Annotated in this window: 58 protein-coding genes and 2 pseudogenes (1 of these 60 running past the window's edge); 16 read left to right on the forward strand and 44 right to left on the reverse strand. The window is 34.4% G+C overall.

Annotated features, from left to right (window positions below; all coding sequences use genetic code 11):
* Positions 1-218: 218 nt before the first annotated feature.
* From mqnE to DMB91_RS05810, 28 genes and pseudogenes are all read right to left on the reverse strand, one after another.
* A complete protein-coding gene (mqnE, locus tag DMB91_RS05680; RefSeq protein ID WP_034903497.1) occupies positions 219-1,286 on the reverse strand; it encodes an aminofutalosine synthase MqnE in 1,068 nt (355 codons plus the stop codon).
* A gap of 124 nt (positions 1,287-1,410) precedes the next feature.
* Positions 1,411-1,800, reverse strand: a complete 390-nt coding sequence (gene rpsI, locus DMB91_RS05685; protein ID WP_034903493.1) for a 30S ribosomal protein S9 — start codon at positions 1,798-1,800, stop codon at positions 1,411-1,413.
* A 2-nt stretch (positions 1,801-1,802) separates the two neighbouring features.
* Positions 1,803-2,225, reverse strand: a complete 423-nt coding sequence (gene rplM, locus DMB91_RS05690) for a 50S ribosomal protein L13 (RefSeq protein WP_034903490.1) — start codon at positions 2,223-2,225, stop codon at positions 1,803-1,805.
* 116 nt (positions 2,226-2,341) lie between these two features.
* Complete coding sequence (locus DMB91_RS05695) at positions 2,342-5,080, reverse strand: RecB-like helicase (RefSeq protein ID WP_034903487.1); 2,739 nt, start codon at positions 5,078-5,080, stop codon at positions 2,342-2,344.
* Positions 5,077-7,458, reverse strand: a complete 2,382-nt coding sequence (locus tag DMB91_RS05700) for a PD-(D/E)XK nuclease family protein (protein ID WP_034903484.1) — start codon at positions 7,456-7,458, stop codon at positions 5,077-5,079. Before DMB91_RS05700 ends, DMB91_RS05695 begins: the two co-directional genes overlap by 4 nt.
* Positions 7,455-8,039 carry a FixH family protein gene (locus DMB91_RS05705; RefSeq protein WP_034903481.1) on the reverse strand — a complete coding sequence of 195 codons (585 nt, stop codon included), beginning with the start codon at positions 8,037-8,039 and terminating at the stop codon, positions 7,455-7,457. Before DMB91_RS05705 ends, DMB91_RS05700 begins: the two co-directional genes overlap by 4 nt.
* A complete protein-coding gene (locus tag DMB91_RS05710; protein WP_034903479.1) occupies positions 8,032-8,631 on the reverse strand; it encodes a hypothetical protein in 600 nt (199 codons plus the stop codon). The genes DMB91_RS05705 and DMB91_RS05710 overlap by 8 nt, the downstream gene beginning before the upstream one ends.
* Positions 8,631-8,732 carry a hypothetical protein gene (locus DMB91_RS09115; protein WP_231549661.1) on the reverse strand — a complete coding sequence of 34 codons (102 nt, stop codon included), beginning with the start codon at positions 8,730-8,732 and terminating at the stop codon, positions 8,631-8,633. Before DMB91_RS09115 ends, DMB91_RS05710 begins: the two co-directional genes overlap by 1 nt.
* Positions 8,729-8,947, reverse strand: a complete 219-nt coding sequence (locus DMB91_RS05715) for a DUF4006 family protein (protein WP_034903476.1) — start codon at positions 8,945-8,947, stop codon at positions 8,729-8,731. The genes DMB91_RS09115 and DMB91_RS05715 overlap by 4 nt, the downstream gene beginning before the upstream one ends.
* Entirely contained in the window at positions 8,947-9,828 is an 882-nt protein-coding gene (locus tag DMB91_RS05720) for a c-type cytochrome (RefSeq protein ID WP_034903472.1), read from the reverse strand. Before DMB91_RS05720 ends, DMB91_RS05715 begins: the two co-directional genes overlap by 1 nt.
* Positions 9,828-10,058 (reverse strand): cytochrome c oxidase, cbb3-type, CcoQ subunit, encoded by a 231-nt coding sequence (locus tag DMB91_RS05725; RefSeq protein ID WP_034903469.1) that lies wholly within the window; start codon positions 10,056-10,058, stop codon positions 9,828-9,830. The genes DMB91_RS05720 and DMB91_RS05725 overlap by 1 nt, the downstream gene beginning before the upstream one ends.
* A gap of 6 nt (positions 10,059-10,064) precedes the next feature.
* Positions 10,065-10,730: a cytochrome-c oxidase, cbb3-type subunit II gene (gene ccoO, locus DMB91_RS05730; RefSeq protein WP_034903466.1), complete on the reverse strand. Its 666-nt coding sequence runs from the start codon at positions 10,728-10,730 to the stop codon at positions 10,065-10,067.
* Between the two features lie 9 nt (positions 10,731-10,739).
* Complete coding sequence (gene ccoN / locus DMB91_RS05735; RefSeq protein ID WP_034903464.1) at positions 10,740-12,206, reverse strand: cytochrome-c oxidase, cbb3-type subunit I; 1,467 nt, start codon at positions 12,204-12,206, stop codon at positions 10,740-10,742.
* A gap of 253 nt (positions 12,207-12,459) precedes the next feature.
* Positions 12,460-13,110: a sulfite exporter TauE/SafE family protein gene (locus DMB91_RS05740; protein ID WP_034903462.1), complete on the reverse strand. Its 651-nt coding sequence runs from the start codon at positions 13,108-13,110 to the stop codon at positions 12,460-12,462.
* Entirely contained in the window at positions 13,107-14,225 is a 1,119-nt protein-coding gene (gene carA / locus DMB91_RS05745; protein ID WP_034903459.1) for a glutamine-hydrolyzing carbamoyl-phosphate synthase small subunit, read from the reverse strand. The genes DMB91_RS05740 and carA overlap by 4 nt, the downstream gene beginning before the upstream one ends.
* Positions 14,222-14,773, reverse strand: a complete 552-nt coding sequence (locus DMB91_RS05750) for a DUF507 family protein (RefSeq protein ID WP_034903456.1) — start codon at positions 14,771-14,773, stop codon at positions 14,222-14,224. Before DMB91_RS05750 ends, carA begins: the two co-directional genes overlap by 4 nt.
* A gap of 196 nt (positions 14,774-14,969) precedes the next feature.
* Positions 14,970-16,205: a c-type cytochrome gene (locus DMB91_RS05755; RefSeq protein ID WP_034903453.1), complete on the reverse strand. Its 1,236-nt coding sequence runs from the start codon at positions 16,203-16,205 to the stop codon at positions 14,970-14,972.
* Positions 16,202-17,476, reverse strand: a complete 1,275-nt coding sequence (locus DMB91_RS05760; protein WP_034903449.1) for a cytochrome b — start codon at positions 17,474-17,476, stop codon at positions 16,202-16,204. Before DMB91_RS05760 ends, DMB91_RS05755 begins: the two co-directional genes overlap by 4 nt.
* 1 nt (position 17,477) lies before the next feature.
* On the reverse strand, positions 17,478-17,981 hold the full coding sequence (petA, locus tag DMB91_RS05765) for a ubiquinol-cytochrome c reductase iron-sulfur subunit (RefSeq protein WP_034903446.1): 504 nt from the start codon (positions 17,979-17,981) through the stop codon (positions 17,478-17,480).
* Between the two features lie 96 nt (positions 17,982-18,077).
* On the reverse strand, positions 18,078-19,346 hold the full coding sequence (locus tag DMB91_RS05770; RefSeq protein WP_034907072.1) for an arsenic transporter: 1,269 nt from the start codon (positions 19,344-19,346) through the stop codon (positions 18,078-18,080).
* Positions 19,347-19,581: 235 nt separating this feature from the next.
* Positions 19,582-19,686 (reverse strand): annotated as a pseudogene (locus DMB91_RS05775) (DUF2920 family protein); the annotation flags it as partial.
* A complete protein-coding gene (gene mnmG / locus DMB91_RS05780) occupies positions 19,683-21,554 on the reverse strand; it encodes a tRNA uridine-5-carboxymethylaminomethyl(34) synthesis enzyme MnmG (protein ID WP_034903442.1) in 1,872 nt (623 codons plus the stop codon). The gene mnmG and the pseudogene DMB91_RS05775, both read right to left, overlap by 4 nt.
* A 368-nt stretch (positions 21,555-21,922) precedes the next feature.
* The gene (locus DMB91_RS05785; protein WP_034903439.1) at positions 21,923-22,162 is read right to left on the reverse strand and encodes a ComEA family DNA-binding protein; all 240 of its coding nucleotides are present in this window, start codon (positions 22,160-22,162) and stop codon (positions 21,923-21,925) included.
* Positions 22,163-22,279: 117 nt separating this feature from the next.
* Complete coding sequence (gene pyrF / locus DMB91_RS05790; protein ID WP_034903436.1) at positions 22,280-22,966, reverse strand: orotidine-5'-phosphate decarboxylase; 687 nt, start codon at positions 22,964-22,966, stop codon at positions 22,280-22,282.
* Entirely contained in the window at positions 22,963-23,355 is a 393-nt protein-coding gene (gene nusB, locus DMB91_RS05795; RefSeq protein ID WP_034903434.1) for a transcription antitermination factor NusB, read from the reverse strand. The genes pyrF and nusB overlap by 4 nt, the downstream gene beginning before the upstream one ends.
* 223 nt (positions 23,356-23,578) lie before the next feature.
* Positions 23,579-24,043, reverse strand: coding sequence for a 6,7-dimethyl-8-ribityllumazine synthase (gene ribH / locus DMB91_RS05800; protein WP_034903431.1), 465 nt, complete (start codon positions 24,041-24,043; stop codon positions 23,579-23,581).
* Between the two features lie 3 nt (positions 24,044-24,046).
* Complete coding sequence (gene kdsA, locus DMB91_RS05805) at positions 24,047-24,859, reverse strand: 3-deoxy-8-phosphooctulonate synthase (protein WP_034903428.1); 813 nt, start codon at positions 24,857-24,859, stop codon at positions 24,047-24,049.
* Position 24,860: 1 nt separating this feature from the next.
* Entirely contained in the window at positions 24,861-25,769 is a 909-nt protein-coding gene (locus tag DMB91_RS05810; protein ID WP_034903425.1) for a DMT family transporter, read from the reverse strand.
* Positions 25,770-25,928: 159 nt separating this feature from the next.
* Between DMB91_RS05810 and DMB91_RS05815 the strand changes: the two genes are divergently transcribed.
* From DMB91_RS05815 to DMB91_RS05840, 6 genes are all read left to right on the forward strand, one after another.
* Positions 25,929-26,126, forward strand: coding sequence for a hypothetical protein (locus DMB91_RS05815; RefSeq protein WP_034903422.1), 198 nt, complete (start codon positions 25,929-25,931; stop codon positions 26,124-26,126).
* A 233-nt stretch (positions 26,127-26,359) separates the two neighbouring features.
* Positions 26,360-27,742: a ribosome biogenesis GTPase Der gene (gene der / locus DMB91_RS05820; RefSeq protein ID WP_034903419.1), complete on the forward strand. Its 1,383-nt coding sequence runs from the start codon at positions 26,360-26,362 to the stop codon at positions 27,740-27,742.
* Positions 27,732-28,223, forward strand: a complete 492-nt coding sequence (locus DMB91_RS05825; RefSeq protein WP_034903416.1) for a shikimate kinase — start codon at positions 27,732-27,734, stop codon at positions 28,221-28,223. Before der ends, DMB91_RS05825 begins: the two co-directional genes overlap by 11 nt.
* Positions 28,220-29,179, forward strand: coding sequence for a tryptophan--tRNA ligase (trpS, locus tag DMB91_RS05830; RefSeq protein WP_034903414.1), 960 nt, complete (start codon positions 28,220-28,222; stop codon positions 29,177-29,179). Before DMB91_RS05825 ends, trpS begins: the two co-directional genes overlap by 4 nt.
* Positions 29,180-29,187: 8 nt before the next feature.
* Entirely contained in the window at positions 29,188-30,423 is a 1,236-nt protein-coding gene (gene serS, locus DMB91_RS05835; RefSeq protein ID WP_034903411.1) for a serine--tRNA ligase, read from the forward strand.
* Positions 30,424-30,432: 9 nt separating this feature from the next.
* Positions 30,433-32,772 carry a tetratricopeptide repeat protein gene (locus tag DMB91_RS05840; RefSeq protein WP_034903408.1) on the forward strand — a complete coding sequence of 780 codons (2,340 nt, stop codon included), beginning with the start codon at positions 30,433-30,435 and terminating at the stop codon, positions 32,770-32,772.
* Positions 32,773-32,843: 71 nt separating this feature from the next.
* Here DMB91_RS05840 and DMB91_RS05845 read toward each other — a convergent pair whose 3' ends face one another.
* Positions 32,844-33,473: a hypothetical protein gene (locus DMB91_RS05845; protein ID WP_034903405.1), complete on the reverse strand. Its 630-nt coding sequence runs from the start codon at positions 33,471-33,473 to the stop codon at positions 32,844-32,846.
* Positions 33,474-33,669: 196 nt separating this feature from the next.
* Positions 33,670-35,037 carry a phosphomannomutase/phosphoglucomutase gene (locus DMB91_RS05850; protein ID WP_143116863.1) on the reverse strand — a complete coding sequence of 456 codons (1,368 nt, stop codon included), beginning with the start codon at positions 35,035-35,037 and terminating at the stop codon, positions 33,670-33,672.
* Between the two features lie 86 nt (positions 35,038-35,123).
* On the opposite strand from DMB91_RS05850, the gene fliL reads away from it, so the two are divergent.
* The 4 genes from fliL to kcuS all read left to right on the forward strand — a co-directional run bounded on the left by fliL (position 35,124) and on the right by kcuS (position 38,725).
* Positions 35,124-35,681, forward strand: a complete 558-nt coding sequence (gene fliL / locus DMB91_RS05855) for a flagellar basal body-associated protein FliL (protein WP_034903245.1) — start codon at positions 35,124-35,126, stop codon at positions 35,679-35,681.
* A gap of 2 nt (positions 35,682-35,683) precedes the next feature.
* Entirely contained in the window at positions 35,684-36,037 is a 354-nt protein-coding gene (gene acpS / locus DMB91_RS05860) for a holo-ACP synthase (protein ID WP_034903243.1), read from the forward strand.
* A 240-nt stretch (positions 36,038-36,277) separates the two neighbouring features.
* Positions 36,278-38,443 carry a carbon starvation CstA family protein gene (locus tag DMB91_RS05865; RefSeq protein WP_034903240.1) on the forward strand — a complete coding sequence of 722 codons (2,166 nt, stop codon included), beginning with the start codon at positions 36,278-36,280 and terminating at the stop codon, positions 38,441-38,443.
* 60 nt (positions 38,444-38,503) lie between these two features.
* A complete protein-coding gene (gene kcuS, locus DMB91_RS05870; RefSeq protein WP_409513465.1) occupies positions 38,504-38,725 on the forward strand; it encodes a KCU-star family selenoprotein in 222 nt (73 codons plus the stop codon).
* Here the strand turns inward: kcuS and truD are convergent.
* Both truD and DMB91_RS05880 read right to left on the reverse strand, forming a co-directional pair.
* The gene (truD, locus tag DMB91_RS05875) at positions 38,709-39,842 is read right to left on the reverse strand and encodes a tRNA pseudouridine(13) synthase TruD (RefSeq protein ID WP_034903237.1); all 1,134 of its coding nucleotides are present in this window, start codon (positions 39,840-39,842) and stop codon (positions 38,709-38,711) included. The genes kcuS and truD overlap by 17 nt on opposite strands.
* Entirely contained in the window at positions 39,811-40,632 is an 822-nt protein-coding gene (locus DMB91_RS05880) for a thiamine-phosphate kinase (RefSeq protein ID WP_034903762.1), read from the reverse strand. Before DMB91_RS05880 ends, truD begins: the two co-directional genes overlap by 32 nt.
* A gap of 247 nt (positions 40,633-40,879) precedes the next feature.
* Between DMB91_RS05880 and DMB91_RS05885 the strand changes: the two genes are divergently transcribed.
* Together DMB91_RS05885 and DMB91_RS05890 are read left to right on the forward strand one after the other, a co-directional pair.
* Positions 40,880-41,866 carry a glycosyltransferase family 2 protein gene (locus tag DMB91_RS05885; RefSeq protein WP_052043158.1) on the forward strand — a complete coding sequence of 329 codons (987 nt, stop codon included), beginning with the start codon at positions 40,880-40,882 and terminating at the stop codon, positions 41,864-41,866.
* Between the two features lie 71 nt (positions 41,867-41,937).
* A complete protein-coding gene (locus tag DMB91_RS05890; RefSeq protein WP_052043157.1) occupies positions 41,938-42,594 on the forward strand; it encodes a class I SAM-dependent methyltransferase in 657 nt (218 codons plus the stop codon).
* A gap of 337 nt (positions 42,595-42,931) precedes the next feature.
* Here DMB91_RS05890 and DMB91_RS05895 read toward each other — a convergent pair whose 3' ends face one another.
* Both DMB91_RS05895 and argB read right to left on the reverse strand, forming a co-directional pair.
* Entirely contained in the window at positions 42,932-44,119 is a 1,188-nt protein-coding gene (locus tag DMB91_RS05895) for an aspartate aminotransferase family protein (protein WP_034903510.1), read from the reverse strand.
* A complete protein-coding gene (argB, locus tag DMB91_RS05900; protein WP_034903756.1) occupies positions 44,116-44,964 on the reverse strand; it encodes an acetylglutamate kinase in 849 nt (282 codons plus the stop codon). The genes DMB91_RS05895 and argB overlap by 4 nt, the downstream gene beginning before the upstream one ends.
* A gap of 284 nt (positions 44,965-45,248) precedes the next feature.
* On the opposite strand from argB, the gene DMB91_RS05905 reads away from it, so the two are divergent.
* From DMB91_RS05905 to DMB91_RS05920, 4 genes are read left to right on the forward strand one after another with little or no spacing between them, the layout of a single operon-like run.
* Positions 45,249-46,604, forward strand: a complete 1,356-nt coding sequence (locus DMB91_RS05905; RefSeq protein ID WP_034903226.1) for a hypothetical protein — start codon at positions 45,249-45,251, stop codon at positions 46,602-46,604.
* 10 nt (positions 46,605-46,614) lie between these two features.
* The gene (locus tag DMB91_RS05910) at positions 46,615-46,998 is read left to right on the forward strand and encodes a DUF1425 domain-containing protein (RefSeq protein WP_034903223.1); all 384 of its coding nucleotides are present in this window, start codon (positions 46,615-46,617) and stop codon (positions 46,996-46,998) included.
* A gap of 20 nt (positions 46,999-47,018) precedes the next feature.
* Positions 47,019-47,645 carry a penicillin-binding protein activator LpoB gene (gene lpoB, locus DMB91_RS05915; RefSeq protein ID WP_034903221.1) on the forward strand — a complete coding sequence of 209 codons (627 nt, stop codon included), beginning with the start codon at positions 47,019-47,021 and terminating at the stop codon, positions 47,643-47,645.
* 10 nt (positions 47,646-47,655) lie between these two features.
* Positions 47,656-48,825 (forward strand): CsgG/HfaB family protein, encoded by a 1,170-nt coding sequence (locus DMB91_RS05920; RefSeq protein ID WP_034903218.1) that lies wholly within the window; start codon positions 47,656-47,658, stop codon positions 48,823-48,825.
* A gap of 46 nt (positions 48,826-48,871) precedes the next feature.
* On the opposite strand, the gene DMB91_RS05925 is transcribed toward DMB91_RS05920, so the two are convergent.
* The 10 genes and pseudogenes from DMB91_RS05925 to DMB91_RS05970 all read right to left on the reverse strand — a co-directional run.
* Complete coding sequence (locus DMB91_RS05925; protein ID WP_034903215.1) at positions 48,872-49,495, reverse strand: DedA family protein; 624 nt, start codon at positions 49,493-49,495, stop codon at positions 48,872-48,874.
* Between the two features lie 65 nt (positions 49,496-49,560).
* On the reverse strand, positions 49,561-49,797 hold the full coding sequence (locus DMB91_RS05930) for a hypothetical protein (protein WP_034903212.1): 237 nt from the start codon (positions 49,795-49,797) through the stop codon (positions 49,561-49,563).
* 13 nt (positions 49,798-49,810) lie between these two features.
* Positions 49,811-51,196 carry a DUF3373 family protein gene (locus tag DMB91_RS05935; protein WP_034903209.1) on the reverse strand — a complete coding sequence of 462 codons (1,386 nt, stop codon included), beginning with the start codon at positions 51,194-51,196 and terminating at the stop codon, positions 49,811-49,813.
* A 444-nt stretch (positions 51,197-51,640) separates the two neighbouring features.
* A pseudogene (locus DMB91_RS05940) lies at positions 51,641-52,108 on the reverse strand (peptidylprolyl isomerase); the annotation flags it as partial.
* A gap of 14 nt (positions 52,109-52,122) precedes the next feature.
* On the reverse strand, positions 52,123-52,830 hold the full coding sequence (locus DMB91_RS05945) for a YebC/PmpR family DNA-binding transcriptional regulator (protein WP_034903206.1): 708 nt from the start codon (positions 52,828-52,830) through the stop codon (positions 52,123-52,125).
* Positions 52,831-52,969: 139 nt separating this feature from the next.
* Positions 52,970-55,819 (reverse strand): DEAD/DEAH box helicase family protein, encoded by a 2,850-nt coding sequence (locus tag DMB91_RS05950; RefSeq protein ID WP_034903203.1) that lies wholly within the window; start codon positions 55,817-55,819, stop codon positions 52,970-52,972.
* Positions 55,820-56,155 (reverse strand): hypothetical protein, encoded by a 336-nt coding sequence (locus tag DMB91_RS05955; RefSeq protein ID WP_034903199.1) that lies wholly within the window; start codon positions 56,153-56,155, stop codon positions 55,820-55,822.
* On the reverse strand, positions 56,152-56,880 hold the full coding sequence (locus DMB91_RS05960) for an SMODS domain-containing nucleotidyltransferase (protein WP_034903197.1): 729 nt from the start codon (positions 56,878-56,880) through the stop codon (positions 56,152-56,154). The genes DMB91_RS05955 and DMB91_RS05960 overlap by 4 nt, the downstream gene beginning before the upstream one ends.
* A complete protein-coding gene (locus DMB91_RS05965; protein WP_034903194.1) occupies positions 56,877-57,389 on the reverse strand; it encodes an SLATT domain-containing protein in 513 nt (170 codons plus the stop codon). The genes DMB91_RS05960 and DMB91_RS05965 overlap by 4 nt, the downstream gene beginning before the upstream one ends.
* Positions 57,390-57,393: 4 nt before the next feature.
* Positions 57,394-57,671, reverse strand: partial view of a site-specific DNA-methyltransferase gene (locus tag DMB91_RS05970; RefSeq protein ID WP_034903191.1) — the final stretch only. Its footprint extends 2,260 nt past the window's final position; only the last 278 of its 2,538 coding nucleotides appear in the window; its start codon lies beyond the right edge, outside the window — the gene reads right to left on this strand; the stop codon is at positions 57,394-57,396.

Consider the following 57,671-nt stretch of genomic DNA (forward strand, 5'->3'; position numbering starts at 1 on the left):
GATAAGTTCTAAGCCTATTTTATAAGAAAGAGTATTTTTAATTCTTTGTGAGGCTGTAAATTGGTGCATTTGTGTTTTTCTCCTTATTTGTAGTTTTTTTATATATTTTTAGTGACAAAGCAGTTGTTGGTTTTTAAATTGGTTTTTAAAAATGAAAGGGTATTATATCAAAAAAAAAAAAAAACGAAAGGAGCTTTTTGAAAAAAGTTTGGGAAATCTTAAGCATACACTTTAAGCTCATTATACAAGCTGTCTCTTTCAACTGGAATTAAATTTGAAGTTTTAATCAGTTCTATGAAGGTATCAAGCTTGGTTCCTCTTGCGCTTTTTGCCCCGCCTGCACTTTGTATGCTTTCTTTTTCTATGGTGCCATCTAAATCATTTGCCCCAAATTCTTGTGCAACCATAGCCAAATTTAAACCCATAGTCGCCCAATATGCTTTGATATTGTTGATATTATCAAGCACTATGCGAGCTATGGCTATGGTTTTAAGAATTTCTTCACTATCAAGTTGGTGCTTGACATCTAAAAAACTATTATCCTTTTGCCATACAAGAGGGATAAAAGCATTAAAGCCCTTTGTCTCATCTTGTAAGCGACGAAGTCTGAGCATATGATCGATCCTGTGGGCTTTTTGCTCTATATGTCCAAAAAGCATAGTGGCATTGCTTTGACGTCCTTTTTTGTGCCAAAGTTTATGAATTTTAAGCCAGTTTTCACTACTCACCTTGCCTTTGCAAATTTTAATACGCACTGTTTCATCAAAAATTTCAGCCCCACCTCCGGGCATAGAATCAACGCCGTATTCTATCATCTTTTCTATAGTATCTTCATACTCCAAACCAAAACGACGTTTTAAAAAGTCAATTTCTGCCGCTGTCATAGCTTTGACATGAAGCTGTGGGTATTTATCTTTAATCATCTTAAAAATTTCTAAATACCACTGCCAAGAGCAATCTTTGTTATGAGCTGAAACAATATGCACTTCTTTTGTGCCTCTTTGTATGGTTTCATCAACGATTTGCATAATCTCTTCATGACTCATAAAATAAGGATTTGGGTTTTTTCTATGAGCTGAAAAAGCACAGAATTTGCAAGTATCTGCACAGATATTAGTAGGATTGATATGACGATTGGCGTTAAAATATACCTTTTTACCATGCAAACTAAACCTTTTTTCATGAGCATATTTTGCAAGGGTAAAAAGATCTAAATCATAAAGCTTATAAGCAAGCTCATCATCAATACGTTCTTTGTTTTCAAGTTTTTTTAAAAGTGTAGTCATCATCAGCCTTGTCGTTTTTAAAATATAATATTATAGGCTTAAATTGCTAAAAAAAAGTTTAGAAATACAAATTATTTTGAGTTTATGCAAAAAAATCCTCGCTGCAATAGCGAGGAAAAATACATTAACGTTTAGAAAATTGCGGGCTCCTTCTTGCTTTTCTGCGTCCGTATTTTTTACGCTCAACGCTTCTGCTATCGCGAGTAAGCAAGCCTTTAGGTTTAAGTAAGGCTCTAAAATCAGCGTCCATAATCGCTAAAGCCCTTGAAATTCCATGTCTTAAAGCCTCTGCTTGAGCATTATAACCACCTCCAAGCGTGCTTGCCTTTATATCCATTAAAGCTTCTTGTTTGGTTACAAGTAGAGGTTGAACAACTTTAAGTTTAATCGCTTCGTGTCCTCCAAGCCAAGCATTAAGGTCCATTCCATTGACGAGGATTTTACCACTTCCGGGTTTTACCCAAACCTTAGCTACAGCGGTTTTTCTTTTACCTGTTGCGTATGAAATTTTCATTTTTATCCTTTTTTAGCAAGCTGTGCAGTGTGTGGATGTTCGCTTCCTGCATAGACTTTAAGTTTTTTAAGCATTTCTCTGCCAAGTGTTGTTTTAGGGAGCATTCCTCTTACAGCGAGCTTATAGAGTTTTACCGGATTTTTTTCAAGCAATTCTCCAAATTTTTCGCTCTTTGTGCTTCCAAAATAACCTGAATGTCTGTGATAAAGCTTATCTTCTGCTTTATTTGCTCCGGTAAAAGTCGCTTTTGAAGCATTGATGATTACCACAAAATCTCCACAATCAACATTTGGAGTATAATACGGCTTGTTTTTACCTCGAAGTAAAATTGCCACTTCGGTTAAAAGTCGTCCAAAGCGTTTGCCTTGAGCGTCTAAAACTATCCATTCACGTTTGATTTCGTTTGGCTTTTTTATCTTTGTCATTATTTACCTTTGCCAAAATTTTTAAAAGGAAATTATAGTTAATAAATCTTAATATAAACTTAATTTAAATAAATTTAAAGCTTTATTTTTGCATTTAATGTTGTTTAGCGAATTTTTTAAAGCTCTTCAAAATGTAGCGTATCTTCCAAACAATACGCGATAAAAGCTCTTGTTTGTTTTTTTGTAATTTGCTCTATAGCTTTTTTATACAGCCTTACTTGCTCGCAATGCTCTTCTTTATGGCTTTGCCCTGTTTTATAATCAATGATGGTTGCTTCTTTTTCATCAAGCAAAAGTAAATCAAGCTGCTTCAGTTCATTTTCAAAGTATATTTTTTGCTCTTTTAGCACCTTTTTATCTTTGATAAGGTTTTGAAAAAAATTATTAAAAATAAGCCTATATGCTCTTTGAAAAACTTCAGCCAAACGCTTTTGCTCAAGAAAATAAAAATACTCATTTCGAAGCTTTTTTTCTAAAATTTTATTTTCTTTTGGCTCTTTAAAGTTAAATTCTTGCAAAAAAGTATGAAAAGCCAAGCCAAAATAACTCTCTTCATTTTTCGCAAAATTTGTATTTGCAAGCTTTTGCAAAGGCACTTTTTCAAAGCGTTCGAGTTCATCTTTTGTTTTAAGGGTGCTTTTTTCTTCAGTTTTTAAATTGATGTCAAGCTCTCCTTGCTCAAAAGGCGTTAGATCAAGCATATTGAGATATGAAGGGTGATTCATATTAATAAATTCCTTTTGCCTTGTGATGATGATTAAACTTTCACAAGCCCTTGTAAAAGCGACATATAAGCTGTTAAGATCGTTTTCATAATCAAGCTTTTCTTTATTTGCTAAAAATTCCATAAATTCGTTTTCTTGAGTTTTGTCTCGAATACCATCTTTAAAATGCAGCTGCCAAGCCTTTTTAAGATCGTATTCAAGCATGATATTTGCCTCTAAAGCCTCTTTACTTAAAGAATCAATCAAAATCACATGCTTAAATTCCAAACCCTTAGACTTATGAACCGTCATCACACTCACGCCAAATCTTTGCTCGGGCAGGAGCTTTAGCTCACAAGGCTCAAACAAAAGCTCAAAAAAATTGACTTTATTTTTTGCGTATTCGAAAAACTGAATCAAAGCGATGTCATTAAGATCGAGTTTGAGCTTTTTTGCAAGGTATAAGGCATTTTCGAGGCTTGTTTTACTTAGATCAAGATGAAGTCTTTTAAAATCCGCATTTTCAAGCAAACTTTCAAGCTCAATTTTATAAAACTCATCGCCAAAAATGCAGTATTTTGCATAAGTTAAAAGTATATGCACGCTTGCTTTTTTCTCAAGAGCAATATTGCTTTGCGTAAAAGCCTTTATTTGATGATGTTTTAAAAAATCCACTATATCATCAGCGTCATTATTCTTCCAACATAAAATGCAAATTTCCTCTAAACTTATGTGCTTGCTTTGCAAAAACTTAATTTGTTCTAATATAGCCTCAAAGCATGCATTTTTAATCTCTTTTACATCCTTTTCCTTGCTTTGCACCACGCGAACAAAACCATTTTCCTTACTTGCGAGGCTTTTTTGCGTGATATAATTTTCTTTATAAAGCTTTTTAAAAGTAGCATTGACAAACTCAACGAGGAATTTTGCACTTCTGTAGTTTGTGTCAAGGTATTCTTTTTCAATCTGTTTAAAATCCTCAAGCAAAAGTTTAAAAAGCTCTTTTTTGGCATTTCTAAAGCGATAAATGCTCTGCTTGATATCGCCTACATAAAAAAAGCTTCTAAAATCCTTTACACCTTGTCCTGAGACAAGTTCAGCGATGAGTGGCTTTAAAATTTCATACTGAATCACGCTTGTATCTTGAAACTCATCGATCAACAAATGCGTGATTTGCCCATCAAGCCTAAAATAAATCAAATCCTTATCAATGCTTTGAGTAAGAAAATACGCCTTTCTTGCTGCATCAGTAAAGTTGAGCGTATTTTTATCTTTGATGATCTTATCTTTTGCTTGTTCAAAATACTTTAAAAGACTTGAAAGACGGGCTATTTTGAATTTTTCTAAAGCTTTGGCGTAGCCATTTAAAGCTTCAATCAATTCAGCTCTTTTTTGTAAAAATAGAGTATCAGTTTCTACGCTTTTAAAATAATTTTTCGTAAAATCGCAAATAAGAGGCTTCTCACAAAGTGCTTTAAAATCATCTCTTAAATTTTCGCTAAAGTTTTTTTGATAATTTGTATTTGTGCTTAAATTCAAAGCGTAAGTGCGAAGTGTGTCAAAAGCTCTTTTTACAGCTTCTTTTTCAGAGTGCGGAAAGGCTAAATTCTCACTTTGGAATTCACAAGAGTTTTGATATAAGTTTTCTAAATGTGAAAAAAAATGCCTTTTATCATCAGCTTCGATGATATAATACGCAAGGCTTTGCAAACTTTTGCTATCAAGTTCTTTAATAAATGTATCATATACATTTAAAACTTCATTACTCATCTTAAAATCGCTCATTAAGCCCAAATTTAAAGCAAAGCTACGGATAATTTTGATAAAAAAGCTATCAAAGGTTTGAATTTTAAGATTGCTTTGCAAAAACTCACTTTTTCGAGCATCTCTTAAACGCATAAGTTCAGCCTTGCTTTTGCCAAGCAACTCGCAAAGTGCATTAGTGGCTGGATTTTCATTTTCATCAAAATGTAAAAAGGTTTCAATCACCCTTTTTTTCATCTCATTGGCTGCTTTGTTGGTAAAGGTAAGGGCTAAAATTTCATTTAATTTTGCTCCTTTTAAGATCAAAGCCACAAAACGAATACTTAAAGCAAAGGTTTTGCCACTTCCAGCACTCGCCTCAAGGGCTAAAAAAGGCTTAAAATTCATTTCAAATCCTTTTCATAAAGAGCTGCATAAGGACAAAAATTTGTTTTTTTGTTTTCAAAACTTATGGGCTGATTGAGTTTGCTTAGATTAATAAGCTCATTTTCAAGCTCTTCAAGGCTTTTTGTTTTTTCACCCTCGGTAAAACTCATAGTTTTGCTCAAATCATAATACACAGCCTTTGCATCTTTTTTATAAGTCGCCTTAAAAAGAGCTTGATAAAAGGCAAGTTGATAGGAGTTATCAGGAACTTTTCCGCTTTTATAATCAATGATAAGAATCATATCTTTGCTTTCATCGATACGATCAATCTTGCCATTTATATCAATGCTAAGTCCTTTAAATTCATAATTTGCTCTTATATCTTTTTCTAGTTCTATAATACAAAAACCTTGTTTGAAATGCTCATTTTCATACTTTGCAAAGTGTTTAAATTGAATTTTTAAAAGTTCCTTATCAAGTCTTGAGATACAATTTGCCTTTTCATCAAGCAAATGCGTGAATTGTTCGTAGTCAAAATGCCTCGCATGAGCCTCATAATACTGCTCTAAAAGCTCGTGTATAAGCGTGCCTTTTTCAAAAGCGTTGCTTGTCAAACTCAAAGCTCTTGCTTCTTTAAGCTCAAGAATATATTTATAATAATAAGTCCTTTTTTGTTCTAAAAAAGTTTTCAAGCGAGTGAAAGATAAAGAGTTTTTAAAGATATTGTGCTTTAGAACAGGAGCTTTAATAGGCACAAGATCAATCTTTGCAGGCTCATAATCAAAGCTTAATGCCTTGATATAGGCTTTATTTGAATAAGTCCTGTCTAAAACTTGCCTTATATCAAGCTCATCAAGTAAGCGAGATGGAATTTTTTCTTCATTTTCAACATAACTTATAGCAACTTTTTCAGCATTCTTAATCAATCTTTCATAATAAAATCTTTGCAAATTCTCTCTTTTTTCATACGAAATAAGCCCGGCTCTTGCCCTTACTTCGTTATTTAAAAAGAGTTCATTCACGCTTCTTTTTGGAATCAAATCATCATTAAAATCCACGATAATCACACCCTTAAATTCAAGTCCTCTACTTTCTAAAAGCCCCATAACAGTAACTTCACCACCCCCAACACTACTAAGATTAAGTGAGTTGATTTTCATAAAAAAAAGCTCAAAAAGCTCTTTAAGCGTAAGTTTGTGATCTTTATTAAGTTGCTTTAAAAAGAGAAGTTCTTGCTTGATAAGGCTTTGAAGTTCTTCATTTTCTTCTTTTAAAAAATGCTGGATCAAATCATAAAAATACTGCCAAATCTCTTTTTTTTCAAACTGCTGTTTAAACTCTTTAAAACACTTTATTTCAAGGTATTTTAAAAGGCTATTGTGTAAGTCAAATTTGGTATCTTCATCTTCAAAATATAGCGAATTTTCATTATATACAAAACTTTCTTCATTTGCTGCGTCATACAAGGCTTTAAGTTTTTTGTAAAAAAAGCTTTGAATAAGAGAATTACCTTTGGCAAAATTAAGCATATTAAGCTTATCATAAGCTTTTAAAAGCTCACAAAAACTTTCATCAGGTGTGATGACAACAATCTCTTTTGGTTTTAATCCAGCTCTTAAAAAACTTGAAATTTTATCATACACAAAAGCAACTTGCAAGCTTGCAAGTTCAAAGTTTTTAAGCTCAACCTTAGGGTTTTTGCCAAAAAAAGCTTCTTCTTTTTGTATGCTTTTTTCATGAAGTGCAAGTTCATAATGATGATGAAGTTTAAGGCTGATATGAGAACATTCAAGCTTCATTAATAGCTCATTTAAAAAATCTTGATTAAACACACTTGTATCAAAGCACAAAACAAGTTTTGTCACCGTGCTGATTTGCTTTAAAATATCTTTTTCAAAGGCACTTAAAAAGCCTTGCAAATCAAAAACTATCTCATCAAAAGAATTTAAAAAATGTGTATTAAGCTCATAATTAAAACTTAAAGAAATTTCATCATAAAGCTCATTTTGTTTTAGACCTAAAAGATAGTTCTTAAGGATTTCATCTAAAATTTCTAAATGTTCGTTGTATTGTGCGTAATAATCGTTATTTTGCAAATCCAAAATACTCTTTTTTTCAAGGCTAAGTTCTTTAAAAAAAGAAAATAAATATTCGTGATTTTTTAAAAAGGCAAAAAAATTTTCATTGATATGAAGTTTTTGACTATTTTTACTTTGTTTGCACGATTTTTGCATTAAAAGCAAACGCTCATAATCACTTGCTCTTCTATAAGGGCTTAGAAGTATTTTATTTAAAAAATCCTGCACACTCATAGCCTCATCAAGCAAGGCGTTTTTCGTGCTTAAATTCTCATAATAGGCTCTAATTTTTCTTGAACTTGCAAAAACAAAAAGCTTCATTGTATTACTAGATTATAAGTATAAAAAGCAATTTGCGTGTCGTCTTTTTGAGCTTTAAGTTTGATTTGCCATCTACCTTTTTCTAAGTTTGGCAAGGCTATCTTTAAGCTATAAGTGTTAAAACTTTTTTTTAGCAAAGCTGTATCGCTATTTGCCAAGTTAAAAGACAAAATTTCAAGCTTTGTATCTTGTTTGTTTGTATGCGGGCGAGTAAGTAGGGCTTCAAAACTTATACCATAAGCACTTATATCTTCGTGCACCTCGCGAAGTAAAATTTCAAGTTCAGTCGTCGTGCTTTCAAGCTCATAAAACTCCCGCTTTTTTTTATCAAGTTGTGGCTTTAAATTCAAACTTAAGTGGTAGTTTTTTTCAAAATTAATTTGTTTTTGCTTGATATCGTTAATATTTCTATCAACACTTTGATATTTTTGCATAAAGCTATCATCTTCATACACTGGATAATCAAGCGAAAAAATGATAGTTGTCGCACAAGCAAGGATAATAGCAAGGATTGAAAGAAGTATGCCGTAGGGCCAAAATGTTTTTTTCTTTGTTTGCGAGTTTGATTTTATATCAGACATTATTGTTCCTTCGTTTTCGTGTTATTTTTCTTTGAAAATAAAATAAAAGTGCAAAGCAAATAAAGCCATAAATTCCGATTCTTAATATATTTAAAGTATCTTTATTGGCGTTTCCTATCGAATTTTCAAGTTTGAGATGAAAATAATTTGCGATTTGATCGCTTATGTCTGCGTAGCCATTTAGCAAGGCTGCATTATAAATATCTTTGCCTTTATTTGAAGTGAGTATGGGCAAAATAGAACCAGTGCCTGAATACGGACTTAAAACAGCTTCTTTATCAAAAAAGCTTAAACTTTCTTTACTGGCGATAATATCGACTTTGTGATCTCTTTTAGAAAGCATAAGAAGCACAAATGGTGCTGATAGTTCATTTGCCTTAGCCTCAAGGCTTTTAATATCGCTCGTATCGCCTACTGCAAGGGCAACAAAGATATTTGTTTTATCATAAAGCTCTTTACCTATAGCATTGATCTTGCTTGTAACTTGTTCATTTAAAATATTATTTTCGTTAAAAATGACACTTTCAATCGAAAAGGCTGAAGTAATAAAAAGAAAGGCGGCTAAAAAACCGCCTCTTAAAAAATATATCATCAGCCGATATTAAGATGATTTGTACTTAAAACTGCCCAAGCAGTAACAACAGCTGAAACAACTAAACCAATCACGATAAGGTATTCTAAAGTTTTAGTCATTTTCTGTCCTTTATAAGTATGTGTTCGCTTTTTTTAGAGCCAAATTCTTTGACTTGAGTTACATTTTCTAAACTATAAGGAGCTTGCATAACATTTTGCTGAGTTTTAACACCCCAAATGGTTAAACCCACTAAAATAGCGATCAATAAAACAGTAGCAATAAGCATTCCGCTAACCCCAGAAAGCGAAAATACGCAACGATTTGTGTTTTCCATTATCTACCCCTTGAAAGTGAAATGATATACTCGCCAACAGCTTCTTTTTGAATATCGTTTAAGATACTTGTATTAAAGCTCGGCATAGTGCCTATAGCACCGGCTTTACCTCTGTTTAAAACTTCAGCTACAAAAGCACTTGAGCCGTATTGTGTAAGATCAGCAGCCATTGCTTCGCCATCTATCTTACCTGTGCCGTCTAATTGATGACAAGCTACACAAGTTGCTTCGTAAAGTTCTTTACCTTTAGCAACTAAATTTTCATTTTTAGTTGTCTTAATCGCTGAAATTTCTTTAGCCACATAAGCAGCAATAGCAGGAATATCTTCCTTAGCTATGCCCAAACCTTCAGCTGGCGTCATTTCACCTAAAGGATAATTCATACCCTTTGAGCCTTTTTCGATCACATCCGCTAAAGCTTCTTCACTACCCCAAACATTTAAATTCGCCGCCTTGCCATTGATACCATCAGCGGTAATACCGTGGCATTGTGAGCATTGCACCAAGAAAAGATTTTGTCCCATAGCGATTTTTTCATCTTGACTGAGGCTTTTAAATTTTTCACTAAATTTGGCATTGTGAGCTTGCACTTCAGCATTATACTCGCCTATCCTTGAATACGATCCAAGAGGGTATCCCCATAAAAAATACCAAATCATCCAAACTATAATAAGGAAAAAAACAAGCATCCAACCAAAGGGAGCGTTATTTTTTTGTTCGCCTATACCGTCCCAATTGTATTCCATGAGCTCAACTTCGCCTTTTTGAGTCTTCATTTGAGCAAACATTCTACCCACTACTATAAAAGTAATGGCGATAATGAGTACCGCACCGATAAGCGATAATAAATTTACATTATCTCCTAAATTTAACCATTGCATTACGCACTCCTTTTTTCTTCAACAACAGCGTCATCTAGTCCATCTTTAAGGGCTAAGTCGGCGTATTTTTCGTAATTTCTTTCGCCTTTTTTTTCTACCCTATAAAGATGAATCCAATACGCATATAAAACAACCACCATAAAAACAACCAAAAAGAAGAAGCCGTAGCCTCGAAAACCTTCCCATTGTTCGTAGGTAATAGAGCTTAAAAATTCACTAATGCCTTGCATACCAGACTACTTTAAGCTGTTAAGATAAGCTATCAAAGCAACTATCTCTTTAATCTCGCCTCGTTCAAAGGCAGCTTTTACTTCAGGATTTTTCATCTGCTCGACTATAGCTGCAGCTTCAGCTTTTACCTCAGCTTGTGCTTCTTCATAAGTGCCAAGTTTAGTTTGTCCTTCTTGATCATAAGGCACATTAAAGACTTTTTTGCTTGTCAAAGCTGAAGCATAGGCTGTTTCTACATCAGCTGTCTTTTTAAACAAATGTTTGTATGCTGGCATTATAGAAGTTGGCACAACTGAAGTTGGTTCAAACATATGATTTTCATGCCAATCAGTAGTTCTATAATTACCCACTCTAGCTAAATCAGGTCCTGTTCTTTTTGAACCCCACAAAAATGGTCTATCATATGCAAATTCGCCACTTACTGAATACATGCCATAACGATCTGTTTCGCTTTTAAATGGACGAATAAGCTGTGAATGACAAGCATTACAGCTTTCATTGATATACACTTGTCTTCCAGCAAGTTGTAAAACACTATAAGGTTTTTTGCTATCAATCGGACGAGCATTATTTGCAAAATCTGGTAAAACCTCGATCACTCCTGCATAAGCAATAACTACAAAAACGGCTACTGCGAAAAAGAATGGATTTTTTTCTAAGAAACTAAACATCTTCTCTCCTTAAGCTGCCATAGGTGAAGCATTGGCAGGTTCTTTTTCAAGGGTTTTTCCTGCGACGATTGATTTGTAGATATTATAAGTAAACATGAAAAAGCCTACCAAATAAAGCAAACCACCGACCGCTCTAATCCAATAATAAGGGATAATTGCATCAACCGTATCGATGAAAGTATAAAGCAAGTTACCGTATTCATCAGTAGCTCTCCACATCATACCTTGAGTGATACCTGCTATCCACATAGAAGCAAAATAAAGCACTATACCGGTTGTTTGTATCCAAAACTGCATTTCCATTAAAGATTTACTATAAAGTTCTCTTTTGAAAACACGTGGAGTCATGTGATAAAGTGCTGCCATAGTCATAAAGCCAACCCAACCAAGTGTGCCATCATGCACATGTCCTGGTATCCAGTCAGTAAAGTGAGCAAGGGCATTGACTGATTTTATACTTAAAATAGGACCTTCAAGCGTAGAAAACATATAAAAAGTCGAAGCTAGGATCATAAATTTAATCAAAGGACTTTCTCTTAATTGCTCCCACTCACCCTTCATGGTAAGAAGTATGTTAATAGCTGAACCCCAGCTAGGCAAAATAAGCACTACAGAAAAAACAGAACCCATAGTTTGCATCCAATCAGGCACGGTTGAGTAGATAAGGTGGTGTCCGCCAGCCCACAAATACACAAACATCAAGCCCCAAAATGAAAACAAAGAAAGCTTATAAGAAAAAATAGGCTGTCCGCTTTCTTTTGGTAAGAAATAATAAATTTGAGCGATAATGCCAACAGTAAAAACAAAAGCCACAGCATTATGCCCATACCACCACTGCACCAAAGCATCATTTGTTCCAGCATACATAGAAATAGAATGCCACCAATTACCAAGCCCAGTTACAAAATAGGTAGGAACTGCCATATTATTGAAAAGATAAAGCATAGCAATGCCTAAAAAAGTCGCTATATAATACCAAAGCGAAATGTAAAGCGTTTTTTCACGGCGAATTCCAATCAGTCCAAATATGCTCACACCCCACAAAACCCAAACCAAAACAACAAGTATGTCAAGGGGCCATTCAAGCTCAGCATATTCTTTAGAAGTAGAAATTCCAGCAAAAAGCGTAATTACAGCAATAACCATTAAAAGCATATAGAGCCAAAAATGGAGCTTGCCAACAACCATTAAGAATTTTGACTCAGCCATACTTACCTTAAGAACTCTTTGCCCTATATAATACCATGTTGCCCAAATACCTGAAAGCATAAAGCCAAAAATCACGCCAGAGGTATGAAGGGGACGAAGCCTTGAAAAGGTGCCATATTCGCCTGCAAGATAGTTTAGGTTCGGATATGCCATTTGAAAGGCTATGAGCGTGCCTATCGCCATACCCACTATACCAAACAAAATGGTAGAGAACATAAAGTATCTTGCAACCGTATAATCATAGTTTAATGCATTACTCGGGTGCATTGTTACTCCTTAAAATTTGAAATGATATGGTATTATAGAATAAAAAATATATATTTTTTCTTAACTTTATGTTAATCAATGATTATCTTTTGAAAATTTTTAATTAATTTTAACAATTTATTTTAATTTTATATAATAAAGTATTTTAAAATAAGTATTTATATTAAATTTTTATATATATTTTTTGCAAATTAAATTCATTATTTTGAGTAAAAATGAAATATTTTATAAATTTTTATAAAAATTTTATTTACTAACGAGAAAATTTCAAGGCAAGATAAAGATAATACACCCCATAAATAATAATAATGCCATAAGCAAGATAAAGATAAATTTTTCCTAGCTTTTCATTTAAAAAGCGAGAAAAAAAGTTTAAGAACAGCAAAGCGGGCAAGGTGCAAAGTCCAAAAATAGCCATGATAAGAACTGAATAAAAAAGGCTTTTAGCACTCATGCTTAAAGCAAGATAAAAATACACCAAGCCACACGGCACAAAGCCATTTAAAAAGCCTAAAAACATGGCATTTTTATAGCCTCTGAAATGGAATTTTTTTAGTAGCTTTTCTCTTAAAAAATTAAAGATAAAATTACTTTCAAAAAAGGCAAGAAAATTTCCACGCACAAACATAGCTAAGCCAAGAAGCACCATAAAAACACCGAGCGCAAAAAAAAGCAAACTTTGAGAAAAACGACTTATCACATTACCAAAGCTCGAGAACACAAGTCCTAAAAAGATATAAGCAAGTATTCTAAAGATCTGGTAAGTCAAAGAAAGTAGCAAGGGGGATTTTTCTTTTGCATTCAGCCTTAAAAAAGCAAGATTTAACCCTGAACACATAGCATAGCAGTGAGAAAAGCTTGAAAGCAAGGCTACACTGATAAGAGCGATAAAATCTATACTCACATTAAATTCACAAATTCTTTAAAGATATATTTGCTCTCATGCGGACCACTTGAGCTTTCTGGGTGATGCTGGACTGAAATGATAGGAAATTCTTTATATCTTACGCCCTCTACATTATCTCCAAAAAGATTGCGGTGTGTGATGATAGCGACTTGACAAAGTTCTTCTGGGACATTGTAGTTGTGATTTTGTGCGGTGATTTCAACTTTTTTATCTTGCAAATTTAGCACAGGGTGGTTTGCTCCGTGTTGTCCAAATTTCATCTTATAAGTTTCATAACCAAAGGCATTGCTTAAAAGCTGGTGTCCTAGACAAATTCCTAGCATAGGCACCTTAGCTTTAGCAAGCTTTTTGATCTGCTCTATTTCTTGTTTTAAAATTTTAGGCTCACCTGGTCCATTGCTTAAAAATACCCCATTGATTTCTTTTTTTTCAAAAAGTAAGATAAGCTCTTCTGCCTTAACATTACAAGGAAAAACTTTAACTTCTAAGCCAACACTGACAAGTTCATTAAGTATATTTTTTTTCACACCATAGTCAATCACAGCCACTTTTTTACCAGCCTTTTGAGGCAATTCATAGCTTTGAGTGTGTGCAATCCAAGCTCCTTGTTCGTGCGTGTAAGCTTTTTTGGTGCTTACTAAGGCAACTAAGTTTTGCTCTTCTATGCGAGCGCTTTGCTCAAGCTTAGCTTTAAGCTCTTCTTTGTTTGAAAGTTCAGTTGAAATAATGGCTCTTAAGTTTCCCTCATCTCGTATAAGCTTAACCAAATAGCGAGTATCTAGTTCACAAATACCTATTTTACCATGCTTTTTAAGATAAGTGCTCAAACTTTCTTTGGCTCTAAAATTTGAAAAAGTTTCATTAAGCTCACGAATAATAATCCCGCTTGCAAAAACTTCTTTGCTTTCATTATCATCATCATTAGTGCCAACTATGCCAATTTCTGGCATAGAAAAAACGATAAATTGTCCTGCATAGCTTGGATCAGAAATTATTTCTTGATAGCCTGTTAAAGAAGTATTAAACACCAGCTCACCAAAAAAAGTCCCGCCAGCTCCAAAGGCTTTTGCTGTTAAAAAAATATCATTTTCAAGGTAAATATAAGCTTTCATAGCATACCTCTTTTTTTAAGCTCTTCTTGGTAGAGCTTATCAAAGACAAGCTCATACTCTTCAGAACCAGGTATAAGTTTTCTTTTATAATGGCTGATTTTTTCACTTACTTCATCTTCTATACTCTCATAATTTTTCAAATAATTTTCTATGCTTGAAAAGATAAGATTTTTTACGCGATTTTCAGAAACACTAAAATTAATAAAATCATTTTCTATAAAATCCTTCAAGATAAGATGAGCAAGGTTGTTATGCCTATCTTCATTGTTCAAAATCACGCCAAATTCGCTCGCAAGCTTTTTTTTAACAAGCCAAAACATATTTTTTCGATCAATTTGCATAAATTCCATCTCTTCTTCTTGCTCTTCTAAAAGCTCCTTTACACGCTCATCAAGCTTTTTTTCTTGCAATAAATCAGCTTCTAAAAGTATTTTTGCGTTATGATTGAGTTTGTCGATATTGTCTTTTAGCTCGACAAAGTTTGAATTTGAGATATCTAAGATGATTTTATTAGCTATATAAGGGATATGAGGCATTTTGATACGCATAAATTTTCCTTTTTGTGTTTTAATACGAAATTATAAACTAAAATAAATAAAGAAGAATTAAAATAAAGTAAAAATCGAGCAGAAATTTAATAGCTAGCCTATCATCGAAAAAGATAAAGAAGAGATAAGATAGTAAAAAAGAAATTTTAATTATATTATATGATTTCAAGTCACTAAAAAGTGACTTGAAATAAGTTTAGTGTAGATTTTTCCACACTTTGTGTTTGAAAAGCACAGCAAAGACACTTAAGATCACAAAGAAAATCATAATATAAATTCCTAAGCTTTCTCGCTCTCCTTTTTTGCTATCACCTACTTTTTCAAGGTAAGAAACAACTTGAGCTTGTGTGGCTTCATTTAGTCCAACTCTTGGCATAGCAGTGCCGGGTAAGAGTTTTTGTGTATTGTTGATGAAGTCATGTAAATACTCACCGCCTCTTGATCGTATCATCATAGAAAGATCAGGTGGGATAGAACCTAAATAGCCTTTTAAATCATCTTTTTTTGATGGGCTAGTAAAGCTATCATAACGTATGTCATGGCATCTTCCACAACTTTCTATAAAAATATTTTTATCCTTAGCGAAGCTAAGTTCTTTAGTGATTAGAGCGGGTTTTTCACTTTCTGTTAAATCTTCAAGCTTGGCGTATTTTGCGTTGATTTCCTCACTTGCTTTAGCTTCAAATTCAGTTTGGTATTGTTTGGCTATATCTTTAAGATAAGCGATCAAATCAGCAATATTTGCGTTTATTACCTCTGCTCGTTCTCCTGTAGTTTCAGCATTATATGCTGTCATGATGAAAGCCCCATCTGGGAATTTATGATCGACTTTTAAAGCAAGAGCTGGATTTAAGATCAAAGCGGCTAAAAACTTCTCATCATAAATAGCTCCAGCTGAACTTAGATCAGGTGGGATTACACCTAAAGTTGAATCCGTGATCGCTCCTTCAATTCCTGCAGTTTTAAGTCCATGACATGCAATGCAGTTTGACATAAACATTTCCGCACCTTTACTTGCATCCCCTTTTGCAAAGTCTATCTTTGCAACTTCGCCCCATAAGGCTTTATTTTGTTCTAGGTTTTGCTTTGCTTTATCAACAGCTTTTAGAGCTGAATTTTGCTTATCATAAGCTGTTTTAAGTGTAAGAAGTGAGCTTTCATTTTTATCAAGCACAAGCTTGGCTTGAAGTTCTTCAAAAGAAAGGTTTAAGTTCAAGTCTTCCTTTGTTTTTTCAAGTTCGCTTTGAGCATTTTTTAAGTCTGCTTCTTTTTGAGCTAAAACAAGTTCAGCAAAGCTGATATCTTCTTGCTCGAAATTAAAATTTGCCGGCGTTGTGTGAGGTTTTAAAACAGAGTGTGCGTAAGGCTCAACTCCCCAATACACAAGAGCTGTAAAACACGCTACAACTAAAAAGATTTTAAATTCTCTCATTTTGCACCACCTTGTTCAAATTCTTTTTGCTCAGCTTTTGTGATGAGTGGCAAGATCACTAAAAGCAACAGTAAAAATACTATAGAAGAAACAAAGCCAACCCAAGCATTTACGCCTGTTGGAGGCAGTTTGCCATACACAGTTAAAACGATAAGATCAAGTAAAAGTACCCAAAACCAAATGAAGAATTTACCTCTTGCATGAGCTGGTTTTACAACCTCACTTCGATCAAGCCAAGGTAAGAGGAAAAAGATGATTTGAGCGATACCAAAAGCAGTCAAACCTATATCAAAGGCTGGGATTTTTACAAAGCCAAGATTAATATCAAAGAAAAAACCTCTTAAAACTTCATAGCTCCACAAAAAATACCATTCTGGATAAATATGAGCCGGCGTTTTTAAAGAATCGGCTGGATCAAAGTTAATAGGATCCATTGCAAAGCTAAATTTAAAGCTTACAAGATAGAAAAAGAAAATCATAAATAAACTTATATACATAAAGTCCTTGCTTAAAAAGGCTGGCCAAAAAGGAATGACTTTTGAGCCCTTGGTATCGCCATTTTTATATTTTTCAGCTTCTATATCAAAGTCAAGTTCCTCTGCGATTTCGTTATTGACATGTGGGATTCTTAAAGAATAAAAGTGAAACACAATAATCATAATAATAACGATAGGAAGTAAGCATACATGAAGCATAAAAAAGCGAGTTAGGGTTGGATCACTTACCGCATAATCCCCTCTAATCCAAACAACTAAGGCATCGCCTATAAAAGGCACTCCACCGAAAAGATTGGTGATAACCTGAGCTGCCCAGTAACTCATCTGCCCCCAAGGAAGCATATAACCACTAAAGGCTTCAGCTGAAAACACCACAAATAAAAGCATACCGCTTAGCCAAATCATCTCCCTGCCTCTTTTATAAGAACCATAATAAATTCCTGTAAGCATGTGTATATAGATGATTAAAAAGATCACAGAAGCAGCAACGCCGTGCATATGACGCCAAAGCCAGCCGTATTCAACCTCTTGCATGATAGTTTTATTCACGCTATCAAAGGCTAAAGCCGTGTCTGGTTTATAATACATTACCAAAAGCAAGCCAGTTACAAAGAGTATAGTAAAAAGCACGGTTAAAATCACGCCCATAGCCCAAAGAAAGTTAATTTGCTTTGGTATCCAATACTCTATCATTAAGACATTCATCAATTTTTTTACAGCCAAACGTTGATCAAGCCAATCAACAAAACCTTCAGCTTTTCTAATATGAGCCATCTTAAACCTCCGCTATCATTTTTTGATATTCAGGACCTTCTTCGCCCAAAACAAGCTTAGTCCCGTCTATTTTAAAAGGAGGTATGTCAAGTGGTCTTGGCGGTGGTCCAAAGACATTTTTACCGCTCACATCAAACTCACCACCATGACAGGCACACTTAAACAAGCCCTCACTTGGTGCAAAAGCCGGAATGCAGCCTAAATGCGTGCAAAGTCCTATCACAACGGTATAAGCAGCATTATCTACGATCACATCTCTTTTTTCATCTTTTGCCATATTTGCATCTTTTTTGAGAATGAAGATAGGTTTTTTACGCCATTCTATCGTTCTTAACTCCCCTTCTTGCATAGGTGAAAGATCCACCGTTGTAAAGCCAGCTGCACGGACGCTTGGTAAGGGATCCCAAGTCTTTTTCATCGCTACAAGGCTAAAAGCCCCACCTACAGCAGCTACAGCACCAAAGCTCAAACCTATAAAGCTTCGCCTACTTTCTGAAGTAGCCATGTTTTTTTCCTTTCTTTGTGTTATCTAAAAAATTTACAATACTTATAAGTGTAGCGAAAATTAAATAAATTTTTTCTTTGTTTATTGGTTTTTATATCAATATGTAAAAACAAGGACTAAAAGAGCACAAGCAAGCACAGGTAGAGTAATTAAAAAACCAAATTTGCAATATTGCCAAAAAGAAATATCAATGCCTTTTTTGGCTAAAACCCCAAGCCAAAGCAAAGTGGCTAAAGATCCTATAGGAGTAAGTTTTGGACCTATATTAACTCCTAAAATATGGGCATAAACCATATTTAAAGGAAAATCTTTTAAAGCCAAATCGCCAATTAAAGTCATGGGTAAATTATTAAAAATCGAAGAAAAAAAGGCTGAAACAAAGCCTGTTCCAAAAATAGCACTGAATTTATTTTGAGCTAAAATATAATACAGCGAATTTAAAATACCACTCGCTCCCATTTTATGTAAAGAAAATACAACCATGTAAAGCCCAAAACTAAAAATAAGTACGCCCCAAGGAGCGTTTTTAATAGCCCCAAAAGCTTTTTTACCCTTAATAAAAAAAGTGAAAACCCAAAAAATAAAGGCTCCGCTTAAAGCAAAAACACTTATTCTTAAATCATAAAATTCACCCAGAAAAAAACTAGTGACAAAAAATATTAAAAAAACCAAACAAAAAACAAAAAGTTTATTAGAGAATTCATATTCTCTAATAATTTCAAATTCAAGCTCTCTAGGAAGTGTTTTTTTGAAAATAACAAACACCATAAAAAGGGTAGAAAAAAGCACAGCTAAATTAGGTAAAAACATAATTTTAGAAAATTGTAAAAAATCAAGTTTAAAATAATTAGCTGTGATGATATTGGTTAAATTTGAAATAACTAAAGCATTTGAAGCAGCATCGCACAAAAAAGAAGCACTGAGTAAAAATGCACCTAAAATCAAAGCTTGCTTAGGATTTTGTAATCTTGAAAAAAGAGCTATGATAATAGGGGTAATGATTAAAATCGCTCCATCATTAGCAAAAAATGCAGAAAGAAAAAAGATAAAAATAAGCAAAAAAATCATGAGTTTTTTGGTATTTATCCTGTAAGAATTTTGAATTTTCGAAAAATATAAAATTTTTTTAGCAATAAAATCAAAAAACCCCAAAAGTTCTAAACTAAAAGAAAGTATAATAAGTCCTACAAGTGTTAAAGAGCTATCCCAAACCAAACTTAGAACAAAATAAGCATCATCTAAATTGACAAGTTTTAAAGCAAAAACAAAAAAAGCTCCCAAAGTAGAAATCACCCACAAGGGCAAATTCCAAGGACGCCAAAAAAGCAAAAATAAAGTCGCTAAAAAAACCCATAAAGCAAGCATTTAAGTTTTTTCCTTTCTTTGTGTTATCTAAAAAATTTACAATACTTATAAGTGTAACGAAAGTTAAATAATTTTTTTCTTTTTCTTAAGGGTGGGGTGGGGCTGTAGATAAGTGTGTCATTTTGAAAAGAAATTTCTTGTTTTGCCTTGATTAGATTTGTTTTTTCGTGAAGTCACACAAGCATTCAACCAAGCTCTTTTTGGATGAGTGTTTTTAAAGACATAGCTTTGTCTGCTTTTCATCATCAAAACACACTTTACATTCAAGCTTATTTTCTCTTTTTATATCAAGCTCTATATCATCACAACTTTGTATCTCATAATGCTTTGTAAGAATCATTTCCCAGCTTTTTTGCTTCTCATCTTAAGATAAATTTGCAAAATATCAATGGCTGCTGGAGTGATACCGCTGATCTGCGAGGCGGCAAATAGTGTTGGTGGAGCAAATTTTACAAGCTTTTCAACTACTTCATTACTTAGCCCACTAATGCCTTTAAAATCAAAATCGCTTGGAATTTCAAGCTCATATAAGTTTTTCATCTTTTGAATTTGATCTTTTTGCATGCTGATATAGTGATAATACTTTGCCTCGCTTAAAATTTCATTTAAAGAATACTCATCCATTTGCTCAAAAATTGAGCCAAGTTTTTTAAGCTTTTCTTTATTGAAGCTAGAACGAGCCACTATCTTTTGCAAAGAGATGATGGAGCTTATCTTTTCTTCATTTATACTGGCTAAAAACTCATTGTTTTGAGTGTTTGGCGTCCATTCATTTTCGAGTAGATAGTTTAAGCCTTTGTTTAGATTTGACTTGATATTTTGAGTGAAATTAAAATCTATCTCATTTAAAAGCTTAAAATTATAACCATAATGAGCAAGCCTAAGAATAGCATTTTCCTCGCGTAAAAGCAAGCGGTATTCAGCCCTTGAAGTAAACATTCTATAAGGTTCTTTTGTGCCTTTAGTAACTAAATCATCTATCATCACGCCTATATAGCCCTCATCTCGCCTTAACACAAAGGCTTCTTTTTCTTCAAGGGCTAAAACAGCATTAATCCCAGCCATAAAACCTTGAGCTGCTGCTTCTTCATAACCTGTAGTGCCATTAATCTGTCCTGCTAGATAAAGCCCTTTTATGCTCTTTGTTTCAAGGCTGTGTTTAAGCTGGGTTGGCTCTGCGTAATCATACTCTATAGCATAACCAAAACGCGTTATTTTAGCATTTTCAAAGCCTTGTATGCTTTGAAGCATAGCTACTTGCACCTCATAAGGTAAGGAGGTTGAAAAGCCGTTAATATAGTATTCTGTAGCTTCTTTGGTTTGTGGCTCGATGAAAAGATGATGACTTGTTTTATCAGCAAAGCGGTTGATCTTATCCTCAATAGAAGGACAATACCTAGGACCCACGCCCTCAATCTGTCCTGTGAAAAGCGGTGCTTTATCAAAATTTGAACGTATAATGCTATGTGTTTGCTCGTTCGTGCGGGCTATAAAGCAAGGAAGCTGGATTGGGGCAAAGTTTTTGGTGCGAAAGCTAAAAGGCTTTGGTTTTTCATCGCCGTGCTGAATTTCAAGCTTTGAAAAATCAATACTTGAAGCTGCCACCCTAGGACAAGTGCCTGTTTTTAACCTACCAAGAGTAAGTCCTAAATTTTTTAAAGAGCTAGAAAGCTTATAAGAAGGCATTTCTCCAACCCTGCCAGCTTCTATTTTTTGCGTGCCAACATGGATAAGCCCACTTAAAAAAGTCCCTGTAGTGATGATGAGCTTTGAAGTAAAATATATATTGTGTAGATTTGTCTTTATACCTTTAATCTCGCCGTTTTGGCTTAGAATTTCTAGGGCTTGTTCTTGAGAAATTTGTAAATTTTTTAAGGCAAAAAGTTTGTTGCGAGCAATGATTTTATAACGATCCATATCAATTTGAGCACGTGATCCTCTTACAGCTACGCCCTTGCTTTCATTAAGAATACGAAACTGAATACCAGCTTCATCAGTAATTTCACCCATAAGCCCACCCATAGCATCAAGCTCTTTGACTAAATGCCCCTTAGCAAGTCCACCAACAGCTGGATTGCAACTTGCTGCACCGATTTGTTCTATAAGCGTGGTTAAAAGTAAGGTTTTTTTACCCATTCTAGCTGCAGCCCCACTTGCTTCAATGCCTGCGTGTCCTCCGCCTATAACAATAATGTCAAAAGTATGCAAAATTTTTCCTTTTAAAATGCAAAATTTAGAATATATGCTATGTGTTTATTTTAAACTATTTTCCGTATTTTGTTTTTATTTTTTAGTTTTTTAAAGCACCCAGCCTACAAGTTCTTAAAGGTGCTGTTTATGTTTGAATTATGCTTAATAAGCACTCAAACGAAAGAAATTGTAGCTGATTTTACTTTTAAAAGTTCTTAATGTGTGTGAAAACAAGTGGCAAAGTATAAATTAAATATAGAAAGCAAAGGGTAAGAAACTCGTGTTGGAAAAACATTCAGCTTTTACCACAGGAGAAGCAAATAGTAAAACACTTTCAAAATATTTATATCTGCAAGAGCTATTTTAAAAACAGCTCTCATAAATGCTTAATGCACTGAAATTTGATCTTTAATTTGCTCAAAAACCTTGTCGCCTATACCTTTAACTTTTTTTAGCTCTTCGACAGAAGTGAAGTTTTGATCTGCCCTATACTCAAGTATAGCTTTAGCCCTTGTCTCACCTATACCCTTAAGAGTTTTTAACTCTTCTAAGCTTGCTGTATTAATATTTACAGCTGCACACAAAAAGCCTACAAAGGCAAACAAGAAAAATAGAATTTTCTTCATCTTCGCTCCTTCAAAATCTTGATAATTAAAAATATTATTTCATAAACTTACTTAAAAAGAAGTGTGAAAATGAAAATGAGTTAAATTTATGTAAAAAACTTACCAAAGGTTACATTTTTAAGCTTGATTTATCACAGCAAGAATTTTTTCACATACTTTTCTTGGTTCTTTGTCTTTATAAATAGGACGTCCAACGACTATAAAATCAGCCTTTGCTTCTTTTGCAAATTCAAGATCAGCCACTCTTTTTTGATCATCGCTTGCTTCTTTAAAAGGACGAATGCCCGGCGTTAGGGTAAGAAAATTTTCATTGGTATGCTCTTTAATCATCTTACTTTCAAGAGCCGAACACACCATACCATCAAGTCCAGCTTCATATGCAAGCTTTGAAAAGCTAACAACTGCTTGATTAATATCTTGCTTATAAATTTGCTTAAAGCTTTGTTCATCAAAGCTTGTAAGAGCTGATACGCCTAGCACAAAAGGACGCTTTGGTTGAGCACTTAAAGCATTCATACACTCACTTAATGCTGTTTTTCCAGCACTTGCATGTAAATTTATCATATCAACACCTAAATTTGCAAGCTCTTTAGAAGCTTGACTCATGGTATTTGGTATATCATAGAGCTTTAAGTCTAAAAAAAGCCTAAAATCAAGCTTTTTAAGCTCCTCAAGCAAAGCCCTGCCGTCTCTATAAAAGCTTCTCATACCTACTTTCAGCCATAGATCAAGTCCTTGTAGCTCTTTGGCTAATTTTACACACTCATTAAAATTTGCAACATCAAGCGCTACGCAAAGTTTCATTTTTTTGCCTTTATAATCGTATCAAGCACGGCATTAATGAGCTTTGAGGAGTTTTCATTACCAAGTTCTTTGCCTAACTCTATGGCTTCATTAATGATAATAGCTTTATCTGTATCGCTAAAAAGCAGTTCATACACGCTTAAACGAAGTATGGCAAGTTCTACTTTACTAAGGCGATTAAATTCTTTAAGATTGGCTTGTAAATTCATATCTAAAGCACTTAAATTCGCTTTTACGCCATCATATAAAGTCAGAGCGAAGGTTTTTTGCTCATTACGAATCTTTTGTTGCTCTAAAAATTCCTGAATAAAGGCTTGATTTTCTCCGCTTAAATCGCTTGCGTAAAGTAGCGAAACCACGCTTTTTCGTGCTTGATGACGCGTTGCCATTGCTATCCTTATTTTAAAATAAAGCCTAATTGTAGCTCATCTTAGCTTTAAAAACTCTTGAAAAAAGGCAAGTTATGATTAAAGAAACGGATTATTCATAATCTAAAAAAATCAGCATAGAAGCCGTTATTAAAAAACGAAGCTATCAAGCTAAAACAAGCATCCATATTTTAAAATGCTCAAAATCAAGACTTTAAAACACAGGAAAAAGCACGAATGCAAGTTAAAAATTGTGTTTTAAATTTAAAATTTCAATCAGGGTCGTCATCGCCTCAAAGCCTTTATTTCCAGCTTTTGATCCGGCTCGTTCTATGGCTTGTTCTATGGTATCAGTTGTTAAAACACCAAAACTTACAGGCACACTGTATTTTAAACTCACATTAGCTATGCCCTTAGTCGTTTCAGCTGAAACATAGTCAAAATGAGGCGTTGAGCCACGAATAACCGCTCCAACACAAGCTATAGCGTCATACTTTTTGCTTTCAATCGCCATTTTAAGCACAAATGGGATTTCAAAAGCTCCGGGCACAAGTATGAGGCTAAGATTTTCTTCCTTGCCCCCATGTCTTAAAAAAGCGTCCTTTGCTCCCTCAACCAAACGATCGGTGATGATATGATTAAACCTTGCATTAATGATAGCGATTTTTTCTTTACCATTTAGGGCAAGTTTTCCTTCTAAAATATTCATTTTTTATCCTTTAGTAATGATTTCATTAATCTCTAAAAGTTTCTTTACACAAGCTTTTAGCCTCGCAGGCGTAAGTTGATTGTCTCCGTCGCATAAAGCTTCACAAGGATTGATATGTGTTTCAAAGAAAAAGCCATCAACGCCAACCGCAGCTGCAGCTCTTGCTAGAGGCTCTATAAATTCGCTTTTTCCACTGCTTTTTCCTCCGCCAAGTCCGGGCATTTGCACGCTGTGTGTGGCATCAAAAACTACTGGAGCAAATTCACGCATAATAACTAAGCTTCTCATATCCACGACTAAATTCCCATAGCCAAAGCTTGAGCCTCGCTCTGCTACAAAAACCCCATTTTTCAAGGCTGCTTCATAGCCTTCATTTGTTTCGCCTCTGGTTTGAAGCACTTTTTTTACGCTGTATTTAATGTCATTTGGACTTAAAAACTGCCCTTTTTTGATATTTACTTTTGCTCTTGTTTTTGCAGCCGCAACAAGCAAGTCAGTTTGTCTACACAAAAAGGCTGGAATTTGAAGCACATCTACTACTTCAGCTACAGGCTTTGCTTGATTGCTTTCATGGATATCAGTAAGGATTTTCATACCAAACTTAGCCTTTACAGCCTCTAAAATACGCAAGCCCTCCTCAAGTCCTACTCCTCTAAAGCTTTCTATACTGGTGCGATTTGCCTTATCAAAGCTTGATTTAAAATAAAAATCTATCCTTTCATCATTTGCTAAGTCCTTTAAAGCCTCAGCCACGCTAAAAACAAGCTCTTTACTTTCTATCGCACAAGGACCAGCTATAAGTATCATCTTTTGCATTTTACTTCCTTTTTACTAAAATAAGTCCTCCAAAAATAATGCCTATTATACCCATAAAAACCATAAAACTTGGTAAATCATCACCCAAAAATAAACCTATGATTAAAGAAAAAACAACATCCAAATAACTCACTCCAGCAACTATTCCAGCTTTTTTAGCCACTCCATAAGCTTTAGTGATATGAATTTGATAAATGGTGCCTAAAACGCCCATGATGATGATAAATACCCACGCTTTTAAACTTGGCATGATAAAAGGAGCGATGATAAAATCAAGCTCTTTTGGAGCGTAAAATTCGCCAACAAGCATAGAAATAGCTGGCATTATCGCACCCATAAGTATGAAAGAAAAGGCAATCTTTTCAGTAGGATAAAATTTTCTAAGTTGTCTTACACTAGTAAGTGCTAAAGCTGCAAAAAACCCACTAAGCACGCCTAGGCTTGAATTTTTTAGATCAAAACCAGTGTGATTGATGGTGCTTGCCCAAGGTTGAGATACGAGCAAAACGCCCACAAAGGCGATAAGTATGGCAAAAATACCCTTTAAGCCTATATTTTCTTTAAAGACAAAAAAAGCGATAAGTATGATGAAAATGGGCGAGGTTTTTTGAAATACAAAAGCCCCACCTAAAGAGATGTTAGAAACATTATAAAAAAACAGATACAAAGAAAGCGTGCCAACAATCCCACGAAACACCAAAAGCCAAAAATGCCCCTCTTCTTTGTGAATTTTAAGCTTGCTAATTATATAAAGCATGAAAAAAACGCCTATGATGTTACGAAAAAACATAATTTCTATGCTGGGTAATTCTTTGCTTAAAATTTTCGCACACGCTCCAACTAAAGCAAAATCAAGGCAAGCTATCACCATAAAATACACGTCTAAATTGCGTTTTATCACTCTTAGCATTTTTTTCCTTTTTTTAAAAGCCTCATTATAGCCTAGCTTTGTGAAATTTATCCTTTAAAATTTGGTGGTATTTTTTAAACAAAACTTTTATAAGATATAAAATTCAATCAAACTATTACATCCAAAACAAATAGTATAAAAGCTGGGATTATAAAAAGAGTGATAAACATAAAAAAACAAAAAATCGTGCTAAGAAAAACTAGTGTTTCTACACCACTTTGCGATATGACAGCAAGAAAGATAAAAGCTTTTCAAAGCTTGGCGAAGTGTAAATTTGAGTTTATGATGGTATGTTTTTCTTTACCACCAAAAAAAGTTGAGCTTATTTACACTTTTAAATTCAAAACTCATTTATAATTTAAACTCTACACTTTGATTTTGTGGATCGATTTGATCTTGTAAATTTAAATCAAAACCTCTACCACACCTCCATCGCTTCTTAAATCTTTTAATCTATTAGCTTGCCATTGTTTTCTAGCTTTGTATTTTAGCTTTTAAATTATGAAATTCAAGCTAAAATTATAACTAAAATAGCTTAAATTTAAGCCAAGCCTTATATAATTACACAAAAACTTTTAAGGGAAAAATCCTTGCAAAAAATCATACTCATAGGCAAACCAAATGTTGGCAAATCAAGCCTTTTTAATAAAATCATCAAAAAACGTCTAGCCATAACTAGCGATATAGCAGGCACTACAAGAGATACAAACCAAGCTCAATGTGAAATTCTAAACAAAAAAGCCTTGCTTATCGATAGTGGTGGGCTTGATGAGAGTAATGAGTTTTTTAAGACTGTGCAGGCAAATACCCTTAAAAGGGCTGGGAGCGCTGATATTATCTTATATCTTGTTGATGGTAAAAAACTGCCTGATGATGAGGATAAAGCCTTTTTTTATAAGCTTAAAAAGCTAAAAAAGCCTATGGCTCTTGTGATTAACAAGGTGGATAATAAAAAAGATGAAGAAAGAGCTTGGGAATTTGCAAATTTTGGACTCAAAGAAGTTTTTAACATCTCTGTGTCTCATAACACAGGCTTTGATGAGCTTTATGAATGGCTTGCTAGCTTGCTTTATGAGCCTTTTTTGCGGGCTGATGAGGAGGAAAATTTAGAGGATTTTTTAGAGCATTTTGAGCAAAATCAAGAAGGCGAGTTTGAATTTAAAAATATAGATGAAAATCACATCAAAGTAAGTATAGTAGGACGCGTAAATGTTGGCAAATCAAGCCTTTTGAATGCTTTGGTTAAAAGTGAGCGAAGCGTGGTAAGTGAGGTGGCTGGAACGACTATTGATCCAGTTAATGAAAGCTTAGAGTATAAGGGTAAAATCATAGAATTTGTAGATACTGCAGGCATTAGAAAAAGAGGGAAAATTCAAGGTTTAGAAAAATTTGCTCTTAACCGCACTGAAAAATTACTTGAACAAGCACAAATTGCTCTTTTAGTGCTTGATTTAAATGAGGGCTTTAATGAGCTTGATGAGAGGATAGCTGGGCTTATTAGCAAGCATTATCTAGGTGTCATCATAGTGCTTAATAAAATCGACATTAGCGAATATGACTTTGACAAAGTCGTCAAAGAACTTAAACTTGATCGTTTTAAATTCCTTGCCTTTGCACCTATCATTAGCATATCAGCAAAAAGCGGTAAAAGAGTAGCAAATTTACTCGATAAAATTTTAGAAGTCTTTGAAAACTTCACTCAAAAAATTCCTACTTCAAAACTCAACGATCTTGTGCAAAATGCCACAAAAACTCACCCTTTACCACATGATAAAGGAAAATTAGTAAAAATTTATTATGCGGTGCAATATGACTTAGCTCCACCAAAAATAGCTCTTGTGATGAACCGCCCAAAAGCTTTGCATTTTAGCTATAAACGTTATTTGCAAAATCAAATTCGCAAGAACTTTAAATTAGACGGCGTGCCTTTAATCCTAGCAAGTCGTAAAAAAGGCGAAAAATATGAAGCATAATATCATCTTAATCGGCTTTATGGGCTGTGGTAAAAGCACTATAGCTAAGGCTTTAGCTAAAAAGCTTAATTACAAGCTTTTAGATACTGATGCCTTTATAGAGCAAAAAAATCGAGCTAAGATTAAAGAAATTTTTGAAAATAAGGGCGAAGAGTTTTTTAGAAATGAGGAAAAAGCCCTAGCACAAGAATTGCATACATTTAAAAACTATATCATCGCCACAGGTGGAGGCTTTCATAAGGCTTTGCTTAAGGATAACAACCAATATGTGGTGTATTTAAAAGCCCATTTTAACTATATCAAAACTCGCTTAAGTAAAACTAGCCTTGAAAAACGTCCCTTATTTAAGGATGAAAAAAAGGCAAGAACACTTTACAAAGAAAGGCTTGCGGAGTATGAAAGTAAAGCAAATTTAACCATAAACACCGAACATAAAAGCGTGTTACAAATCGTTACAGAAATCATGAAAGGGTATAAATGAGAATTTTAACTGGAATTCAGCCAAGCGGAAATTTGCATTTGGGAAATTATTTTGGCTCGATTAAAGCCATGCTTGAGGCTCAAGATAAGGAGGATATGTTTATTTTCATCGCTGATTATCATGCAATGACAAGTGTGCAAGATGGCACAAAGCTTTATGAAAACAAGCTTAAGGCTGCTGCAGCTTTTCTTGCACTTGGTATAGATGAGAACAAATGCACTTTTTGGCTACAAAGTGATGTTAAAGAGGTTTTAGAGCTTTACTGGATACTTTCTCAATTTACGCCTATGGGGCTTTTAGAGCGTGCTCATAGTTTTAAAGACAAGATAGCAAAGGGCTTAAATGCTAATCATGGGCTGTTTTCTTATCCTGTTTTAATGGCAGCTGATATTTTACTTTTTGAACCAAAACTCGTGCCAGTAGGAAAAGATCAAGTCCAACACCTTGAAATCACGCGCGATATAGCCTTGAAATTTAACAATGAATTTGGCGAAGTCTTTAGTTTGCCTGAAGCTTTAACTGATGAGTTTTTGGCTGTAGTTGTAGGAACTGATGGAGCAAAGATGAGCAAATCATACAACAACACTATCGATCTTTTTACTGAAGAAAAAACCCTTAAGAAACAAATTTCAGCTATCATTACAGATAGTACCCCCTTAGAAGAACCAAAAGAATGGCAAACTTGTAATGTTTTTGCCTTAGCTAAGCTTTTTTTAGATGAAGCTGGACAAAACGAGCTTAAAACAAGGTATGGACGAGGGGGCGAGGGCTATGGGCATTTTAAGATGTATTTAAATGAACTTGTGCTTGAGTATTTCAAAGAAGCAAGAGAGAAATTTCAAAAACTTGTAAATGATGAAAAAAAACTTAAGGAAATTTTAGAATTTGGAGCAGAAAAAGCAAGTAAAATCGCCAAAGAAAAAATGCAAACAATTTATGCTAAAATAGGACTTTAGGAGAAAAAATGCTAGATTTAAAAGCCTTAGAAAAAGATTTTCAAACTATAGCTTTAAAGCTTGAAAACAAAGGCGTAAGTAAAGAACTTTTAGCCCAGCTTAAAGAGTTTTTCACAAAGCTTAAGGCTGAAAGAAGCGAGCTAGAAAACTTACAAGCTTTTCAAAACAAATTCTCAAAAGAGCTTGCTAGCACAAAAGATAAAGAAGACTTGAAAGAAAAACTTATCCAAAACAAAGCTAAGATAAATGCTCAAAATGAAAAAGTTAAAGAACTTGAAACAAACCTTGAAGAACTAGCCTTTAATGTGCCAAATATCCCTGATGAAAGCGTTTCTATAGGCAAAGATGAGAGTGAAAATGTCGAGCTTAAAAAGGTGCTTAAGCCAAGAGGATTTGACTTTGAGCCAAGAGAGCATTTTGAGCTAGGCGAAAGGCTTAATTGGCTTGATTTTACAAGAGGAGTAAAGCTTGCTGGAAGCCGTTTTTGCGTGCTTAAAAATGAAGCTGCTTTGCTTAATAGGGCTTTGATAAATTATATGATAGATTTTAACCGCTCAAGAGGCTTTGAGCTTGTGAATGTGCCATTTTTAGCGAATGCAAACACCATGTTTGGCACAGGGCAATTGCCTAAATTTAAAGATGATATGTATAAGATAGAAGATGAGGATTTATATCTTATCTCAACGAGCGAGATTGTTTTAACTAATCTTTTTAATGATGAAATTTTAAAAGCTGAAGATTTACCGCTTAAAATGACAGCTTATAGTGCTTGCTTTCGTAAAGAAGCAGGCTCTGCAGGACGCGATACAAGGGGCATGATAAGACAGCATCAATTTGAAAAAGTAGAACTTGTAAGCATTACTAAACCTAGTGAAAGTGAAGCAATGTTTCATGAGATGCTTGAATGTGCAAGTGATTTGCTTACTAGCTTAGGTTTAGCCCACCGCCATGTGCTTCTTTGCACCGGTGATCTTGGCTTTAGTGCAGCAAAGACCATTGATCTTGAAGTATGGTTGCCCGGACAAAACAAATACAGAGAAATTTCATCAGTATCAAACTGCAAGGACTTTCAAGCCAGAAGGGCAAAAATCCGCTTTAAAAACGAAGTTGGCAAAAATGAACTTGTGCATACACTCAATGGCTCAAGCCTAGCAGTAGGGCGAACCTTGATCGCTATCATGGAAAGTTATCAAGAAAAAGATGGCAAGATAAGTGTGCCTGATGTTTTAAGAAAATACCTTTAAAGGATACAAATGGTTGAAGAAGAGGTCATACTTAAAGAAAAAGAAGAAACAAGCGGTGGTGAAGAAAATAGCTCTGGTTTTTCAAGAAATGACACTAATACGCAAGATGATTCAAGCTTTGAAGAAGCTCCGAGAGAGAAAAAATGGTATGAAGATACTAAATTTGTCTTCATACTAGCCGTCTTGCTCGGTGCTGTGGCTATTTTGCTCGTCGTTTTATCTTTTTTATTCTCCCAAAAAAGCGAACCTAGAGGAGTGCTCATTCCCACAACACCACAAGCTCATCAAGCTAATGCTGATAATGAAAGCTTTAAATTTGATATGAGTAAAATGGATAATATGATACAAAAGGCAAATGCTTTATACTTACAAGGTGAGAGAGAACAAGCCTTGCAAGTTTATGAGCAAATCGCCCTTTATAGTGAGGCTTTGTCAAATTATAATCTTGGCGTTTCTCAAATGAATCAAAATAATTACGCTCTTGCACTTGAAAGCTTTAAAAAAGCTATTGAGAGCAATGAAAACCAAACTGCTTCAGCCATAAATGCCGCTGTATGTGCCTTACGTCTTAATGATATGCCTAAATTCCAGTATTATCTTGATCTTGCTTACGTATATTTGCCAAATGAAGGCAATTCTAAGCTTTTTAATTATTATTTAAGTCTTATTAATTACTACAAAGGTTTTTACCCAGAAGCCTTACAAATGCTCCAGCTTACAAATGATGAAAGTTATGTGGATAATGCGAGGTATTTAAGTGCAAAAATTTATGCAAAAATGGGGCTTGATGCCAAGGCTTTAGAAAATTTACAAAAACAAAGGAATTTCGAATCAAGCCTTTCTCAAGGATTGATTTATGCAAGAATGGGAGATTATGCTAGAGCAAAAACTGCTTTGGAAAGGTCTTTGAAGGTTGACAAAGAACGCAACCAAAGCATAGCTGCTTTAAATTTAATCGATCTTAAAACAGGCAAATATCAAGATATGCTCTCAAGGATAAGAGCTTTTTATCAAGGTGCTGAAAAAACCACACTTAATACTTACAAAATAAAAGTAAGGCTTAAAAAAGAGCTTTTTGATATACAAACTGCTCAAGATAATTTTTCTAAGGACTTTTTACAAGATAAAAAAGCTCAGGCGGATTTTTTGTTTTATTTCGCACCTTATCAAGTTTTTGATACCAAACAAGCTGCAAATTATATCAATAAAGCCAATATTGTGGATTTTTTAGAGGATAAAAAAGACGGTATAGAACTTTTAAACGCAAGTCAAATGCTTTCTTCTGTGAATGTCAAGCTTGCTAAAATCATCTCAAAAGTTTTTGAAAACAAGCTCGAAGAAGCAAATAGTGAATTTAAAACTCTACTCAATAGCTACCAAGAACACAGCATCTTACACTATAATCTTGCTTTAAGTTATGCTCAACTTCAAAACTATGATCTTGCATATAAGCATTTTTCAAGTTCATATCATTTAGATCCAAAAAACTACGCAGCTGGAGCTTTTGCGGTGTTAGCTGGAAATTTAAGCCAAAAAAGCACTATTAAACTTGTCAATGAAATCAACGAAAATATTAGCGTTGATGATGAATTTAAGGCAAATATTTATCAAAATATCTTACTTTTTGCAAACAATGATAATGCTGCAATGCTTCCTTTTTTAGATGACAATACCGAATCAAGTCCTCTAAGCTTTATGCTTAAAAGCATTATCGCCAAAAATAATGGGCTTTATAATCAGATGGATGCACAGCTTGCAAGGCTTAAAAATGCTGTAAAAGATGATATTTTAGCTGATATCTTGCTTTTCAACGCTCAAAATTCAAATCTTAATATCAAAGAATACGCCCAAAACGCACAGCTTCACTTTAAAGATACAGAACTAAATTATAAGGCTTTAGCTGGTGGAGCTAATCTTATCCGTGAAAATTACATAAATTTAATGCGAGTTTCAGGGCTACTTAATCAAGAAAGAGAAAAAATCAAAGAAGAGCTTGCCTTAGGCACACAAGATGAAGCTGGGCTAAGTTCGATTTTAGCGTATATGGATATTTATGCAGGGCTGTATGCAGAAGCATATGCTTTGTATGATACCTTAATCAATGATTTTAATCGCAAAGACTCAACAACTTATTTTCTAGCCGCAGTTGCAGCTATTGGTTCAAACAACACAAATGCTGCCATTGCACTTTTAGAGCTTGCAAAGCTTGAAGATGGGAGTAATCAAGAAGCAAGAGTAGCTTTAGGTTTACTCTATCAAGAGGTGCAAAACTACGAACCTGCTTTATATCATTACGGACAAGTGGAAAATAACTTCCAAAGTAAATTTTTTACTTTTGACTTAAGATGATTGTTTAAATTTAACACAAGCTAGTTAAAATTTAATCTAAATCCTCCTTGAAATTGGGGATTTAGATTGATTTAAGCTTTGATATCTACAGCATTGCCGCCTAGCTCTTCTATCCTTGCACTTACTTTTTCAATCGCCTTAGTAATAGTATCTTGACTGATCTGAGGGAGTGCTGAACCCCACATTTTTTCAGCTTGTTTAAAACCTTGCTTCATACCCTCAAAGCCTTTTTTAAGCTTTTCAAGATCATCGCCAGCTCCTTGTATGACAAAATCAGCTATTCTATTTGCTGTATTTTCCACACCAAAAAAGCCATTTTCGCTGATTAAAGCATTAAGCTCGTTTTGATTCATTGATAAAGGATTTTTGCCTGTGTAGCCAATAGCTGCAAAATCAACATTTGAAAACGCTGTAGCCACTTTTGCGATATTATCCGCACTGCTACCAAAATTCCCTAAAAGTCCTAAAACTCCACTTTGAGAGCTAAAATTTCCAAAACTTGAGCTAAAAATTTCTTGCTGAAACTGAGCTACATAAAGCTGAGTAATACCTTTACCGCCGAGCTTTGAGAGCTTTTCTAAATTATCTTTACTGAGCTCATTTGTATTTAACGACTCTGTATTTTTTGTGCTTGTTTCACTCGTTTTTTTAGCACTTGCTGTAACGCTTGAAGTCGTTGTTAAGGTCGAATCTACTTGCATCCTTTTTTCCTTCCCTTCCTTAAAATTTCATTATAATATCGACAAAAAATAAAAAAAGCTTAGTATTTTATTACGAATGATTAACTTAAGTGCTTTATAATTTTCCCATATAACATAATTTATTCATAGAAAAACTCCTTAAAAATCAGCCTTTGTTTGGATTAAAGTCCTTCAAAGGCTTTTTTATCTCATCTTTTTAAGCTAAATTTGCTTTGATTTTTTCAAATAATGCCAAAACTCTACTTTGAATGTCCTTAGCCTGCTCTAAACTTGTGGCTTCAAAGCGAGTAATGAGGTAAGGGCTGGTATTTGAAGCACGAAGCAAAGCCCAACCGTAGCCAAAATCAATCCTTGCTCCATCAATCTCACAAAGTCCTTTCACACCTTCAAGCTCACCCTTTTCAACCGCTTTTTTAAAGGCATCTACAAGCACAAATTTCTCTTCTTCACTTACAGCGATTTTAAGCTCATCACTAGTATAAAGCTTTGGTAAAGAAGTGATCATACCCTCTAAATCAAAACCCTTGTGAATAAGCTCAAGCGTGCGTAAAAAGGCATAAATTCCATCATCATAACCAAAATACCTATGTTTAAAAAAGATATGTCCGCTTACTTCAGCAGCTAAGTCTATGTTTTGTTCTTTCATCATTTTTTTGATATTTGAATGCCCTGTTTTTCCCATAAAAATTTCACCAAATTTTCCCACCTCATCAAAAAGATTTTTCGAGCATTTTACCTCGCCCAAAACGCGTGGATTTGGGATATTTTTAGCAAACAAATAACAAAGCTCGTCCCCACAAAAAATATGCGTTCTACTTAAAGCCACCATTCTATCAGCGTCCCCATCAAAAGCAAAGGCTATGTTTAAGCTTTGATCCTCTCTTAAAAGTTCTTGCACGGCTTGTAAATTTTCTTTTTCAGTTGGATCAGGAGCGTGGTTTGGAAACTGCCCGTTTGGTTCTGCAAAAAGCACTTTTGGCTTTAAATTTAAAGCCTTTATTAAAGGCTCTATCACAACCCCACTTGCTCCATTGGCACAATCAATAGCAAAGTTATATTCAAAACCTTTTAAATGCTTAAATTGCTCGCTCATAAAATTTATATATAAACTCAATATATCATACTCTTCACAGCTTTCATTTGTAGGAATTTCCTCATCTAAATGAGCCTCAACTTCTTTGCCAAAGGCTTTTAACTCAGCTCCAAAAAAGCTTTCTTTGCCTATGGTGATCTTAAAGCCATTGTAATCTTTTGGATTATGAGAGCCTGTAATCATGATATTTGCATCAAATTTTAAGCCCTCATACAGACTAAAATATCCAAGCGGAGTAGGCACAAGCCCAAGTTTATATACCTTAATGCCAGCTTTGTTTAAACCACTTACAAGATAACTAAAAAACTCTTCATTGCTATACCTTGCATCATAGCCAACGCTGACATTTTTACATTTTCTCTCAAGCATCTTAAGTCCTAGTAAAAAGCCTATAACTTTAACGCTTTTTTCATTGAGTTCTTTGCCGTAAAGCCCTCTTATATCATACTCTCTAAAGATCACGCTTAGCATTTTTATCCTTTTTTCTTCAATTTCCTTTGAAATACAAACGATTTTCTGCTACAATTTTACAATATTTTACTTAAAGGAAAGATTTAATGGAAAACGAAGAAGCAACGAATGGTGAAGAGAAAAAGAAAAAAGGCGGTTCCTTAGTTCTTATCATTGTCATTTTTTTATTTGTTTTACTCCTTGTGGTTATCGGTGCGATCGCTTTTTTAATGTTTTCTGCCCCAAGCGATGAAAATACAAATGTAGCTACCACAGCAAGTGCAGCCACAGCCGCAACAACTGGTTCAGCCACAAGCAAAAACACAGCCGCTCCTACGCAAAGAAGTAGTGATTTTGCAAATATAGGTCCTATGTATCCGCTTCAGCCTTTTACTTTAAATTTACTTAGTGATGGTGGGGCAAGATATGTTAAATGCACTATTCAACTTGAGCAAAATACCGAACTTTTACAACCTGAGCTTGAAAAGAAAAATGCCATCATAAGAGATATCATCATACGAACTCTAACTTCAAAAACCTTTGAAGAAGTAAGCACCACAAAAGGCAAAGAAAGGCTAAAAGATGAGCTTGTAGGCAGAATCAATGAGGTTTTAACCGATGGTTTTGTCAAAAATATCTATTTCACGGACTTTGTCGTGCAATAACAATGCTTTTAATAGGTTGTGATCTAGTCTCTATCAAACGCATAGAAAGGCTATTTAACAAACAAGCTTTTTGGGATAAGTTTTTAAGCAAGAACGAGCAGGAGTATATCAAAAATCCTGCTTCTTTGGCTGGATTTTGGGCTGCTAAAGAAGCTGCGGGCAAGGCTTTAGGAATTGGTATAAGCAAAGAGTGCAGTTTTTTTGATATGCAAATTTACAAAGACACAAAAAATGCTCCAAAACTTAAATTTTCAACCCGAGTCAAAGAAAAATTTCACATTCAAAGCACAAGTTTAAGTATTAGCCATGATAGCGGCTTTGCTATGGCTGTTATACTTATAAAGTATCAAAGATAAATTTTCATCTTTGATACTTTATTAAGAACAATTTAAAAGATTTTTAATTCATCTTTAATAAATATTTTGTTTAAAATTTTCTCTTAATATTAAATACCGCTTTTATTTGATTTTAGTAATTTTAATAAGTCTTATTGTTTAGTTTTTGTTTTATTTTGAATAAAATTTAATAAAAAATTGAGATATTTAAAAAAATAGTGCTACAATATCTAACGGCTCAATGCCATTTAAGGAGAAGAAATGAACAAAACATTACAAAATGTTTTTTGGGTACTTGTCGCAGTTTTGGCGGCTTGGTGCTTTGGTGTCCTTGCTTTAAATCAAGGCGAAACCATAAGTGCAACTTGGCTTGTCGTAGCCTCAGTGTGCATTTACTTGATAGGCTATAGGTTTTACTCTAAATTTATAGCTGAACAAGTTTTCGAGCTTGATGACAATCGTGCCACACCAGCCGTTGTCAATAACGATGGCAAAGACTTTGTCCCAACGCATAAAGCTATACTTTTTGGACACCATTTTGCTGCTATTGCTGGAGCTGGTCCTTTAGTCGGTCCTATTTTGGCAGCTCAAATGGGCTATTTGCCAAGTATGATTTGGCTTTTAGTGGGTGTTGTTTTAGCTGGAGCGGTGCATGATTTTGCCGTGCTTTTCATTTCAATGAGAAGAAACGGACGCTCTTTGGGCGAAATGATCAAGGACGAAATGGGCAAGGTAACTGGCGGTACCGCTATGATAGGTATTTTATTTATTATGTTTATCATCGTGGCTATCTTGGCTATGGTTGTGGTTAATGCTCTTGCTGAATCACCTTGGGGACTTTTCACCATAGCTATGACTATACCTATCGCGGTTTTAATGGGTGTTTATATGCGTTTTATAAGACCGGGTAGGGTTGGCGAAGCAAGTATTATTGGCTTTGTTCTTCTCATACTCGCTCTTTATTATGGACACGCTGTAAATAATCCAGATCATCCTTGGCATAGTATATTCTTACTTAACAAAATAACTCTTGCTTGGATCGTTATAGCTTATGGTTTCATCGCTTCTGTTTTACCTGTTTGGCTTTTGCTTGCCCCAAGAGATTATTTAAGCACTTTCTTAAAAATCGGCGTTATTGTGATTATGGCAGCTGGGATTTTAATCGCCAATCCAGATCTACAACTTGGAGCAGTTTCAAATTTCATTGACGGCACAGGTCCAGTATTTGCTGGTTCTATCTTTCCTTTCCTTTTCATCACTATAGCTTGCGGTGCAATATCAGGCTTTCACGCCCTTATCTCATCAGGAACAAGCCCTAAGATGATAGAAAAAGAAAGCCACGCTCGTTTGGTAGGCTATGGCTCTATGCTTATGGAAAGCTTGGTTGGTATAATGGCTCTTGTGGCAGCGTGCATACTTGAACCTGGACTTTATTTTGCTATCAACACACCTTTGGCTACTCTTGATCCTATGGCAACTGGAACGTTAAATGCTGATTTAGCGACCGTTGAAGCAAGTTTGAAAAATATCTTACAAAATGGTGGTTTTGTTTTAACTCCTGAATTAATAAACGAAACTCAAAATAGTGGCTATATCGCCAATCTCATCACTAAAACAGCTGTTGATGTGGGCGAACAAACTCTTTTATCACGAACAGGTGGTGCGCCAACTTTTGCTGTGGGACTTACTCATATCTTGCACCAAATAGTCGGTGGTAAAGAATCTATGGCATTTTGGTATCATTTTGCTATCTTATTCGAAGCTCTTTTCATCTTAACAGCCGTTGATGCAGGCACGAGAACAGGAAGATTTTTGATCCAAGATATACTTGGCAATCTTTACAAACCTATGGCAGACACAAAAAGCTATACTTGGGGTATTTTAGCGTCTTTCATCTGCGTTTGTGGTTGGGGTTATTTGCTCTATCAAGGTGTTATCGATCCAAAGGGCGGAATTTTCACACTTTGGCCTTTATTTGGTGCAGCAAATCAAATGCTAGCAGGCATTGCACTTTTGCTCGCTACCGTTATACTCTTTAAAATGGGCAAGACAAAATATGCCTTCGTTACTATTTTACCAGCATTTTGGGTGCTTTTAACTACACTTTGGGCATCTTTGCAAAAAATACTCCCTATGAATGGCGAAAGAATTCATGATGCTGTAAGCCATGTAGCAGCAGTGCAAAAGGCTTTGGCTGTCTTAAATGATCCAAACGCCACACAAAAAGCCTTAGATATCGCAGCGATAAATTTCCATAACAATCTTGTTGATGCAGTCCTTTGTGCCTTATTTATGATTGTCGTTTTTGTGGTACTTTTTGAAACCATCAAAATTTGCTACCTTACTTCTAAGGGAGAAGGAGCGGATAAATGGCCTCTTAAAGAAGAGCCTTATAAAAAGGCTAGTGATTATGAGCCTTCATACTAAGGTTTAAAAATGGGAACAGCTCTTGTAAAGCGAACGAATACCCTACCAGCTCCTTTGGGGCTGGATAGGGCTAGTGTTTTTGGGAATTTGCTAAATAAATTTAAAAGACTTTATCATCGAAGTGATAGGTTTATCAATTTGCTTGTTGGTATGCCAAGTTATGATAAATATGTCGAGCATATGCAAACAAGACACCCAAACAGGGAAATTCTAAGCCGAAAAGAATTTTTCAAAGAAGCTCTTAATGCAAGATACAATGGTGGTTTTACGCGTTGTTGCTAAACTCATCAAAGTGAGTATGTAAAAGTTCTTCTAAGATAGTGGTGGCATAAGAGCCTTTTTGTAAGAAAAACTCCAAGCAAAAATGTGCTTTTTGTTCATCATATCGATATTGGGCTTTTTCTAAGAAACTCCACGCAAAGCGTCTTGAGCCTTGTATTTTGCTTTTAAATGTATAAAAATTATGATAAATTTCATCTTCTAAGTTTTGAGCCAAGCCCTCTTTACACTCAAAAGCTTTTGCACCAAGTAAAAGTCCCATAGGACTTAGCTCCTTGTTTAAAAAACGCTTGATTTCTATATCTAAATCCTCACACAAAAAGCATTTACCAAAAGGATAATGCCCCAAAACCTCATTTTCAAGGAGTTTAAAAAACTGCTTTTGCTCTATGATCTTTCTTGCTCTAGCTTTATCAAGTTTATAAATAAGTGCAAATTCTTTAAGGCTAAGTTTGCTAGCAAAGTGTGATAGCTCAACCCTTTTACTCAAATAACGATTAAAAAGCTCGCTTTGAAAAGCTGAGATAAAAAAATCACTCATTTTTTTATTTTTTAGCTTTTTTCCATGTAAAATTTCAAGCCCTAAATTAAAATTATCTTTAAATTTACCAAAACGTTGATAGCCAAAATAATTTGCAAAACCTTGCTCTTTAAGTGCTTTGAAAGCATTTTCAAGCTTAATAGCCTCAACCTTATGCACTTTCTTAAGCCTGATAAAAAAAGAATTCCCTTTCAAATGTCCAATTTTAAGCTTATTTTTGTGCAAGAAAGTATTTTTAATCTCAAGTTTTTCGTGTTTAAACTCCAAAAGCCTTGATTCAAAACTACGAGGAAGCGATAAAAACTGCGTTGTATAGCCTTGCTTGTCCTTAAGCCCAGCATAACCAAAATCACGCATTTTTAAGTCTAAATGCTCACTTAAAAGTCTTAAAGCCTCATGTGTGCTTAAGTCTTTTTTAGCGATTTCAAAGACTAAATGCTCGCCCTCACCGCTAAATTCATACAAAGGCACTTCACGCACCACAAAATCTTTTGAATTTTTACTAAAATACGCCTTTATAGGACCATGATTAAGCGTAAAAAGGGGCTTAAAAATGGTGTTCTTTTCCTCTAAATTCATATCTTCCTTTCTGTGCTTGCCCAAAAATAGTGATCTTTGTATGCGTTTTTCGAGCCATTTTTTCTATAAATTCTTTGTGTTTAGGAGAAAAAGCAAACAGCACTTCATATTCTTCGCCACTAAAAAGCTCTTCATCGCTTAAATTTAAAAACCAATGCAAGCCAAGTTTATTTACTTGAAGCATTCTTGATAAGTCCTTGCTTAAACCATCTGAAATATCCATCGCACAAGAAAGCCTTGAAGCAACACTATAAAAAAAATTTTGTCTTAGCTTTGGTTTAACAAAGCGGTGATTTTTATCAAGCCTTACACCTTTTTCGCACGCTCTTAATCCTTGCAAACCCTGCCCGAGCTTGCCTGTAAAAGCAAGCAAATCGCCCTTTTTTAAGCCCGTTCTAAACACTGCTTTTTTGCGAATTTTTGAAATAAGTGTAATTGAAATGGCGATATTATCAGAACTTATCGTATCGCCACCAATGATTTGAATTTGAAATTTTTTTGCACAACGCAAAAAGCCTTTTTGCAAGGCTTTAAGCTCAACTTTGCTAATATCTTTTGGTAAAGCAAGCCCCAAAAGAGCATATTTAGCCTTAGCATTCATCACTATGGCATCTGATATATTTACAAGCATGGCTTTATATGCGATTTGTTCTAAATCAAACCAAGTCCGTTTAAAATGCACACCCTCAAAAAATAAATCCTTTGAAAAGCAGTATTTGCCAACAACAGCAGCATCATCTCCATTTTTGGCATTTTCAAAAGCTTTGATAATTAAACTTTCTTTATCCATAAGCCACATTATAGCTAAAAAGCTTGAAATACTCTTTGAAATTTGCTGGAATTTAAGGAAAAATAAGGCAAGTATCAAAAAAGCGAATACTAAAAATGGGGCAGGGTTTTTATCCTCATTTTTGATTTTATTGGGGAAGGTATTATAAAAAACTTGCTTAGAATTTATTTTAAAAAAATAGCAAATTTTTGTTTTTTTGTAAATCTGGATATAATCACTCACTTATTTTTCAAAAAAGGGAGAAACGATGCATAAAGCAAAAGTGAGTGTAATTTTGCCCGTTTATAATGGCGAAAAATTCTTAAGAGAATCTATCCAAAGCGTGATCGATCAAAGTTATGAGGATTGGGAGCTTATCTTAGTAAATGACGCTTCTACTGATAGCACTCAAGCTATTTGTGAAGAATATGTAGCTAAAGATAAAAGAATTCATCTTATCAACAATCAAACAAATCAAAAATTACCAAAATCCTTAAACATAGGCTTTTCAAAAGCTAGTGGCGAGTATTATACTTGGACTTCTGATGATAATTATTATAAAATTGAAGCATTAGAAAAAATGGTGAGAGTTTTACAAACTAAAGAGCATATAGCTATGGTGTGTTGTGATTATGATATTATCAATGAAGAAGGAAAATTTCAGTATGTTAGAAAGATTAGCCCAAAACTTGAAGATTATATCACACAAAGCTATGTAACTTGCTTTTTATATCGTGCTAACATAGCAAAGAAAATTGGAAAATATGATGAAGATAAGTTTTATATAGAAGATTATGATTTTTTCTTAAGATTAGGACTTGAGGGCGAATTTAGCGTGCTTAATGAAAGCCTTTATGCGTATAGACAGCACTCAAAAAGCTTAAGTTTTATTGATAAAAAAATGGCAAGAAAAAGATACCATCAAATCACAGCTTTATATTTACCTCTTTATCTAAAAAAATACCCAAATCTTAAAAAAAATTTACATTTATTCTCACAAATTCAATATTATGGAAAAGCTTTTAATAATCAAGCCCTTAAAGAAATATTAACTGCTCATGGGGGGGGGCATTGCAACAAGACGCAACTTTATGAATTACTCAAAGACTTTTACAAAACCACAAGAAATAAAAACTACCTCAAAGCAATAAAAAAACTAGGCATATTCTACAAACTCAAAGCAGCTTTGCTTAAAGCAAAAATGAAAAAAACTTGGCAAAAAGAAGATATTGAAGATGGGGGGGGGGACATTTAATTTCTTTTGACACAAAACTAGAGCCACAAGAATGGGGAGAAATTTATAATACAAGCCTAAAAGAACAAGTCTTGCAACAAATCATAAAAAATGAACTTAGCTCACAAACACAAGAAATTCTAAAGCTTGCAAAAAGCACTGATAAGGTTTTAGAAATTGGCATAGGTTCTGGGCAAACAAGTCTTTGCTTGGCAAGATTGGGTTGTGAAACTTACGCACTTGATAATGAGCAAAAATGCTTAGATTTAGCTTTAGAAGTTGCAAAAGAACTCAAGATAAATCTTAATGCCATGCATCATGACGCACTCAAACCCTTACCCTTTAAGGAAAAAGAATTTGACATCATTTTTCATGCAGGCTTAATGGAGCATTTTCCTAAAGAAGAACGCATAAATATGCTGAAGCTTTGGAGACCGTATTGCAAAAAAATGATATCTATTATCCCCAATGGCAATTCTCTTGCCTATCGCATAGGCAAAGCCTTAATGCAACAAAATGGAACTTGGGCTTATGGCTTAGAGCTTTCTATATATACACAAATAGATGAACTCATAGAAGCTGGATACAAATTTGAACAAGAATATACTATAGGTGCACAAGAAGCCTTAAGCTTCTTACCAAAAAAACATTTTATGAGAAAAGCTTTAAAAAAATGGCTAGAAACAAACATTTGCGGTGATGATTGCAGGCAAGGAAATTTACTTGTAAGTATAGGCACAAACGAATAAAATTTGAAAATACTACAAAAAGCTTGCGAAAGGGTTTTATAGCTTTAAGAGCTACTTTAAAAGCCCTTTTTTACGCAGTAATTAAATTGTCGCCAATCAAGTTCATCATAAAACTTGAAAAAATCTTGATTTGATACTTTCTTTAAGCCCTTTTTACTCGAATGCAAAGCTCATCGCAAGATTATAACAATGTATTTATGCTTTTATCAGCTTTTTGCGAGCAAGAAAGCAAATCAAGTATTTTTAAGCTTAAAAATTAATACCCTTACCCGCTTGCTAAGAGTAAATTCAGCCTTATAGCATTCTTCGTTTTTCTCGTCGCTGAAGTAAATTTAACTCACACAAAAGCTTTTAAACTTTGTTCTAGTTTTTCTCTCATCTCATCTATTTGCTCTTTTTTGATGATGAGGGGTGGTAAGAAACGCAAGTCATTTTTGCCACAGCTAATGAGTATGAGCTTGTTTTGCCTTGCTTTGCTAAGCACATCAGCTACTTTTACCTTAGGGCTTAAACTTAATCCTTGCATAAAGCCTAAACCACTTCTTTTTTGCACAAAATTATATTTTTGCACGAGTTCTTCTAGGGTTTTTTCAAGATATGGGCTAAGTTTTTTGACATTTTCTAGGATTTTTTCTTCTTTAAACGCTTTAAATACAGCATTAACAGCTGCACACGCTAAAGGATTGCCTCCGTAAGTGCTACCATGATCGCCATACTCAAGCGAGTGTTGAGCCACCTTTTCACTCACCACAAAAGCCCCCACGCTAAGCCCACAACCAAGAGCTTTTGCACTTGTCATCACATCAGGTAAAATGCCAAAATGTTCGTATGCAAAAAACTTCCCACTTCGCCCCATACCACATTGAATTTCATCAGCAATAAGCAAAATATCTTTCTCATCACAAAGCTTTCTTAAAGCCTCATAAAAAGGCTTTTGTGCTGGATTAATGCCCCCTTCTCCTTGCACGCTTTCAAGCACGATAGCACAAGTTTTTTCATTTAGTTTTGCTCGCACGCTTTCAAAGTTATTAAACTCAGCAAATTTTATCCCGCGGACAAGTGGTTTAAAGGGCTTTTGGTATTTTTCATTTGCTGTTAGGCTTAAAGCTCCTAGTGTGCGTCCGTGAAAAGAGTGTTTCATCGCTATAAATTCAGCGTTTTTAATGCCTTTATTATAGGCATATTTGCGAGCGACTTTCATCGCTCCTTCTATGGCTTCTGTGCCTGAATTTGTAAAAAAAACGCGGCTTAAACCGCTTGCTTTGGCTAGATTTAAAGCAGCTTGAGCGATATTTTCGTTATAAAAAAGATTGCTTGTGTGTATGAGCTTATCAAGCTGTGTTTTCAAAGCTTCATTAAAGCCCTTGTGTGCATAACCTAAGGCACAAACCCCTATACCAGCAGCAAAATCAAGAAATTCTTGCCCCTTATCATCATAAAGATACACACTCTTACCTCTTTCAAGCACGAGATCAAAGCGTTTGTAAATTTGAACTATGTGGCTTTGTTCTTTGTATGCGTTCATAAATCCCCTCCTATCAATGTCCCTAAACCATCATTTGTAAAAATTTCAAGCAAAAGGCTGTGTTTAACGCGTCCGTCTAAGATATGCACTCTTTTTACGCCGTTTTCAAGAGCATCAACGCAGGAATTTAACTTTACAAGCATACCGCCTTGTGTGTGTTTGATAAGCTCTTTTGCTTCTTTGATTCCTATCCTTGAGATGAGCGAGTTTTTATCCTCGTAGTTTTTGTAAAGCCCCTCAACATCGCTTAAAAATACAAGTTTTTCAGCCCTTAAAGCCTTTGAAACCTCGCACGCTACATCATCAGCGTTGATATTAAAACTTTCATAGTTTTCATTCATACCAATAGGGGCGATGATAGGCAAAAAGTCCTTTTCAAGTAAATCTTTAAGCACGCTTTGACGCACACTTTTAATGTGTCCTACAAAACCTAAGCTTTCATCTTGCTTTTCGCAGTGTAAAAGTCCGCCATCTTTTCCGCAAATTCCAAGTGCTTTCACGCCTTGACATTCAAGGTTTTGCACTAAGGTTTTATTGATCTTAAAAAGCACCATTTCAGCCACTTCTACAGCTTCTTTTGAACTGATTCTTAGTCCATTTTTAAATTCGCTTTTAACACCTAGTTTTCCGCACATTGAAGTGATTTCTTTACCGCCTCCATGCACGATGACAGGCTTTAAACCGACAAGCTTTAAAAGGGCTATGTCTTGCATAACGCTGATTTTAAGGGCTTCATTTTCCATAGCTGATCCACCGTATTTAATTACTATGATTTTAGAATTAAACTTGCGGATATATGGTAAAGCTTCAATAAGCGTATTTGCTTTTTCAAGATAAGTTTTCATCGCTTTTTCTCGCTTTTTATACAAAAATTTTCTTAAAATTATAATATCTTTTTGCTTTATTTTTAATGTGTTTTTATATAAATTTATAAGTTCTTAAATCAAAAAAAATTATCATCACTCAAAAAGCTAATTTAGGGCTTTTGCTCTTTGTTTTATAAGGAGTTAAAACGAGTTTTTAAATTTATATTTTGCAAAAAAATACAAGCTTTAAAAGCTCATTTTTTCATAAAATAAAGATTTTTATGTTATAATGTTGCTTTTTATACGGATTATAAGGATATGCTTTGCGTTTGATACTTTTGGTTTTGCCAGCTCTTTTACTTTTCAGTGCTTGTGCAAATCACGTAGCAGATAATCAATTTTACGAAAAAGCTTTAAGCAATCATTTTTGTTCTGAAAGCTTCTTTAAAACAGAACAAAAACGAATGGATAGTAACAAAGATATCATTTACACAGGCTTAAATGCAGGAGCTATCGCAAGGAATTGTGGAGATTTTAATATCAGTAATGATTTCTTAGATAAAGCTGAAGAAGCTTATAAATACGATGTAGATTTAGAAGGACTTGGATCAAAAGGTGCAAAGCTTGTTGGATCAGCCCTTGTTAATGAAGCTGTGTTTGACTATCAAGGCACGCTTTATGAAAGGATAATGGTTAATATCTATAAGGGCTTAAATTTTATGAGTTTAAACGACTTTGAAAACGCAAGAGTTGAATTTAACAGGGCTTTAATGCGTCAAGGTAAGGCAAAAGAGTATTTTGCAAACCAAATCGCAGCTAATAGAGCCGAATTTGAAGAAGCCAAAAGCACGCAAAACTTTGATGAAAATATGAAACAAAACTATGAAAATGTGCTTTCACAATACGATCACTTACTCAAAGATTTTGATACAAGCAAAAACTTTATCAACCCCTATGCTACCTACACCGCAGCCTTATTTTTCTTTTTAGACAAGGATTATACAAGGGCAGTTGATTTGCTTAAAGAAGTTGCAGTGATCAACTCAAGAAGTGCCGAGTTTAAAAAAGAATTTAAAGTATTTAACCAATACGCTTCCTCAACAAATCCGCAAAGACTTCAAAAATACATTTTCGTTGTGTATGAAAGCGGCTTTGGAGCTGGACTTGATGAGCTTAGCTTTACTCTACCTTTTATCTTTGATGATCAACTCATCACAAGCTCTTTTGCACTACCAATCTTGAAAAAAAGGGAAAATTCCTTTAGCTATATACTCGCAAATGGGATTAAAACTTCACAATTTGTCAGCTTTGATGATGTGATTGCCACTGAATTTAAAACAGAACTTGCAACTAAGATCACTAAAGCGATCAGCTCAACCATACTTAAAACCACGCTCAATATTGCAGTAGCTAAAAACGATCCAACAGGAGGTTTGCTTAGTATGGCAAGTAGCATAGTTACAGCCTCAACAAGTAGAGCTGATGTGCGTTTTTGGAATGCTTTACCTAAATTTGCAAGCGTAGCAATGATCGAAAATAATGGCGAACTTATCATAAAAAGCGATGATGGCAGGATTCTTTACACAAACAATGAAATTAACAAAGATAAAAACGCTATGCTTGTAATACGATCATATTTAAGATACCTACCAAATACATTTTATCTAATCCAACCTTAAAGGGGAAAAAATGAGGAAAATTTTACTTATCTTAAGCCTTGCAAGTCTTACTTTTGTCTTTCTTGCTTGCTCAAGTAAAGAACCAAGTGCTTTAGAAAAAAGAGTGCAAAAGCACATTAGCTTTCAAGGCGTAAAAAAGCAAATCGTAAAAGAATTTAACTATAAAACCAATAGCAATGGCTTGCTTGAATTTGAACTTGTGCTTCTTAGTGAAGATGAGCTTAAACTCAGCTATCAAATTTCGTGGAAAGATGAAGACGGCTTTACACTTAAGACTTACCAAGATGGTGTGTTTAAAGATATTACACTTAAAGAAAATCAAGAGTTTTTGATCCAAAGGGTAGCAAGCAATAAAGACGCAAGCGATTTTAGAATCATTTTAAGCGAAAAATAACTTTCAAAAAAGGAGAAATAATGAAAAAAATTCAAACACTGGCTCTAAGCGTTATGTTTGGTGCGTTACTCACAGCGTGTGGCACTAAGCCTATTTATACTGATGGTAAAAGCGGACAAATTAAACAAGGTGATGCACTCACTTTAGGACTTGACAGAGAAGATTTTGAAAATGCTGCTGATGTGATGATACAAAGTATGCTTAAAGATCCAGCTTTTGCAAACATCGCTCCGGGACAAAGAAAGGTTATCGCTATAGGACGTATAGTTAATGACACACCTCAACGAATTGACACAGATAAGCTCATCTCAAAGATCACTATCGCTCTTCGTAAATCAGGTAAATTTGTGCTTACTACAGCTGTAGCAGCTGGTGGAGCAAGAGATAGTATGAGCCATGATGTAAGAGAGTTAAGAGATAATGATGAGTTCAATCAAGGCACTATCGCTAAAAAAGGCACACTTGTTGCGCCGGATTTTTCACTAGCTGGCAAGATCAGACAAGATACTGTTAAACTAAGAAATGGCGATATTCAGGCTGAATACTTCTTCTTGCTTAGCGTAACTGATCTTAACAGCGGCTTAGCGTATTGGGAAGATGAACAAACTATCTCAAAGGCAGGCGATAAAAAGTCTGTAACTTGGTAAGGCTTTTGTGATGAAAAGGTTTTTTTTATTAGTTTTATGTGCCTTTGGCTTTGTTTTAGCACAGCCAAACGAGCAAGTAGTAGAGTCAAACTCTACTACGACAAATTTTAGTCCAGATACTGCTACTTCAATCACAAGCAAAGAAGGCACTTTTATCAAAGTTTCAAGCGGGCAGGCAAGTGCACTAACACAAGAAGAAGCTGTGCGACTTGCTATCATTGATGCGGTAATGAAACTTAAGGGCTTTAATACAGCAAATTTCAAACAACAAATCCGCACACAAAGCTTTTCAAATTTCAATCTTTTTCAGCCTCAAGTCTTTACAAGTTCAACTTTTAAAGCCACAAAAGGTTATATAGATAGCTATGAGCTTACTAAAGTAGCTTTAGAGCCAAATGGAAGGTATTTTGTAAGCGTTAATGTCTTTAAGACGCTTTTCTCACGCAATGAAAAGCCAAATTTGGTGATTTTTAATGCTTCAAGATTTAAGGCTTTGGGCGAAAACTTAGGACAAAAACTTGTTAATGATTTCACAAAAAGCAAGAAATTTAATGTCTTAGATAGAAAAAATGAAGCCTATTATAAGGCTGAAAAAGCCGTGATTGAAAGCGAAGACGGCTCAAGTGAAGATATTTTTAAGCTTGGCAATGTCATGGGAAGTGATTATATGCTGATTTTTAACTTAAGAGATATCAGTGCAAGCTCAAGCAAAAGCTCAAAGCTCACCACCCAGTCAAACACGCTTAAAGGCGATGTGGCGGTGGATTATCGTTTGATCTTATTTGCCACAAAAGAGATCAAGCTTGCAAACACCATCACTTTGCAACTTAGCCTTAAAGATGAAAGCGTCAAAACAAATGAAGAAGCTTTGACAAAGATAGCAAATGCTCTTTCAAAAGACATTTTAAATGAACTTTATCCAGCTTATATCACGCTTGCAAACGAAGGTGAAGTAAGCTTTGAAGAAGAGCTTGAGTTAAATGCAGTGTATGAGTGTATAAATAAAAGCCAAGGCACAAGCTCAAAGGTGCAAATCACAAGCGTTAATAAGAACAGCTCAAAAGGCAAAGTTTTACAAGGCATAGCAGGCTTTAATGATACTTGCACGCTTTCAAGCGAGCAAGGCAGGGAAGCTACTTATAAACTTGGCACAAATGGCGGTGTGAATTTAGGCTTTTAGCTTCACAAACAAAAATAGACGAAGAGACTATCCTAGCTCCTCTAGTCTATTTTTGATCTTCTTTTGTCCGCTTCTGCTTTGGCTTTTTTCGTATATAGATATAAAACACGCTCGCAATGGCAATGAAGATAAAGATAATGATAAAAATTTGGTGCAAATATTCAGCGATAAGCTCTTCATTTTGTCCTAAAAAATACCCAAGCAAGACTAAAATACTTACCCACAAAAAGCTTCCCAAGCCCGTAAAAAAGATAAATCTTTTTAGGTTCATTTTCGCTAAGCCAGCTGGCATAGAGATATATTGACGAATGCCCGGTATTAAGCGACACACAAAGGTTGAAAACTCGCCATGTTTATTAAAAAATACCTCAAATTTGGCAAATTTAGCTTCATTAAGCCCGATATATTTACCCCATTTAAGCACAAAGGCTCGCCCAAAGAAAAAACAAAGATAATAATTAATCAAAGCCCCTAAAATAGAGCCTAAAACTCCACATACTATACATACATATATGTTAAACTCGCCCTTGTGAGCCAAATACCCAGCCGGGATCATTACAAGCTCGCTAGGAAAAGGGATGAAACAACTTTCTAAAGTCATTAAAAGCACTATGCCAAGATAGCTAAGCTTGCTTGCAGTGTGAAGTATAAAGTCTATGAGTTCTTGCATGAGTTCATTTCAAAAAAAGAATTAAAAAGCAAAAGCCCAAAAATGGGCTTTTTAAAAGGCTAGGTTTATTTACCAGCAAATGAAGCTTGATTTGGATTATCAGCAGCTCCAGCTAAAAGGCATTCTCTAAGCGCATCAGCATCAGCTGGGTTATCGACTTTGTTTTTTACCCAACGCTCGATTTGTGCCATAGTTTTTGAAGCTGGATTTGGAGCTTGATACTGCTTTGCAAGTGCTACACAATCAGCTGCTAAACTTAAACTTGGTAAAGCAAAAAGTGCTATTAGTAAAACTTTTTTCATCTTTACTCCTTTTTTAGAATTTTACATTATATACAAGCATAATGTTATCTGCTGTGCTATCTTCACCCACGTTTTTACCCGGTGCTCCATTTATAGGCAAGCCTCTATTGCCCCAAAGATTGTTAATCCTTGTATAACTTAAGCGGAAGAATTGATTTTTATCCACTTGAGCGATTGCATACACATCAAAAGCATGTCCTCTTGTTTGTCTTATATTTAAAGGATCATTAAAGCTTGATCTTGAAAGGGTATACCAAAAACGGCTTCCGTAGAAGTATTCGCCACCAAGTTTAAAATATTGATTAAAATCATATCTTAAGCCCACATGTGCAGCATAAGCATTTTTTTCATTGAATAATCTCGTCCCAGGTGCAAGCTCTTTTGCATCGCTTCCTTTATAATACCCCAAAGAGCCAAAATAATTCAAACCTATATCCCAAAGATTATACGCCTCAAAGTGTAAATTTACAATATCAGAATTTCCTAAATTACGCACGCCCCCTAATGTCGCACCTAATGGTAAAGAAAAATTATTCAAACGCACATAAGAAAGCATTAAGAGGTTGTTACCTACGCCAAATTGCTCAAAAGGAAGTCTCATTTCAGCTGAAGCATACCACAAATCAGCGTCTGACTTTGAAGTTGCTCCTGACCAATCTCTAATAATTCCTTCCTCATCATACTGATATACCTTGCCATACGCTCCACGCACTGCAAAAGCAAAATCACTTAATAAAACTGGCTTAAAAGTAACCACCGCTGCATCGCCTAAAGTGTTGATAGCAAGAGCTGGGTAGGTTGATTGGCGAAGAGCATTGTTTCTAAGGTTGCTTCCTGGACCTTCAGTTCCGGGTTGGCGTCCTAAGGTGAAAACCACTTCTTCGGTAGCAAAAAGATCAATATAAGCACGACTTACATAGATACTTGATCCACTTGTGCGAGGGTTGCGTCCAGCGTCTATATCAAGCGGATTGCCCACATTTGTAACATCCATTTGCCCCCAATTTTTCGACATGGATAAACGACCATAAAATTTAGTGTAGTCGTTAATCGCAGCACTCATATTAAGGAACAATTCACTCGCCCATTTGTTGTGGGCTTTGTATTTTTTGTGAGCTTTGGAATTGAGACTTTCCTTAACATCGTAGGTTGTATCGCCTACACCCAATGAAAAATCAAGACCAAATTTGATCTTATCCAAACCTGTTTGAAATTCCGCTTCATCAACTCTTTCTTCAAGCTCACTCATCCTTGTTTCAAATCTTTGCATAGCTGTTGGCTGAGGAACTGGTGCGACCCTTTGAGGCGGAGTTTGTCTAGGAGCATTTTGCCTTGGAGCTGCATAAAGCGAAGAGCCAAGCAAGGCAAGAGCTAAAACTATGGAAAATTTTGATTTCATGTAAAAATCTCCTTAAAAATTTAAAATTATCGCCCGAAATTCTAGCAAAATAAAACTTAAAAGCTTATATTTTTCTAAAAAAATTCCACAAAAAGAAGTATTTTGTGGAATTTTGACTTTAAATTCTTAGTGTTTTAAATTAAAATAAAATAAAAATGGAAAATACAAAAAACTACAAACAAACTCTCATAAAAAGCCAAAGCCTTTTTATGAATAAACGATCAAAGGCTATAAATTAACTTATCTTCTTTTAGCTTTGCTTCTAAACTTAGGACGTTTGGTTTGGGCTGGAATTTTTTTAGCTTTTTGTGTTGAAATTTTATCTAAGTTTTGCTTGCTTTTTAAAGCTTTTTTAGGCTGGGTTGTTGTTTTGTCATCTTGAGCTTTAAAGCTTTGCGTGCTTCTAGCTTTCATAGTCGGGCTTTGGTGCTTTTTATCTTTAAAAATCTTTATATCTTCGATAATATCACCTTGTTTGATACTATCAAGCACTTTTAAACTCGCTTCATCATTGAAGTCAATCTGTCCAAACACGGTATGAACGCCGTCTAAATGAGGCTGTGGGCTATGTGTGATGAAAAACTGACTTCCGCCTGTATCACGTCCTGCATGAGCCATACTAAGCGTGCCACGAAGGTGTTTGTGGCTTTGGTTATCACACTCGCATTCTATCTCATAACCTGGACCGCCCATGCCATTACCATAAGGACAACCACCTTGAATAACAAAATTTGGGATCACTCTGTGGAATTTCAAACCCCTGTAAAAGCCCTCTTGAGCTAAATTCGCGAAATTGCACACCGCTTGAGGGGCTTCATCTGCAAAAAGCTTAAGCTTTATATCTCCTTTAGAAGTCGTAATTAAAGCGTTTTGATACTCATTTGCCTTGCTTGTATCTATGTTTTTAAGCATTGTTTGTCCTTTTTTTAATCTATATTTGTATAAACAGCTTGCACATCATCATCATCTTCGAGCTTGTCAAGCAGTTTTTCTATATCTAAAAGCTGATTTTCATCAAAACTTAAAGGCGAATTTGGCACATACTCAAGCCCAGCTTTTTTAAGCGTTAAGCCCTTATTTTCAAGAGTGGTGCTAAGCTCACCAAAGGCGGTATAATCGCCCATGATTAAAAGCTCTTCTTCACTTTGCTCTAAGCTTTCAAGTCCAAAGTCTATAAGTTCGAGTTCAAGTTCTTCTAAATCACCTTTAAAAGGCTCAAGATGAAACACTGCCTTTCTTGAAAACATAAAGCTTAAAGAGCCATTTTGTAGAAGTTCACCGCCATTTTTGCTAAAAATGGCTTTGACGTTTGCTACTGTGCGTGTAGGATTATCGCTCATGCACTCAACCATAATCAAAGCTCCGTGTGGGGCTTTGCCTTCATAATGGATATTTTTTATATCGACTCCATCTTTGCCACTGGCTCGCTTTATGGCTGCGTCGATATTGTCTTTTGGCATATTGCTAGCTTTTGCTGTGGCGATGGCTGAACGAAGCTTGGGATTCATCTCAGGATCAAGCCCACCTTCTTTAGCTGCTACTTGAATAGCCTTAGCAAGCTTAGGAAAAAGCTTACTCATCTTATCCCAACGAGCCTCTTTTGAAGCCCTTCTATACTCAAACGCACGTCCCATAGCTGTCCTTTTTTATAAAAAAATTTGACTTTTTAAAATGAAAGTATAGGATAAAAATGTAAATTTCAAAGCAAAGTTTCTAAGCTTAGATAAAAGCTACTTGGGATATACTACACTTTTTCAAGCAGGAGAGAAAATGTTAGGCATAAGAAAGGCTTGCAAAAATGTCCTTAATCTTTGTTTTAATATACTCATCATAGCCTTTTAGTTCTTGTTTTTCATTATAAAAGAACAGCTTGACATTGATATTTTGCGAATTTGCTTTTGCAAAAATATGCTTAAATCCCTCGATTTTATTTATTGCAATATTTTGTGCGTGTTTTAAACCCTTTGGGTCGATAAATAGTATCGTATTATTCTTAGTTTTTTTATGTCTTAACCAAAAAATAAAATCTGGATAAAATCTCTTTTCACTCTGTGCTTCTTCATCAAAATATGGGATATAAATTTCATCAATATTTTCTACAAGTTTGCTAAAACACCATTCATAAGCTTTTAAAATATTATCATCATACTTGATATATTCTTTTAACTCCTTTAAAAAGTCAATTTCACTTTTATTTTTAATGCTATATGAGATTTTATTGTCATTTTCTTTAGAAATTAAGGGGCTATAATAATGTTCTTTTAATTCAGCATCAATAGTATAGCCAATAAATTCAAGCTCTTGTTTTCCTTGTTTCATCGCTTCTTTTAGGCTTTTTCCAGCCCTAATTTCTGCTTCTATCTCCTTATCACTCTTTGCTCTTAAAACCTCTTTTATTTTTTGATTTAATTCCTCAATCATATTATAAGAAAGCGTGCTTGTAAAATTATGAAAATGTTTTATCTCATCATTTAATGGCTCAAATTTTTCTAGCACCTTATAGCTTCTTGTGAAAAAACTATCAAGTATTTTTAGCATTTTTTCATAGTCATTGTATTGTTTTCTGCCCTCTATCACAGCTATATTGCTTTTATTTTTGATTTTTTCTAAAGTCTTAAAGCCTAAGGCTTCACTTTTTAAATTAGTATTTAAAAGCAAAACATCTTCATCATAACTTTCTATAAAATCACAAAGCCCTTCATAATCATCACAAGAGATTTTATACTCTCTTTCTTGCATAGTTTCTGCCTTATATTTTGGCACATATAAGGGACTAAAGTTTTGATTTTTTCTAAAACCTTTTAGGGCTTTTTTTGAGCTAAATTGCTGCATTTTTTCTAGTATGTATTTAATCGCTTCTTTATCACTAGCCATAATAAAAAGAGTTTCAAGCCATTTATTATAAAAGCCTAGCTTTGCTTCTATATCAAAGTTTTTTAAAGTGCATTTTTCAAGTCTTTTACGCACATAAGCAAAAGGCTCGATTCTTACACCTCTACCAATGGTTTGTAAAACATATTTTTTTGCCTGCGTGCTACCTATATTGATAAAATTGATAATATTTACGCGGTTACTATCCCAGCCCTCGCTAAAAACTTTGCTACCCATCATTATATTTATAGGGGATTTTGTCTCATTAATACCTGCAAAATATCCCTGCTCTAAATCCTCGCCTATGTCAATTCCTAGCTTAATGATATATTCTTTTTGCCATTCTTTAATATTTCCTATATTCAAAAGTAAAAAGGGCTTGCTTGCGTTTTTGCTCTTAAAAACAAGTTCTTTATCATTGCCCTTTATCTTGCAAGCCTCAATGCCAGCATTTGCCTTTGCATAAAATACGCTTTGTCTTACCTCATCTAAACTTATATCTTTTAGCTTTTCTATAAGTGTATTAGCTAAATAATCTGTCCCAAAATATAAGCTTGTTTTTTCTAAATCCTTGCAGAGTTTTGCTAATAAGCCCTCAAAATCCTTAACCTCGCCTTTAACTATCTTTAATATAGCCTCAAAATACAGCTTTATACCAGCTATTTGCGTATTTACCTTATCTGAAACTGCTATGATTAAAGGATTGTGATAAAATAATTTTTTATTTTCACTCTTCTCAAAAGAAGTGTGAAACTGCGTAAAAAGCTCTTTTTTAGCCTTTAAAATAGCCGTAAAGATAATAAAACTTTGCATGATTTTTTCAAGCTGTTCTATTTCATTTTCCCCACTTGAAAAAGCCTTTAAGTCAGAATCTAGCACAGCGATATTTTTACCATAACCGTCAAGATTAAACCTTTCTAAATTATAATTAAAAGCACAAGTTTGCATATCAATTTCATCATCAAAAGTCGCAGAGAAATTAAAAATAAATCCACTTGGTTTAGCATCTTGCTTAAGTCCTTTTGCAAGCTCGTTTATATAACTTTTTCGCGTTGAAAAGCCACTATCGCCCCTATGTGCCTCATCAAGCAAAATATACCAGCCATTTTCGCGTAAATAATTTTTGTAATTTAGCCTTTTTGCTTTTTTATCTTTACCTACATTTGCTTCATTATCAAGCAAATCACTCCTTGCTATATACACCTTGTATGCACTTTCAAAAAGGCTTGGTGTGCTTTGTTTTTCATATTCTTTAAGTTCTAGAATCTGAATTGGCTTTTCTTGAAAATTATTATAAAGCAAGATAGTATTTTTAAATTGTTCTAAAATTTTATCATTTGGAGCAAGTAGCATTATGGGCTTAGATTCTAATTCTTTTTTATGCATAAGTCTAGCTAAAATAGCAATAAGCTTTATCATAACAATAGTTTTTCCACTCCCAGTAGCCATCCAAAAACTTGCACGATTGATATTATCAAGACTTAGCCTGCTATCATAACTTTGATAAAGTGCGAGCAAGCCTTTTATATCATAACTCGCTTTAGGAATAGGGCATTCTTTAAAAAGCATTAAAGCAATAATAGCATTTCTAAGTGCTTCACTTTGATAGCTTTCAAGCGTGATTTTATCGCTAAAACGAGTAAAATCAATACTTTCTAAAATATCCTTAAAGCTAGTTTTATCAATGCCTTGATTGATGATTTCATTGAGTATTAGCACATCGCCTTTTTCTATCTTTTGCTTTTTACTCATTTATTTTCCTTTGTGCGATTGCTTAATATAAGCTTGAAATTTATATTTTATTAAATTTTTATATTGCTTAGAATCTGTAGCAGTATGTAAGTAATCCTTACATACTAAAACCTCGCTTAGTTCCCCCTCTTTGAGAATATTTGTGATATGTTCGCTGATACTAGATTTTGAGGTGTCAAAACGAAGTTTCTTTAGATGTAATCCTGCAAAGGTAAAAAGTTTGGCAATAGAATCTTGTGTTAAAAATACACTCTCGCCAAGCTCATAGAGTTCAACTTTGACTTTTTTATCCTGTGTGGTGTAAAGGAGGAGGTTGGGTATAGATTCTAAACTCATTCAAATAAACCTTTGATACAATTTTTATTATTGCTATCTTGTGCTTTTCTTGCTAAGTCTTTTAATTTTTGAATTTTATTTTTCTTTTCTTGAGATAAATTATAATTAATAGGTAATAACTCGCAAAATCTATAAAAATACTTAGCTAAATTTCCATTAAAAGTCTTGCCAACTATCCATTTTTCTAATTCATAAGAATCATAAATGAGTTCTTGTTTTGCATTCCATATTTTAGCTACCCTTACTAATCGCCTTAGCGTTTGATTATTTATTAATGCCCCATTTAAATCATTTGGATTAGTTGTAATCCAATCTGAATTTTGTTTGCTTGGTATTTTATATTTATCACCACAAATAATAGCAGGAACTAAATCAAATTTAATATGATTAAGCTCTAAAACTACAGACGGAAAACTTTGATAAATTTGGGAGCGGAAATAGCTTGATTCTGCAAATTCTTTTAACCAATTTAAATAAGTTTGTGGCTTATAGCTGTTATCATTAAAAACAACCATTATATCAATATCAGAATTTTCATCAAACTTTCTTGATATAATTGTCCCTCTTTTGTAAGAACCAAAAAGAAAAACCTTATCTATTTCGCTAGTAAAATGCTGTTCTAATCTTTCTTTAATAGCATTTACTGAAACTTGAATTTTATTCTTTTCACTATCCCTAACAATTGCCCCTTGTGCCAAAACATTCAAATAGCTATTTACGCTCATTTTTGCTCCTTATCTACTTGGTATTGTGTATTTTTATCTACTTCAATTTGCCTCTTTGCACTTTTATATCCATATTTAGAAATGGGTAAAGAAGTGTTGTTAAGCTTATTCTTTTTAGAATCTAACTTTTTCAAAGATTCTATTTGTTGTTCTAAATTCATATTCTTAGATTCTACTTCTAAAAAGATACTTGCTTTATTTCTAAGAGACAGAAATTGATTTCCACTTCTATAATGAGAGAAATGTTTTTCTTGAGGGTTTAAAAATATAAGCAACATTGTAATAAATCCAGATGAAATAGCAATAAGCCCACTCCAAAATTTGTCTAAATCGTGATACACAAAAACTAAACTTGCACAAACAGAAACAATAGAGACGCTCATTAAAGCATAATTCCATTTTCTCCAATATTCTGCACTTTCAAAATGCCCTTTGGCTGAATAATTAGAATCCTCTTTAATTTTTTCAACTTCTTTTTTAATATTCTCTAAAATTTCATCTTCGCTCATTTTCCTACTCCCACCATATTAGATTCTTAAGTTTTGGATATTTGGCTAAGTCTAGCGAATCTAGGCTTAGAATCTCGCCATTGTCAAACTCACAGGATTCTATACCTTTGGAATCTAAAAATAATCTTTTGATTTTCCAACACATAAGATTTGCCATAGTGTGAAAAATATCAAAGCCCTCTCTATACTCTGTGCTCATATCTAGGCTCACAATCTCACCCTTATGTAGCCTATCAATGAGTTTGCGGGATTTGCGGTAGTCAAGTATTGCTTTGGCTTTTG

The sequence above is a fragment of the Campylobacter sp. MIT 97-5078 genome, assembly GCF_006864455.1.
GTDB lineage: Bacteria > Campylobacterota > Campylobacteria > Campylobacterales > Campylobacteraceae > Campylobacter_D.

Coding starts and splice junctions, on each gene's coding strand:
- acpS (WP_034903243.1), top strand. CDS start 35,684: ATGCTTTTAATAGGTTGTGATCTAGTCTCTATCAAACGCATAGAAAGG.
- DMB91_RS05850 (WP_143116863.1), bottom strand. CDS start 35,037: ATGCTAAGCGTGATCTTTAGAGAGTATGATATAAGAGGGCTTTACGGC.
- truD (WP_034903237.1), bottom strand. CDS start 39,842: ATGAATTTAGAGGAAAAGAACACCATTTTTAAGCCCCTTTTTACGCTT.
- ccoO (WP_034903466.1), bottom strand. CDS start 10,730: ATGTTTAGTTTCTTAGAAAAAAATCCATTCTTTTTCGCAGTAGCCGTT.
- DMB91_RS05705 (WP_034903481.1), bottom strand. CDS start 8,039: ATGTCTGATATAAAATCAAACTCGCAAACAAAGAAAAAAACATTTTGG.
- DMB91_RS05865 (WP_034903240.1), top strand. CDS start 36,278: ATGAACAAAACATTACAAAATGTTTTTTGGGTACTTGTCGCAGTTTTG.
- DMB91_RS05945 (WP_034903206.1), bottom strand. CDS start 52,830: ATGGGACGTGCGTTTGAGTATAGAAGGGCTTCAAAAGAGGCTCGTTGG.
- DMB91_RS05885 (WP_052043158.1), top strand. CDS start 40,880: ATGCATAAAGCAAAAGTGAGTGTAATTTTGCCCGTTTATAATGGCGAA.
- DMB91_RS05920 (WP_034903218.1), top strand. CDS start 47,656: ATGAAAAGGTTTTTTTTATTAGTTTTATGTGCCTTTGGCTTTGTTTTA.
- DMB91_RS05825 (WP_034903416.1), top strand. CDS start 27,732: ATGAAGCATAATATCATCTTAATCGGCTTTATGGGCTGTGGTAAAAGC.
- DMB91_RS05715 (WP_034903476.1), bottom strand. CDS start 8,947: ATGGAAAACACAAATCGTTGCGTATTTTCGCTTTCTGGGGTTAGCGGA.
- DMB91_RS05720 (WP_034903472.1), bottom strand. CDS start 9,828: ATGCAATGGTTAAATTTAGGAGATAATGTAAATTTATTATCGCTTATC.
- ribH (WP_034903431.1), bottom strand. CDS start 24,043: ATGAATATTTTAGAAGGAAAACTTGCCCTAAATGGTAAAGAAAAAATC.
- DMB91_RS05695 (WP_034903487.1), bottom strand. CDS start 5,080: ATGAATTTTAAGCCTTTTTTAGCCCTTGAGGCGAGTGCTGGAAGTGGC.
- DMB91_RS05950 (WP_034903203.1), bottom strand. CDS start 55,819: ATGAGTAAAAAGCAAAAGATAGAAAAAGGCGATGTGCTAATACTCAAT.
- DMB91_RS05935 (WP_034903209.1), bottom strand. CDS start 51,196: ATGAAATCAAAATTTTCCATAGTTTTAGCTCTTGCCTTGCTTGGCTCT.
- rplM (WP_034903490.1), bottom strand. CDS start 2,225: ATGACAAAGATAAAAAAGCCAAACGAAATCAAACGTGAATGGATAGTT.
- DMB91_RS05810 (WP_034903425.1), bottom strand. CDS start 25,769: ATGCTAAGAGTGATAAAACGCAATTTAGACGTGTATTTTATGGTGATA.
- pyrF (WP_034903436.1), bottom strand. CDS start 22,966: ATGAAACTTTGCGTAGCGCTTGATGTTGCAAATTTTAATGAGTGTGTA.
- argB (WP_034903756.1), bottom strand. CDS start 44,964: ATGAAAACTTATCTTGAAAAAGCAAATACGCTTATTGAAGCTTTACCA.
- fliL (WP_034903245.1), top strand. CDS start 35,124: ATGGAAAACGAAGAAGCAACGAATGGTGAAGAGAAAAAGAAAAAAGGC.
- ccoN (WP_034903464.1), bottom strand. CDS start 12,206: ATGCACCCGAGTAATGCATTAAACTATGATTATACGGTTGCAAGATAC.
- nusB (WP_034903434.1), bottom strand. CDS start 23,355: ATGGCAACGCGTCATCAAGCACGAAAAAGCGTGGTTTCGCTACTTTAC.
- petA (WP_034903446.1), bottom strand. CDS start 17,981: ATGGCTACTTCAGAAAGTAGGCGAAGCTTTATAGGTTTGAGCTTTGGT.
- DMB91_RS05925 (WP_034903215.1), bottom strand. CDS start 49,495: ATGCAAGAACTCATAGACTTTATACTTCACACTGCAAGCAAGCTTAGC.
- DMB91_RS05755 (WP_034903453.1), bottom strand. CDS start 16,205: ATGAGAGAATTTAAAATCTTTTTAGTTGTAGCGTGTTTTACAGCTCTT.
- carA (WP_034903459.1), bottom strand. CDS start 14,225: ATGAAAGCTTATATTTACCTTGAAAATGATATTTTTTTAACAGCAAAA.
- lpoB (WP_034903221.1), top strand. CDS start 47,019: ATGAAAAAAATTCAAACACTGGCTCTAAGCGTTATGTTTGGTGCGTTA.
- DMB91_RS05930 (WP_034903212.1), bottom strand. CDS start 49,797: ATGAAAAAAGTTTTACTAATAGCACTTTTTGCTTTACCAAGTTTAAGT.
- serS (WP_034903411.1), top strand. CDS start 29,188: ATGCTAGATTTAAAAGCCTTAGAAAAAGATTTTCAAACTATAGCTTTA.
- DMB91_RS05700 (WP_034903484.1), bottom strand. CDS start 7,458: ATGAAGCTTTTTGTTTTTGCAAGTTCAAGAAAAATTAGAGCCTATTAT.
- DMB91_RS05840 (WP_034903408.1), top strand. CDS start 30,433: ATGGTTGAAGAAGAGGTCATACTTAAAGAAAAAGAAGAAACAAGCGGT.
- DMB91_RS05880 (WP_034903762.1), bottom strand. CDS start 40,632: ATGGATAAAGAAAGTTTAATTATCAAAGCTTTTGAAAATGCCAAAAAT.
- rpsI (WP_034903493.1), bottom strand. CDS start 1,800: ATGAAAATTTCATACGCAACAGGTAAAAGAAAAACCGCTGTAGCTAAG.
- DMB91_RS05955 (WP_034903199.1), bottom strand. CDS start 56,155: ATGAGTTTAGAATCTATACCCAACCTCCTCCTTTACACCACACAGGAT.
- DMB91_RS05770 (WP_034907072.1), bottom strand. CDS start 19,346: ATGCTTGCTTTATGGGTTTTTTTAGCGACTTTATTTTTGCTTTTTTGG.
- DMB91_RS09115 (WP_231549661.1), bottom strand. CDS start 8,732: ATGACTAAAACTTTAGAATACCTTATCGTGATTGGTTTAGTTGTTTCA.
- trpS (WP_034903414.1), top strand. CDS start 28,220: ATGAGAATTTTAACTGGAATTCAGCCAAGCGGAAATTTGCATTTGGGA.
- DMB91_RS05750 (WP_034903456.1), bottom strand. CDS start 14,773: ATGCGTATCAAAATGCCTCATATCCCTTATATAGCTAATAAAATCATC.
- kdsA (WP_034903428.1), bottom strand. CDS start 24,859: ATGCAAAAGATGATACTTATAGCTGGTCCTTGTGCGATAGAAAGTAAA.
- mqnE (WP_034903497.1), bottom strand. CDS start 1,286: ATGACTACACTTTTAAAAAAACTTGAAAACAAAGAACGTATTGATGAT.
- DMB91_RS05785 (WP_034903439.1), bottom strand. CDS start 22,162: ATGAAGAAAATTCTATTTTTCTTGTTTGCCTTTGTAGGCTTTTTGTGT.
- DMB91_RS05910 (WP_034903223.1), top strand. CDS start 46,615: ATGAGGAAAATTTTACTTATCTTAAGCCTTGCAAGTCTTACTTTTGTC.
- DMB91_RS05965 (WP_034903194.1), bottom strand. CDS start 57,389: ATGAGCGAAGATGAAATTTTAGAGAATATTAAAAAAGAAGTTGAAAAA.
- DMB91_RS05760 (WP_034903449.1), bottom strand. CDS start 17,476: ATGGCTCATATTAGAAAAGCTGAAGGTTTTGTTGATTGGCTTGATCAA.
- DMB91_RS05725 (WP_034903469.1), bottom strand. CDS start 10,058: ATGCAAGGCATTAGTGAATTTTTAAGCTCTATTACCTACGAACAATGG.
- DMB91_RS05895 (WP_034903510.1), bottom strand. CDS start 44,119: ATGAACGCATACAAAGAACAAAGCCACATAGTTCAAATTTACAAACGC.
- DMB91_RS05960 (WP_034903197.1), bottom strand. CDS start 56,880: ATGAGCGTAAATAGCTATTTGAATGTTTTGGCACAAGGGGCAATTGTT.
- DMB91_RS05710 (WP_034903479.1), bottom strand. CDS start 8,631: ATGATATATTTTTTAAGAGGCGGTTTTTTAGCCGCCTTTCTTTTTATT.
- DMB91_RS05845 (WP_034903405.1), bottom strand. CDS start 33,473: ATGCAAGTAGATTCGACCTTAACAACGACTTCAAGCGTTACAGCAAGT.